This window comes from Streptomyces sp. NPDC002884, assembly GCF_040295245.1.
Taxonomy (GTDB): Bacteria; Actinomycetota; Actinomycetes; order Streptomycetales; family Streptomycetaceae; genus Streptomyces.
Map to the genome: position 1 here is coordinate 1 of NZ_JBEOVB010000023.1, position 57,671 is coordinate 57,671.

General features: G+C 70.7%; 46 protein-coding genes (1 of these 46 running past the window's edge). 15 read left to right on the forward strand and 31 right to left on the reverse strand.

Annotated features, from left to right (window positions below):
• From ABT070_RS32430 to ABT070_RS32520, 19 genes are all read right to left on the reverse strand, one after another.
• The coding region (locus ABT070_RS32430; protein WP_351765870.1) for an alkaline phosphatase family protein at positions 1-449 on the reverse strand (449 nt) is incomplete at its 3' end.
• Positions 446-1,615, reverse strand: coding sequence for a metabolite traffic protein EboE (gene eboE / locus ABT070_RS32435; protein ID WP_351765872.1), 1,170 nt, complete (start codon positions 1,613-1,615; stop codon positions 446-448). The genes eboE and ABT070_RS32430, both read right to left, overlap by 4 nt.
• Positions 1,616-1,618: 3 nt before the next feature.
• Positions 1,619-2,467 carry a TatD family hydrolase gene (locus tag ABT070_RS32440; protein ID WP_351765873.1) on the reverse strand — a complete coding sequence of 283 codons (849 nt, stop codon included), beginning with the start codon at positions 2,465-2,467 and terminating at the stop codon, positions 1,619-1,621.
• Entirely contained in the window at positions 2,467-3,294 is an 828-nt protein-coding gene (locus tag ABT070_RS32445; RefSeq protein WP_351765874.1) for an EboA domain-containing protein, read from the reverse strand. Before ABT070_RS32445 ends, ABT070_RS32440 begins: the two co-directional genes overlap by 1 nt.
• Positions 3,291-4,406 (reverse strand): sugar phosphate isomerase/epimerase family protein, encoded by a 1,116-nt coding sequence (locus tag ABT070_RS32450; RefSeq protein WP_351765875.1) that lies wholly within the window; start codon positions 4,404-4,406, stop codon positions 3,291-3,293. Before ABT070_RS32450 ends, ABT070_RS32445 begins: the two co-directional genes overlap by 4 nt.
• Before the next feature lie 119 nt (positions 4,407-4,525).
• A complete protein-coding gene (locus tag ABT070_RS32455) occupies positions 4,526-5,668 on the reverse strand; it encodes an SCO3242 family prenyltransferase (protein WP_351766073.1) in 1,143 nt (380 codons plus the stop codon).
• 161 nt (positions 5,669-5,829) lie between these two features.
• On the reverse strand, positions 5,830-7,104 hold the full coding sequence (locus tag ABT070_RS32460) for an inositol-3-phosphate synthase (protein ID WP_351765876.1): 1,275 nt from the start codon (positions 7,102-7,104) through the stop codon (positions 5,830-5,832).
• A gap of 248 nt (positions 7,105-7,352) precedes the next feature.
• Positions 7,353-8,705 carry a ThuA domain-containing protein gene (locus ABT070_RS32465; RefSeq protein ID WP_351765877.1) on the reverse strand — a complete coding sequence of 451 codons (1,353 nt, stop codon included), beginning with the start codon at positions 8,703-8,705 and terminating at the stop codon, positions 7,353-7,355.
• 14 nt (positions 8,706-8,719) lie between these two features.
• Positions 8,720-11,218, reverse strand: a complete 2,499-nt coding sequence (locus ABT070_RS32470; RefSeq protein WP_351765878.1) for a carbohydrate-binding protein — start codon at positions 11,216-11,218, stop codon at positions 8,720-8,722.
• Between the two features lie 130 nt (positions 11,219-11,348).
• Positions 11,349-12,347, reverse strand: a complete 999-nt coding sequence (locus ABT070_RS32475) for a sugar phosphate isomerase/epimerase family protein (protein ID WP_351765880.1) — start codon at positions 12,345-12,347, stop codon at positions 11,349-11,351.
• Between the two features lie 21 nt (positions 12,348-12,368).
• Positions 12,369-13,577: a Gfo/Idh/MocA family protein gene (locus tag ABT070_RS32480; RefSeq protein ID WP_351765882.1), complete on the reverse strand. Its 1,209-nt coding sequence runs from the start codon at positions 13,575-13,577 to the stop codon at positions 12,369-12,371.
• 326 nt (positions 13,578-13,903) lie between these two features.
• Positions 13,904-14,965, reverse strand: a complete 1,062-nt coding sequence (locus ABT070_RS32485) for a substrate-binding domain-containing protein (RefSeq protein ID WP_351765884.1) — start codon at positions 14,963-14,965, stop codon at positions 13,904-13,906.
• A gap of 17 nt (positions 14,966-14,982) precedes the next feature.
• Positions 14,983-15,999 carry an ABC transporter permease gene (locus ABT070_RS32490; protein WP_351765886.1) on the reverse strand — a complete coding sequence of 339 codons (1,017 nt, stop codon included), beginning with the start codon at positions 15,997-15,999 and terminating at the stop codon, positions 14,983-14,985.
• The gene (locus ABT070_RS32495; RefSeq protein ID WP_351765888.1) at positions 15,996-17,558 is read right to left on the reverse strand and encodes a sugar ABC transporter ATP-binding protein; all 1,563 of its coding nucleotides are present in this window, start codon (positions 17,556-17,558) and stop codon (positions 15,996-15,998) included. Before ABT070_RS32495 ends, ABT070_RS32490 begins: the two co-directional genes overlap by 4 nt.
• Before the next feature lie 176 nt (positions 17,559-17,734).
• Complete coding sequence (locus ABT070_RS32500) at positions 17,735-18,916, reverse strand: ROK family transcriptional regulator (protein WP_351765889.1); 1,182 nt, start codon at positions 18,914-18,916, stop codon at positions 17,735-17,737.
• Between the two features lie 195 nt (positions 18,917-19,111).
• Positions 19,112-19,789 (reverse strand): GntR family transcriptional regulator, encoded by a 678-nt coding sequence (locus ABT070_RS32505; protein WP_351765891.1) that lies wholly within the window; start codon positions 19,787-19,789, stop codon positions 19,112-19,114.
• 227 nt (positions 19,790-20,016) lie between these two features.
• A complete protein-coding gene (locus ABT070_RS32510) occupies positions 20,017-20,964 on the reverse strand; it encodes a beta-ketoacyl-ACP synthase III (RefSeq protein ID WP_351765893.1) in 948 nt (315 codons plus the stop codon).
• A gap of 191 nt (positions 20,965-21,155) precedes the next feature.
• Positions 21,156-21,293: an MFS transporter small subunit gene (locus tag ABT070_RS32515; protein WP_020125643.1), complete on the reverse strand. Its 138-nt coding sequence runs from the start codon at positions 21,291-21,293 to the stop codon at positions 21,156-21,158.
• Positions 21,259-22,596, reverse strand: a complete 1,338-nt coding sequence (locus ABT070_RS32520; RefSeq protein WP_351765895.1) for an OFA family MFS transporter — start codon at positions 22,594-22,596, stop codon at positions 21,259-21,261. Before ABT070_RS32520 ends, ABT070_RS32515 begins: the two co-directional genes overlap by 35 nt.
• A gap of 301 nt (positions 22,597-22,897) precedes the next feature.
• Here ABT070_RS32520 and ABT070_RS32525 point away from each other — a divergent pair, with 301 nt between their 5' ends.
• From ABT070_RS32525 to fdhD, 5 genes are read left to right on the forward strand one after another with little or no spacing between them, the layout of a single operon-like run.
• Positions 22,898-23,869: a 2-dehydropantoate 2-reductase gene (locus ABT070_RS32525; RefSeq protein ID WP_351765897.1), complete on the forward strand. Its 972-nt coding sequence runs from the start codon at positions 22,898-22,900 to the stop codon at positions 23,867-23,869.
• Positions 23,870-23,885: 16 nt separating this feature from the next.
• Positions 23,886-25,811: a molybdopterin oxidoreductase family protein gene (locus tag ABT070_RS32530; protein WP_351765899.1), complete on the forward strand. Its 1,926-nt coding sequence runs from the start codon at positions 23,886-23,888 to the stop codon at positions 25,809-25,811.
• A gap of 4 nt (positions 25,812-25,815) precedes the next feature.
• Positions 25,816-27,639, forward strand: a complete 1,824-nt coding sequence (locus ABT070_RS32535) for an NADH-ubiquinone oxidoreductase-F iron-sulfur binding region domain-containing protein (protein WP_351765901.1) — start codon at positions 25,816-25,818, stop codon at positions 27,637-27,639.
• 28 nt (positions 27,640-27,667) lie between these two features.
• Positions 27,668-28,528, forward strand: coding sequence for a 2Fe-2S iron-sulfur cluster-binding protein (locus ABT070_RS32540; protein WP_351765902.1), 861 nt, complete (start codon positions 27,668-27,670; stop codon positions 28,526-28,528).
• A gap of 7 nt (positions 28,529-28,535) precedes the next feature.
• Positions 28,536-29,384 carry a formate dehydrogenase accessory sulfurtransferase FdhD gene (gene fdhD, locus ABT070_RS32545; RefSeq protein ID WP_351765904.1) on the forward strand — a complete coding sequence of 283 codons (849 nt, stop codon included), beginning with the start codon at positions 28,536-28,538 and terminating at the stop codon, positions 29,382-29,384.
• 72 nt (positions 29,385-29,456) lie between these two features.
• Here the strand turns inward: fdhD and ABT070_RS32550 are convergent, their stop codons facing one another.
• Positions 29,457-29,984, reverse strand: coding sequence for an isochorismatase family protein (locus ABT070_RS32550; protein ID WP_351765906.1), 528 nt, complete (start codon positions 29,982-29,984; stop codon positions 29,457-29,459).
• 202 nt (positions 29,985-30,186) lie between these two features.
• Positions 30,187-31,203, reverse strand: a complete 1,017-nt coding sequence (locus ABT070_RS32555; RefSeq protein WP_351765908.1) for a bile acid:sodium symporter family protein — start codon at positions 31,201-31,203, stop codon at positions 30,187-30,189.
• A 153-nt stretch (positions 31,204-31,356) separates the two neighbouring features.
• On the opposite strand from ABT070_RS32555, the gene ABT070_RS32560 reads away from it, so the two are divergent.
• Complete coding sequence (locus tag ABT070_RS32560) at positions 31,357-32,268, forward strand: LysR substrate-binding domain-containing protein (protein ID WP_351765910.1); 912 nt, start codon at positions 31,357-31,359, stop codon at positions 32,266-32,268.
• A gap of 177 nt (positions 32,269-32,445) precedes the next feature.
• Here the strand turns inward: ABT070_RS32560 and ABT070_RS32565 are convergent, their stop codons facing one another.
• Positions 32,446-33,435 carry an Lrp/AsnC family transcriptional regulator gene (locus ABT070_RS32565; protein ID WP_351766074.1) on the reverse strand — a complete coding sequence of 330 codons (990 nt, stop codon included), beginning with the start codon at positions 33,433-33,435 and terminating at the stop codon, positions 32,446-32,448.
• Positions 33,436-33,558: 123 nt separating this feature from the next.
• On the opposite strand from ABT070_RS32565, the gene ABT070_RS32570 reads away from it, so the two are divergent.
• From ABT070_RS32570 to ABT070_RS32580, 3 genes are all read left to right on the forward strand, one after another.
• Positions 33,559-35,058, forward strand: coding sequence for an MFS transporter (locus tag ABT070_RS32570; RefSeq protein WP_351765912.1), 1,500 nt, complete (start codon positions 33,559-33,561; stop codon positions 35,056-35,058).
• Positions 35,059-35,383: 325 nt separating this feature from the next.
• Positions 35,384-37,210 (forward strand): AMP-dependent synthetase/ligase, encoded by a 1,827-nt coding sequence (locus ABT070_RS32575; protein WP_351765914.1) that lies wholly within the window; start codon positions 35,384-35,386, stop codon positions 37,208-37,210.
• A gap of 175 nt (positions 37,211-37,385) precedes the next feature.
• Complete coding sequence (locus ABT070_RS32580) at positions 37,386-38,222, forward strand: aldo/keto reductase (RefSeq protein ID WP_351765916.1); 837 nt, start codon at positions 37,386-37,388, stop codon at positions 38,220-38,222.
• Between the two features lie 64 nt (positions 38,223-38,286).
• Here ABT070_RS32580 and ABT070_RS32585 read toward each other — a convergent pair whose 3' ends face one another.
• The 4 genes from ABT070_RS32585 to ABT070_RS32600 all read right to left on the reverse strand — a co-directional run bounded on the left by ABT070_RS32585 (position 38,287) and on the right by ABT070_RS32600 (position 43,771).
• The gene (locus ABT070_RS32585) at positions 38,287-39,006 is read right to left on the reverse strand and encodes an SDR family oxidoreductase (protein WP_351765918.1); all 720 of its coding nucleotides are present in this window, start codon (positions 39,004-39,006) and stop codon (positions 38,287-38,289) included.
• A gap of 173 nt (positions 39,007-39,179) precedes the next feature.
• Complete coding sequence (locus ABT070_RS32590; RefSeq protein ID WP_351765920.1) at positions 39,180-40,115, reverse strand: class I SAM-dependent methyltransferase; 936 nt, start codon at positions 40,113-40,115, stop codon at positions 39,180-39,182.
• A 307-nt stretch (positions 40,116-40,422) separates the two neighbouring features.
• A complete protein-coding gene (locus tag ABT070_RS32595; RefSeq protein ID WP_351765922.1) occupies positions 40,423-42,144 on the reverse strand; it encodes a glycoside hydrolase family 6 protein in 1,722 nt (573 codons plus the stop codon).
• 133 nt (positions 42,145-42,277) lie between these two features.
• Positions 42,278-43,771 (reverse strand): cellulase family glycosylhydrolase, encoded by a 1,494-nt coding sequence (locus ABT070_RS32600; RefSeq protein ID WP_351765924.1) that lies wholly within the window; start codon positions 43,769-43,771, stop codon positions 42,278-42,280.
• A 266-nt stretch (positions 43,772-44,037) separates the two neighbouring features.
• On the opposite strand from ABT070_RS32600, the gene ABT070_RS32605 reads away from it, so the two are divergent.
• Positions 44,038-46,953, forward strand: coding sequence for a glycoside hydrolase family 48 protein (locus ABT070_RS32605; RefSeq protein WP_351765925.1), 2,916 nt, complete (start codon positions 44,038-44,040; stop codon positions 46,951-46,953).
• 277 nt (positions 46,954-47,230) lie between these two features.
• The gene (locus tag ABT070_RS32610) at positions 47,231-49,894 is read left to right on the forward strand and encodes a cellulose binding domain-containing protein (RefSeq protein ID WP_351765926.1); all 2,664 of its coding nucleotides are present in this window, start codon (positions 47,231-47,233) and stop codon (positions 49,892-49,894) included.
• 49 nt (positions 49,895-49,943) lie between these two features.
• On the opposite strand, the gene ABT070_RS32615 is transcribed toward ABT070_RS32610, so the two are convergent.
• Entirely contained in the window at positions 49,944-51,911 is a 1,968-nt protein-coding gene (locus ABT070_RS32615) for a rhamnogalacturonan lyase (protein WP_451101936.1), read from the reverse strand.
• Positions 51,912-51,950: 39 nt separating this feature from the next.
• Complete coding sequence (locus ABT070_RS32620) at positions 51,951-52,919, reverse strand: helix-turn-helix transcriptional regulator (RefSeq protein WP_351765927.1); 969 nt, start codon at positions 52,917-52,919, stop codon at positions 51,951-51,953.
• 40 nt (positions 52,920-52,959) lie between these two features.
• Here ABT070_RS32620 and ABT070_RS32625 point away from each other — a divergent pair, with 40 nt between their 5' ends.
• Entirely contained in the window at positions 52,960-53,496 is a 537-nt protein-coding gene (locus ABT070_RS32625; protein ID WP_351765928.1) for a hypothetical protein, read from the forward strand.
• On the forward strand, positions 53,493-54,059 hold the full coding sequence (locus ABT070_RS32630) for a hypothetical protein (protein WP_351765930.1): 567 nt from the start codon (positions 53,493-53,495) through the stop codon (positions 54,057-54,059). The genes ABT070_RS32625 and ABT070_RS32630 overlap by 4 nt, the downstream gene beginning before the upstream one ends.
• Here the strand turns inward: ABT070_RS32630 and ABT070_RS32635 are convergent.
• From ABT070_RS32635 to ABT070_RS32645, 3 genes are all read right to left on the reverse strand, one after another.
• Positions 54,007-54,771, reverse strand: coding sequence for a class I SAM-dependent methyltransferase (locus tag ABT070_RS32635; protein WP_351765931.1), 765 nt, complete (start codon positions 54,769-54,771; stop codon positions 54,007-54,009). The genes ABT070_RS32630 and ABT070_RS32635 overlap by 53 nt on opposite strands.
• Before the next feature lie 147 nt (positions 54,772-54,918).
• Positions 54,919-55,224: a 4a-hydroxytetrahydrobiopterin dehydratase gene (locus ABT070_RS32640; protein WP_351765933.1), complete on the reverse strand. Its 306-nt coding sequence runs from the start codon at positions 55,222-55,224 to the stop codon at positions 54,919-54,921.
• Between the two features lie 87 nt (positions 55,225-55,311).
• Positions 55,312-56,382 carry an ADP-ribosylglycohydrolase family protein gene (locus tag ABT070_RS32645; RefSeq protein ID WP_351765934.1) on the reverse strand — a complete coding sequence of 357 codons (1,071 nt, stop codon included), beginning with the start codon at positions 56,380-56,382 and terminating at the stop codon, positions 55,312-55,314.
• Between the two features lie 29 nt (positions 56,383-56,411).
• Here ABT070_RS32645 and ABT070_RS32650 point away from each other — a divergent pair, with 29 nt between their 5' ends.
• Positions 56,412-57,260 (forward strand): helix-turn-helix domain-containing protein, encoded by an 849-nt coding sequence (locus tag ABT070_RS32650; protein WP_351765936.1) that lies wholly within the window; start codon positions 56,412-56,414, stop codon positions 57,258-57,260.
• A gap of 110 nt (positions 57,261-57,370) precedes the next feature.
• A protein-coding gene (locus ABT070_RS32655) for a Sco1979 family transcriptional regulator (RefSeq protein WP_351765938.1) crosses the window boundary here: on the forward strand, positions 57,371-57,671 show its 5' portion. Its footprint extends 563 nt past the window's final position; only the first 301 of its 864 coding nucleotides appear in the window; the start codon lies at positions 57,371-57,373; its stop codon lies off the right edge, out of view.

The window sequence follows — 57,671 nt, forward strand, 5'->3', positions numbered from 1 at the left end:
ATCGGACGCGGCGTGACCGTGTAGTCGGTGTCCGCGCCCATGGCGTACCACCAGCAGATGTTGGCGACCGTATAACCCGGGTACGCCCGACGCGCGGCGTCCCACAACTTGTCACCCGCGACAAGACCGTTGTGCTGCCGCCACAGCAGTACGTCCCCGAGCTCACGGAAATACCAGCCGTTGCCGACGATGCCGTGCTCCGCCGGAAGCGTCCCGGTCAGGAAGGTGGACTGCGCCGCACAGGTGACGGCCGGCAGGACGGTCCCGAGCGGTGCGAGGGAACCCGCCTGCGCGAGGGCCTTGAGGTGGGGCATGTGAGCGAGCAGCCGGGGGGTGAGGCCGACGACGTCGAGGACGAGGAGGGGTACAGGAGCCTCGGGGGTGGGCACCTGGGCGTGAGGTCCGGGCCGGTCCTGGGGCCCGGTGCCGGCGGATGCCGGGCTGCTCATGGGAGCTCCTTGAGGCCGAGGTCGGTCAAGAGGTCGCGTGCCAGGGCGAGTTCGGCTGCGATGCCGTCGGCGAGCTGGGCTCGGGCGCGGGGCCGCAGCTCGGGCGGGAGGGCCTGCCAGGTGTAGGTCTCGACCTCGAGGTGGCGGGTCAGCGGGTGCGGGCCCCCGACCAGGCGGGCCAGCGCGGCCTTGAGTACGGGGAGCGTGGAGGTGAGGGGCGGGGCGGGGGCCGCGTGCAGCGGGACGTGGAAGTGGGCGCGCCAAGGTCCGGTGTCGGGCAGAGCGGTGCCGGCGAGGGCCTCACCGAGGTCGTCGGTGCCGTGCAGGCCGGTGGCGGTGAGAGTGCGGGTCTGGTGCAGGAAGCGGGGTTCGTCGAACGCGGTGAGGGCTTCACGGACGGCGGGGAGACGGGGGTGTTCGGCGTGCAGGGCGGCGGAAAGCTGGGATTTGACGACGGGGACGCGGGCTTCGGCGAGCGCGTCCAGTGCGGAGTGCGGGTCTTCGAAGGAGGTGGCGAGATGGCAGGTGTCGACACAGACACCGATACGGGGATGCCCTACGGCCGCGAGCGGGGCGAGGGCGTCGGCGGTGGTCTCGACGGTGCAGCCGGGTTCCGGTTCCAGACCGACCCGGACGGAGCGGCCGGTCAGCTCCTCCAGCGCGTCCAGGCGCTCGGCGAGGGTGCGCAGAGCGGAGTGGGCCGTCTCGGCGCGGGCATCGCTCCAGTCGGTGCGCCAGCCGAGCGGGAGGGTGGAGATGGTGCCCTCGGTGACGTCGTCGGGGAGGAGTCCGGCGAGGACACGGGCCAGTGCGGTGGTGTGTTCGAGGCGCCCCCCGTCCGCCCAATCGGGCTTGTACACACGGTACTTGACCTCCTCGGCACCGAACCCCTCGTACGGGAAGCCATTGAGGGTGACGACCTCGAGGCCACGTCGGTCGAGTGCGGTGCGCAGGCCCCGCAGGGCCGACGGGTCGGTGTCGAGAGCGCGGGCGGCATCCCTGGCGAGCCACAGCCCGACACCGAGCCGGTCGCGGCCGAGGCGGCGCCGCACGGGTTCGCAGTGGTCGCGGAGTTGCGTGAGGACTCCGTCGAGGGTTTCGGCGGGGTGGACGTTGGTGCAGTAGGCGAGGTGAACGGTGGTGCCGTCGGGGTGCCGGAAGCGCATCGGTCACTCCCCGCCGCGCAGGAGGGAATTGCCCTCGTGAGTGGGATCGGGGCTGATCACCTCGAGGGCCAGGCGGCCGCTGAGACCGTAGAAGGCGACCGGGTTGCGCCACAGGACGAGATCGACGTCGTCCTCGGTGAAGCCCTCCGCGAGCATCAGGTCGGCGACTCTTCGGGTCTTGAGCGGGTCGCTCCTGCCCCAGTCCGCGGCGGAGTTCACCAGAACCTTCTCCGGCCCGTACAGACGGAGGATCCCGATCATGCGGGTCTCGTCCATCTTGGTGTCGGGATAGACGGAGAAGCCCAGCCAGCAGCCGGCGGCCTTCGCCTCCTTCACGGTGTTCTCGTTGAGGTGGTCGAGCAGGACCCGGTCCGCGGGCAGGGCGGATTCACGGACGACGTCGAGTGTGCGGCGCAGTCCGGCGAGCTTGTCGCGGTGCGGGGTGTGCACCAGGGCCGGCAGGGCGTGGTCGGCGGCGAGCTGGAGCTGGGCGGCCAGGGCGTTGTCCTCGGCCGGCGTCATCGAGTCGTAGCCGATCTCACCGACGGCCACGACGTGGTCCTTGACGAGATAGCGCGGCAGCTCCTCCAGGACCCCGACACATCGCGGGTCGTTGGCCTCCTTGGGGTTGAGGGCGAGCGCGCAGTGATGGGCGATGCTGTACTGCGCGGCCCGGAAGGGTTCCCAGCCGAGAAGGGAGTCGAAGTAGTCGAGGAAGGAGGCGGTCGAGGTACGGGGCTGCCCGAGCCAGAAGGACGGCTCGACGACGGCGCGGACACCGGCCGCGTGCATCGCCTCGTAGTCGTCGGTGGTGCGCGAGGTCATGTGGATGTGGGGGTCGAAGATGCGCATCAGGACTCCTTGCCGTGGGGGTGGGCCGGGCGGTGGGGACCGTCCGGGCCAGGGGGGTCCGTGCGGTGGAGGTCCGGGGCGGGTGCGCCCGAGTCGGTCGAGGTCAGAGCCGTCGGTGCCGTCAGAGCCGTCGGTGCCGTCAGATCGGCCAGGTCAGGCAGATCGGGCAGATCGGTCAGAGTCAGGACGCGTCGCAGGTCCCGGGGTACGGGTCGGCCCGCGGTGGTGCGTTCGGCGGCGTAGTCGACGAGCATGCGGGCGAGTTCGACGTCGCCGCGAGCGCGCTGTTCGAGGCCCGCCACCTCGTCGACGGGCACCCCGGCGAAGAGGCACTTCAGGACGGCGTGGCGCCAGGCGTGCGCGTCGAGGTGACGGGCGGCGTAGGGGCCGACGGCGGCCGCGAGGAGCCGGGTGTCATGGGTGCGCAGGGCGTCCTCGACCAACGGGAGGGCGTCGGGTCCGGACACGAGATGGGGCAGCGCGTGCAGGACCGCGCGGCGCTCTTCGGCGGTGCCCTGGTAGTACACGCGGGCCAGGGCCGCCGGGTCGGCGCGGGCCGCGCGGAGGATGAGCACGCGGGCGGCGTCGGCGTAACGGCTGCCGCAACGGCGCCCGGCCTCGGCAAGACGCAACTCCCACACCGAGATGGGGCCATGGGTGCCCGGGTGGGCGGCGGCGTCGTCGAGAGCCCGACGGAACCAGACGCGAGCGGACGCCTCGAGGTGGGTGTCGAGGTGGCTGCGCAGGGCGTCGAGGGGAGTGCGGGCCGGGGTGGTGCCCTCGCGTTCCGCTTCCGGGGTCGCCGGGGCGGCGTGGGGATGGGTCATCGGGTGCTCCCTTCCGGGGTGGCGGAGGGCTCGCCAGGTGGCGCGACGGGCAGGTTCGCCGTCCGGGACGGGCGGCTCGGGAGTGGGGCGAGGACAGGAGCCCGCTGCCGGTCGGAAGGAGCTGCGGCAACGCGGGCGGGCGGAACTGAGGTCGGAACGCCGGGCGGGACCGACGTCGGACCGGCGGTCGGGATGGGAGTCGGCACGCCGGTCGGGATTGTGGAGGAAGGCGACTGCGGATCGACGTGGTCGGTGACGGTGACCTGGGCGGATGCCGCCGCCCGACGGAGAAACGGGAGGGATGCTTGGGCGTGGTGGGGGCCGGCGTGGGAGTGGCGGGGCAGTTCGACCACCGTCAGCCCGCCGTAGCCGGTGTCGGCCAGAGCGGCGAGGACGGGCGGGAAGTCGATCTCGCCGTCCCCGAACGGAAGGTGTTCGTGGACATCACGGCGCATGTCCTCGATCTGCACGTGTCGCAGCCAGGGGGCCGCGGCGCGCACGCAGTCGGCGGGCGCGAGTGGCTCCAGGCACTGACAGTGGCCGATGTCGAGCGTGAGTCCGAGGGACGCCGGATCGTCCAGGGCCCGGCGGAGGCGGTGGAAGTCCGCGAGGGTCGCCAGGAGGTGGCCGGGTTCGGGTTCGATGGCGAGGGGGATGCCCGCGGACGCGGCGGTGTCCAGGACGGGGGCGAGGGTCTCGGCGAGGCGCTGCCATGCGGCCTCCGGTGCCGTACCCGGCGGAAGGGTCCCGCTGAAGCAGTGGACGGCGTGCGCGCCGAGGTCACCGGCGATCTGGACGGCGCGGAGCAGCAGGTCGACGCGGCGGGCGCGAGCGTCCGGTTCCGGGTCGAGGAGCGAGGGGCCGTGCTTGCGGCGCGCGTCCAGGACATAGCGGGCGCCGGTCTCGACGGTGACGTCCAGCCCGAGTGCGTCGAGTCGGCGCGCGAGATGTCCGGTGCGGGCGGCGAGGTCCGGGGCGAACGGGTCGAGGTGCATGTGGTCGAGCGTCAGTCCGACACCGTCGTAGCCGAGGTCGGCGAGCAGGGCCAGGGCGTCGTCGAGGCGGAGATCGGCGAGGCCGTTGGTGCCATAGCCGAAGCGGAGCGGGGGCAAAGGCGAAGGCGATGGTGAGCCCGAGGACGAGCCCGAGGACGAGGGCGGGCGGGGGTGCGGGGTGATCGTGACGGAGGCCTTCCCCTCGGGGACGCCTTCGCGGCTCGTGGGTCCGAGGTTCACGTGACGCTCACCCGCCTCGCGAGTCTCCGGGCGACCGGGGCCAGGGCGGCTGTGAGCAGCGCGGTGGCCGTGGCGGCGGGGGTGGCAGTTGCTCCGGAGCGGGCGATGAGAGCGGCTTGGAGGGGAATGGTGGCGCGGATGCCGGCGCCGACGGCTTGTTGGGTCAGCGGAGGTGACGGATTGAGGGAGGCGTGCAGGTAGGGGCGGGCCGTGGCGGCGGCATAAGCGGCGGCGAGCGCGGCGGTCAGCGGCGCGGGCGAGCGGTACGGGGGTCCTGGCCTCGACCCTCGTTCTGACCCTGACCCTGACCCTGACCCTGACCTTGGCCCTGACCTTGGCCCTGGCCTTGGCCTTGGCCTTGGCCTTGGCCTTGGCCCTGGCCCTGGCCCTGGCCCTGGCCCTGGCCCTGGCCCTGGCCCTGGCCCTGGCCCTGGCCCTGGCCACCCACGATGCTGCCTGCGTAGCTGCCCGTCAGTCGACCGTCGGTTCGGTGGCGGTCCGGAGGACGGTCGGCGCTGCAAGAGCCAGGTCAGTGTGCCTGTCGTGGCCAGTGCTGCCAGGGCTGCCGACGGCGTGCCCTCACGGGTCTCCTGGCGGGACAGGGCCGTGAGCGCGAGCGTGTGCGTGGCCAGGAGTGCGGCGGAGGGAAGGGCCGGGCGCACGCGTCCTGTGGTGGCAGCGGCGCCGAGGAGGAGGTCCAGGCCGCGGGCGGCGGCCATGGCGAACGGGCCTGCGGGCGTGTGCTTCCAGACCAGGTCGTAGGACCAGACGGTGGCCGCGAGCGGAGCCGCGACCGTAAGGGCCGGGCGGCCTGCCCGACCGGCCAGGGCGAGACCGGCGACGGTGAAGGCGCAGGCCGCCGTGAAAGCGGCGGTGGGGCTCACGCGGCCGGAGGGGAGAGGACGGTGGGGGCGTTCGGCGGCGTCCTCCGCACGGTCCGCCCAGTCGTTGAGAACCATGCCGGCCTCGTAGAGGCAGAGGGAGGAGCCGATGGCGAACAGGGTCCGGCGGTCGGGGCGCGCGGTGAGTGCGGCGGCGCCCGCCAGCGCGTCGCCGGGCACCGTGAACAGGGCGGGCAGCCGCAGCAGTTCGGCCCAGGCCCGCACGCGAACGCGGTTCCTCCCCGAGGCACCTGCCACCTCAGCCGTCGGCCCGCCCGACGTGCCGGTCTCGGCAGCCGCCCGCCCGCCCGGCGTACCGGTCTCCGCAGCCGCGCCACCGCCCGACGCACCCGTCTCGGCCTCCGCCTCCGCCTCCCCGTCAGTCCGCCCGTCAGCTCCACGCACCGCCCCGCCCTCGCTCATCCCGTCTCCCCGCATGACCTCGTCGCGCGATCGGGCCGCCCAGGCGCTTCTCGTTCGCCCCTCTCACCCCACTCACCTCTCTCGCCTCTCTCGCCCGTCCCGCCCCTCTCGCCCTCCTCGTCACGTCCGTCGCCCTCGCCACCCGCATCCCGGTGGTCCTTCAGTCGGCGAGCGAACCGCTCCAGTTGCGCGTGCTGCTCCGCCAAGGCCGACGAGGCGTCGCCGACGGGGTCCTTGAAGAAGAAGGCGAGTTCGGTGAGCGGGCCGGACAGTCCGACTTCGTGGGCCCGGGCGGTGAGGCGGGCCAGGTCGAGGACGAGAGGTGCCGCCAGCGCGGAGTCGCAGCCCTGCCAGATGGTCTGGAGGATCATGCGGGCGCCCAGGAAGCCGTCGAAGGCGACATGGTCCCAGGCGGTCTTCCAGTCCCCCAGTACCGGGACGTCGTCGATATGGACCTGGCCCTCGGGGGTGGTGCCGAGAGTGTCGGCGAGGACGCGTTCCTTGCCCGCGTTCTTCGCCTCGGCGGCGGCCGGGTCGGCCAGTGCGGCCCCGTCACCGCCGCCCAGAAGGTTGGTGCCGGACCAGGCTCGGACGGCCAGCGCCCGCTGGGCGAACATCGGCCCCAGGACGGAACGCAGCAGCGTCTGCCCGGTCTTGCCGTCACGGCCGGCGTACGGCAGCCCGCTCGACTCCGCCACGGAGACCAGCGCCGGGTGGTGCAATCCCGTGGACGGGGTGAAGTTGACGTACGGGCAGTCGGCGCGCAGGGCGGCGGCCGCGTAGAGGGAGCTCGGCGGCAGCGCCGAGCCGGTCGCCGCCGGTTCGGTCGAGGCCACGTTCACCACCACCGCACGCGCGAGACCGCACCGGCGTACGAAGTCGCGTATGTCGGCGGCGAACTCGCCGACCAGCCGCTCGTCGCTGCGGGTGTCTCCCGGAGCCGGGCCTCCGGGCCTGATCTCCCCTTCGGCGGCTACGAGTTCGGCCTCGACCACCGCGGGGAGGCCTGCCGGGAGCACTCCTCCGGCGGCGAGTTGCTCGGCGCGTTTGGGCAGCGGGCAGTCGGTTGTGTCGTGTCCCCCGAAGACGAGGGACGACAAGGTGGGCAGGCCGCTGTCGGCGAAGGCGGGCGTCTCGGTGACCAGACCCGTCGGCGGGTGCAGGCCGGCCGTGACGGCGGCGCATCCCGCGACCACGGTGGTGGCCACGGAACCTCGGGCCCCGATCAGCCAGACGCCGACGCGCGGGGGACGGGAAAGGGACGCGGACATGGGCAGCCTCCTTGTCGTGCGCGAACCCCGGAGAACGAGGCGGGAGGAAGGGAACAGAAGAGAGCGGAAGACAGCGAAAGAGAGAGGGGAGAGGAAGGAGGGGAAGGAGGGGCAGGGAGGGGCGAACGGGTCTGCCCTGCTCGGCAGTTCGGCGCGCTGCCGCGATGGGTGGGGGTGGTGGCAGCGGGCAGGGGTGCGGGTGGGTGGTGACGGCGGGCGGGGGTCCGGCGTCCCCCGCCCGCCGCCGTTCAGTCGCCCTGGCCGGGCAGTTCCTTGATCCGGACGTCGCGGAAGGACACCTGGTCGTCGGCTCCGTGGTTCTGCAGGCCGATGTGTCCGTCGCGCAGACTCCGCGCCGGGTCGGTGTTGGTGAAGTCGTTGATCTTCACGCCGTTGAGCCAGAGGCGAAGACGTTCGCCCTCCACCCGGATCTCGTACGTGTTCCACTCCCCCGGCGGGTTCAGCGCACGGTCCCGCTTCTTCAGGTCGGCGGACCGGAAGCCGTAGACCGAGCCGGTGGTCTTCTCCGGGACGTCGGTGGCGTCGATCTGGATCTCGTAGCCGTTGTTCACGGCGGACCACGGGTCGTCCGAGGGCGGGAAGCCCACGAACACACCGGAGTTGTCGTCACCGAGGTCGCCCGGACCGGCGGCCGTGGTCCTCCAGTCGAGCTTGACGGAGTACGCCCCGAAGCTCCGGCCGGCGTACCAGAGCAGACCCATTCCGCCCGTCGACGTCAGCGTGCCGTCGTCGGAGAGGGTGAAGGAGCCGGGCCCGGCCTGCTGCCAGCCGTCCAGGGACGTGCCGTCGAAGAGTGGACGGTATCCGTTCTCCGGTCGGCAGTCGGCCTGCGCATCGGAGATCGCATACAGTATCCCACCCAGGAGGTGTCCGCGGAACGCCGGATCCGCGTAGGACTCCTTCGTGTGACCGCCCCCGGTGTAGAAGGCGCGGCCGCCCTGGTAGTTCTGGCACCAGGCGATCGGATGGTCGCCGTTCATGGTGCCGCCCGAGTACGACTGCTCGTCGAGCGAGGCCAGGACGTGGGCCCGCTCGCGCGGGTTGGAGCGGTAGTTGTACCACTCGTCGGTGCGGTTCCAGGTGCGGGCGAGTCCCGAGGTCGCCGGGTGGGCCCGGTCCTCGACGTCGACCGTCGCCGGCTGGATCGCCGGGTGCGACTGGAACCAGGCTCCGGCGAGGCCGCCGTAGAACTCCCAGTCGTACTCGGTGTCGGCCGCCGCGTGGACCCCCACATAGCCGCCGCCATGCCGGATGTAGCCCTCGAAAGCCGCTTGTTGAGCGGCGTCCAGGACATCCCCGGTCGTCGAGAGGAAGACGACGGCGTCGTAGCGCCGCAGGTTCCCCGGCGTGAACGCGCTCGCGTCTTCGGTGGCGTCGACTCCGAAGCCGTCCGTGGCGCCGAGCTCCCGCACCGCGGCGACGCCGTCCGGGATCGAGTCGTGCCGGAATCCGGCCGTCTTGGAGAAGACCAGTACGCGTTTCCCGCTGTTTCCGGGGTGCGAGGCGGCCGGGCCGGAGACACTGCCCAGGAGCAGTGCCGCGCCCACGACAACGGTGGCCAGTCGGTGGGTTGTACGCATCACGTGCCCTCCTCTCAGCCGGTCGTGAAGGTGAAGTCGTCCACGTCGAAGAGAGCGCCGGAGCCGCCCTTGAAGACGAGGTGGAGCGTGGTGGTGCCGCGCGGGGCACGGGACAGGTCGGTGCTGACGTCCTGGAAGGTCTCCCAGCCGCCGGTCACCGGGACGGTGGCCTTGCCGAGCAGGGTGCCGGTCGGTGATCCGGCGCGGATCTCCAGCGTTCCGCCCGCACCGCCCGAGGAGACTCGTGCCGTGACCTTCTTGGCGTTGCCGAGGACGTACGGCGTGAAGGAGATCCAGTCGCCGTTGTCGATGTCGCCGACCGTCCTGCCGCCGTGGGCGGTGTCCTTGGTGATGACCGTGATGCCGGACGAGTCGCCGAAGTGCTCGGCCTGCCGGTGGCGGGGCTGAAGGACGCTCTGGTCGTGCGAGGTGAGCGGGGCCTGGCCGCCGCCTCCGCCGTCGGTGTACTGGGCGTCGAGGACTCCGAAGATGTTGGCGTCCTCGTCGTGGCCGCCGTCGGCGCTGGTCTGGAGGGTGCCCGTGCAACCGTTTGCCGAAGTCACCGGGTGGCCGTGACTGTCGTGGCCGAGGATGAAGGTGACCTCGACCTTGGAGCAGTCGATCGCCCTGCCGTCCTCCGGGTCGGTGACCTTCACCTTGAACGGGATCGCGTCACCGAAACTGAACAACTGGCCGTCCTTCGGCGCTTCCAGCACCACCTTCGGCGCCGTGTTCCCGACCACGATCCGCACGCTCGCGCTGCCGGTACGGCCGGAGCCGTCCTCTGCGGTCAGGGTCGCGGTGTACGTGCCGTTCTTCTTGTACCTGTGCGTGTGGTCGGCCGCCGTCGAGGTGCCTCCGTCGCCGAAGTCCCAGGCGTAGGTGAGCGCGTCGCCGTCCTGATCGGTCGTTCCACCGGAGGAGAAACGCACCTTCAGAGGAGCCTGTCCCGAGGTGCGGTCGGCCGCGGCCTGGGCGACCGGGGAGTGGCCGTCGGTGGCGTTCTCGATGCGGTACAGACCGGAGTGCTCGTCACCGCCGAACCAGGCGGTGCCGTAGTCGAGGACGTACAGCGCCCCGTCCGGCCCGAACGCCATGTCCATCACCTGGGTGCCGGTCCACGGGACGGCGTTGATCGACTGCACGGCGCCGCCCGCGTCGCTGACGACGCGCTTGATCCAGCGTCGGCCGAACTCCCCGGCGAAGAAGTTCCCGTCGTACGCCTCCGGGAACTTCACCGGCGAGTCGAGCGAGGCGTCGTAGTGGTAGACGGGACCGCCCATCGGGGACTCGGAACCGTCGCCGAACTCGGGTACGGACGGGCCGTCGTACGGAATCCACGCGGGCTGGGCCGGAGGGAGGTCGGTGAGGCCGGTGTTGTGGGGTGAGGTGTTCTTCGGGGCGGCGCAGTCGAAGGGCGCGCCGGATACACCCGTCGCGAAATCGTATGCGACATAGGGATCGTTGTCGCCGGTGCAGAACGGCCACCCGAAGTTGCCGGGCCCGGTGACACGTGCGAACTCGACCTGTCCGGCCGGCCCTCGTGCCGGGTCGGCCGCACCGGCATCGGGGCCGTAGTCGCCGACGTAGAGGATGCCGGTGGCCTTGTCGACGCTGAAGCGGAAGGGGTTGCGGAAACCCATCGCGTAGATCTCGGGCCGCGTCCTGTCCGTGCCGGGCGCGAACAGATTGCCGTCCGGGACGGTGTACGAGCCGTCGGCGTTCACCGTGATGCGCAGGATCTTGCCGCGCAGGTCGTTGGTGTTGCCGGAGGAACGGCGGGCGTCGAAGGCGGGGTTGCGGTCGTCGCGCCCGTCGATGGGCGTGAAGCCGTCCGACTGGAAGGGGTTGCTGTCGTCGCCGGTGGAGAGGTAGAGGTTCCCCGCCGCGTCGAAGTCGATGTCGCCGCCGACGTGGCAGCACAGGCCGCGCGAGGCGGGTACGTCGAGGATCTTCGTCTCGCTCGAGACGTCGAGTGTCCCGTCCGTGCCGAGCACGAAGCGGGAGAGCCGGTTGACACCGTCGAAGGGAGCGAAGTCGGCCGCCGTCCCGGTCTCGGGGGCGTCGCCCGCCGGGGTGTTCAACGGCGGTGCGTAGTACAGGTAGATGTAGCGGTTGGCCGCGAACTCCGGGTCCACTCCTATGCCTTGGAGGCCTTCCTCGTCGTGGGAGTAGACGTCGAGCTTGCCCGCCAGTCGTGTGTTGCCCGCGGCGTCGGTGAGCCGGAGTTCGCCGTCGCGCGAGGTGTGCAGGACGGAGCGGTCGGGCAGCACGGCGAGCGACATGGGCTCGCCCACCTCGGCCTCGCCCTTGGCGAGGGTGACCTGCTGAAAGTCCCCGGCTGCCGCCGCCACCGGGTCGGCGACGGCTGCGCCGACCTGGGGTGCGGCGAGGGTGAGCGACGCGCCGGCCAGCAGAGCGCCGCTCAGAAGGGCGACGGCTCTGCGCAGCGATGGACGCCGTCTGTGGGTCTCGGCTCTGCGGGTGGCGGTGGTGGGGTCGTTCCCGTGCACGGATGCCTCCAGAGTGGGGCTGGTTGTACGGGCGGGTGCGCGAACGCCGGGATGCGCCGTCATCCCGGTGACGGATGAACAGTCAGGTGAGCCTGTGGGGAGCTCGGTCGCCTCGGTTCGATCGGCCGGCTCAGTTGCCGAACGCCGCGTCGAAGGACGCTGACGGCGGCCTGAAGTCGTAGGCCCGGAGGCGGGCCAGGGCCTCGGGAGCGCCCTGGAGCCGGTCCATACCGGCGTCCTCCCACTCCACGGAGATCGGGCCCTGGTAGTCGATGGAGCGCAGCATGCGGAAGACGTCCTCCCAGGGGACGTCGCCATGGCCGGCGGAGACGAAGTCCCAGCCGCGACGCGGGTCGCCCCAGGGCAGGTGGGAGCCGAGACGTCCGTTGCGGCCGTCCAGACGCTTGCGGGCCTCCTTGCAGTCCACGTGGTAGATGCGGTCGCGGAAGTCCCAGAGGAAGCCGACCGGGTCGAGGTCCTGCCACACGAAGTGGCTCGGGTCGAAGTTGAGGCCGAAGGCCGGTCGCCGGTCGACCGCGTCCAAGGTGCGTACGGTCGTCCAGTAGTCGTAGGCGATCTCGCTGGGGTGGACCTCGTGCGCGAACCGCACTCCCTGCGCGTCGAAGACGTCGAGGATGGGGTTCCAGCGTTCGGCGAAGTCCTCGTAGCCCCGCTCGATCATCGACTCGGGCGCGGGCGGGAACATGGCGACCAGATGCCAGATGGCGGAGCCGGTGAAGCCGATCACCGTGTCGACGCCGAAGGCGGCCGCGGCCCTGGCGGTGTCGGCGATCTCGGCGGCTGCTCGCCGCCGGACGCCCTCCGGTTCGCCGTCGCCCCAGATGCGGGCGGGCAGGATGGCCCGGTGGCGTTCGTCGATGATGGCGTCACAGACCGCCTGCCCCACCAGGTGGTTGGAGACGGCCCAGCACTTCAGCCCGTATTTGTCGAGGAGTTGGTGGCGGGACTCCACGTATCCGGGATCCGCGAGTGCCTTGTCGACCTCGAAGTGGTCGCCCCAGCAAGCGAGTTCCAGCCCGTCGTAACCGAAGTCGCGGGCGAGGCGGCAGACCTCTTCCAGGGGCAGGTCGGCCCACTGGCCGGTGAAGAGTGTGAACGTACGCGGCATGCTCCAGGCCCTCCTCGGTCCTCAGTCCGCTATCGGGGTGTAGACGGAGTTCTTCTCGGCGCTCTCCTCGACCGCGGCCAGGACGCGCTGGACCTGGAGTCCGTCGGCGAAGGAGGGTTCGGGGCGGCTGCCCTCGGCGACGGCGTGCACCAGGTCGCGGGCCTGGTGGACGAAGGTGTGCTCGTAGCCCAGCCCGTGGCCCGGCGGCCACCAGGCGTTCAGGTAGGGGTGGTCGGGTTCGGTGACGAGGATGCGGCGGAAGCCGGCATGCGTGCCGGGTTCGGTGGCGTCGTGGAACCAGAGTTCGTTGAGGCGCTCCAGATCGAAGGCCAACGAGCCCCGTTCACCGTTGAGTTCGAGGCGCAGGGCGTTCTTCCGGCCCGTGGCGAACCGGGTCGCCTCGAAGGACGCGAGCGCGCCGGAGGCGAAGCGGCCGGTGAACAGGGCGGCGTCGTCGACGGTGACCGTGCCGGTGCCGTCGGCGGCGGACGCGCTCAGGCCGCTCGTCGGGCCACCGGGCAACGGCCGCTGCCGTACGAAGGTCTCGGTGATCGCGGAGACTCCCGCGAGCCGCTCCCCCGCCAGGTGTTGCGCGAGGTCCACGATGTGCGCGCCGAGGTCGCCGAGCGAGCCGGAGCCGGCCAGATCCCTGCGCAGTCGCCAGGTCAGCGGGAACTCGCGGTCGACGAGCCAGTCCTGAAGGTACGTCACACGTACGTGTCGCAGGGTGCCCAGCCGGCCTTCGGTCACCATCCGCCGGGCCAGCGCGGTGGCCGGGACCCTGCGGTAGTTGAAGCCGACCATCGCCACCTGGCCCCGTGCGTGGGCGGCTTCGGCGGCGCGGTGCATGGTCTCCGCCTCCTCCACGGTGTTCGCGAGGGGCTTCTCGCAGAGGACGTGTTTCCCCGCGGCCAGCGCCGCCACGGCGATCTCGGCGTGGGAGTCGCCGGGGGTGCAGATGTCGACGAGGTCGACGTCGTCCCGGGCGATCAGAGCACGCCAGTCGGTCTCGGTCGCCGCCCAGCCGTGCCGGTCGGCCGCCGCCCGCACGGCGGAGGGGTCGCGGCCGCAGATCACGGCGAGGACCGGACGGCGGGGAAGATCGAAGACGCGGCCCGCGGTGCGCCAGCCCTGGGAGTGGGCGGCGCCCATGAACGCGTAACCGACCATCCCCACCCGGAGCGGCTGCTTGCCCGCCTCCGGTCCCGCTGACTGCTGCGGCTGTTCCATACGGTTGTCCTCCTCGTCGTCGTGGCACGGTGGGGTGGGACGCCGCCGGGCCCGAGGGCCCGGGCCGTCCGGCGGACGCCCAGGGGGAGCCGGTGCCGCCGGACGGGCCGCTCCCGCCCGGCGGACGGGTTCGGCTCGGACGGGGCTCGCCCGGGCACGCAGGCGCAAGCCCATCCCTCTCGAGCCGACGACTGCGACAGCGCGCCTCGCGGAGCCGGAAGCCGGGGGCCGGGGGTCGAGGGCCGGGGCGTGCGGGACGGAAGTCGGTGGCTCGTGCGCCACGCCTGCGGTTCGGGCCACCCGTCGCCCCCGGACAGAGCACGCCCCTACTTGAAGCCGGTGGACATGTACTGGTCGACGTTGGTCTTGTCGACGACCGCCGAGTAGAGGGTGATCGAGGCGGGGATCTCGTACTCGGCGAGACCGCCGACGCCCTTGCCCTGGCCTAGCGCGCGGGCGAGGTCGATGGCGGAGGCGGCCATGGTCGGCGGGTAGAGAACGGTTGCCTTCAGGACTCCGTTGTCCTGCTTGATCGCCTGGAAGGCGGCAAGGGCACCCGCGCCGCCGACCATCAGGAAGTCGTCACGTCCGGCCTGTTCGATGGCGCGCAGCGCGCCCACGCCCTGGTCGTCGTCGTGGTTCCACAGCGCGTCGAACTTGGGCTGCGCCTGGAGCAGTTGGGCCATCTTGGCCTGCCCCGACTCGACCGTGAACTCGGCGGCCTGCCGGGCGACCTTCTTGATGTTGGGGTAGTTCTTCAGGGCGTCGTCGAAGCCCTGGGTGCGCTGCTTGGTGAGCTCCAGGTTGTCCAGCCCGGCCAGCTCGATCACACGGGCGTCGGACGTGCCCTTGAGTTTCTCCCCGATGTAGTGCCCGGCGCTGAGACCCATTCCGTAGTTGTCGCCACCGACCCAACACCGGTACGCCTGGGGCGTGTTGAAGATCCGGTCGAGGTTGACTACGGGGATGCCGGCGCGCATGGCCTTCAGGCCGACCTGGGTGAGGGCCTTGCCGTCGGCGGGCAGGACGACCAGGACGTCGACCTTCTTGTTGATGAGGGTCTCGATCTGGCCGATCTGCTGGGCGGTGTCGTTCGAGCCCTCGGTGATCTCCAGCGTCACGTCGGAGTACTTCTTCGCGCGGCTCTCCGCGTTGTCGTTGATGGCGTTGAGCCAGCCGTGGTCGGCCTGCGGTCCGGCGAAGCCGATGGTGACCTGCTTGCCGGGCTTGTCGTCGGCGGCCGGCCGGTCGTTCGCGGCCGGCTCCTCATCCTTGGAGTCGTTGCTGGTGCAACCCACGAGGAGGGTGCCGGCCGAGACGGCGGCGGCCCCGAAGAGCATTCCTCTGCGACTGGTGAAGCGGTTCGTGAACGGTGTCGGCTCTGGCATGACGGTGAACCCTTTCCTCAGGTCGTGCTCGCGGTACGGCGCTGGACCAGCACGGCGGCGACGATGATCGCGCCCTTGGCGATCTGCTGGACGTCGCTCTGCAGGTTGTTCAGGGCGAAGATGTTGGTGATCGTGGTGAAGATCAGTACGCCGAGCACGGAGCCGGTGATGGTGCCGCGCCCCCCGGTGAGCAGCGTGCCGCCGATGATCGCGGCCGCGATGGCGTCGAGTTCGTAGAGGTTGCCGTTGGTGTTCTGTCCCGAGCCGGACAGGATGATCAGCAGGAAGGCGGCGATGCCGCAGCACAGGCCGGACAGCAGGTAGAGGTACAGCCGCTGGCGGCGTACGTCGATGCCGGCGAGCCGGGCGGCCTCCGCGTTGCCGCCGACGGCGACCGTCCGGCGACCGAACGTGGTGCGGTTGAGCACCAACCAGCCGATGACCGTCACGATCGCGAAGACAATCACCAGCGGCGGGACGCCGAGCACGTATGCGTCGCGCTCGCCCAGGTCGAGGACGCCGTCCACGGTCACGATCTGCGTCCGGCCGTCCGTGATCTGCAGGGCCAGTCCGCGGGCGGAGGCCAGCATGGCGAGCGTCGCGATGAACGGCACCATCCCGCCGTAGGCGATGAGCAGACCGTTGACCAGGCCGCAGCCCAGTCCGACGAGCATCGCCGTGAAGAGGATGCCCGCGAAACCGTATTCCTGGGTGGCGACCGTGGTCGCCCACACCGAGGCCAGCGCGACGATCGCACCGACCGAGAGGTCGATGCCCCCGGAGGTGATGACGAAGGTCATGCCGACGGTGACGACGCCGATCACGGACCCCTGGGTGAGGACGAGTTGCAGGTTGCGGGTGTCGAGGAACTCGTCCGGTTTGGTGATCCCGCCGATCACGATGAGCGCGGCGAGCACACCGAGCAGGGAGAGGGTACGGACGTCCGCGCGGGCCACTACGGTGCGCCAGGCGGGGAGCGGGATCTGCGGCACCTTGTCGGTGCTGTCCCGCGGTGGGGAGACGGGCTGCGTCATGACGCCGGGCTTCCTTCCATGACGAGATCGAGTACGCGGTGTTCGTCCAGCTCACGGGCCGGCGCCGTATGGACGACGTGGCCTTCGCGGAGCACCAGCACGCGGTCGGCGAGGCCGAGCACCTCGGGCACCTCGCTGGAGACCAGCAGCACGGCGAGGCCTTCGTCGGCCAGTCGACGGACGACCGCATACAGTTCGGCCCGGGCGCCGACGTCGACGCCGCGCGTCGGCTCGTCGAGGAGCAGGACCCGGCAGCCCCGCAGCAGCCAGCGGGCCAGGACCGCCTTCTGCTGGTTGCCGCCGGACAGTGTGCGCACGGGGGCGGACGGAAGGTCGGGGCGCAGCGACAGCTCACGCGTCGCGGCCCGTGCCGCGCCCCGCTCGGCCCGCCGGTCGATCCAACCCCCGCGCGAGAAACGGGACATGGAGGAGACGGAGACGTTACGGGTGACGGACTCCAGCATCAGCAGGGCCTGCGCCTTGCGTTCCTCGGGGGCGAGCCCGAGCCCTGCCCGCACGGCCGCCCGCACGCTGCCGGGCCGCAACGTCCGCCCGTCGACGAGGACTTGACCGGTGCTCGGTTTCCGTGCCCCGTAGATCGTCTCCAGGATCTCCGAACGTCCCGAGCCGACCAGTCCGGCGAGCCCTACGATCTCCCCGGGCCGTACGGTCAGATCGAGGGCGGCGAACTCACCCTCTCTGGCGAGCCCCCGCACCTCGAGCACCGGCGTCCCGCTCGCGGGCCCCGCACCGGCCCCGCCCCCGACGCCGTCCGTGGCGGCGACCGCGTCTCCCGGCCGTTCGGGGAAGACGTACTCGACGTTGCGTCCCGTCATCAACGCGACGACCTCGCGGGTCGGTGTCGTCTTCGCCGGGAGCCCGCCCGCCACCGCGCGGCCGTCCTTCAGTACCGTCACACGGTCGCCGATGCGGCGGATCTCCTCCAGCCGGTGCGAGATGTAGACGACGGCCACGCCGTCGGCGGTCAGGTCGCCGACGATACGGAACAGGTTCGCGACCTCGTCGGGGTCGAGCGCGGCGGACGGTTCGTCCATCACGATGAGCCGCACGTCGTGGGAGAGCGCCCGCGCCATGGAGACGATCTGCCGCTGCGCCGCCGACAACTCCCCCACCAGCCGGGCAGGGTCGATCTCGGGATGCCCGAGTCGCTTCAGCAGAGCGCCCGTTGCGGCGCGCGCCACTTTGCCCCGTACGACGAATCCGGCGGCCGTCGGTTCATGTCCCAGGTGCACGTTCTCGGCCACCGACAAGTGCTCCACCAGGTCGAGCTCCTGGTAGATGGTGGCGATGCCGAGGCGCATGGCGGCGATCGGAGAGCGCAGGGTGACGGGGCCGCCCTGCCAGCGGATGACGCCGTCGTCCGGCTGGTGGGCGCCGGCCAGGACCTTGATGAGGGTGGACTTCCCGGCACCGTTCTGGCCGAGCAGGCAGTGCACCTCACCGGCCTGGACGGCGAGGTCGACTCCGTCCAACGCCCGTACTCCGGGGAAGGACTTGGTGATGCCGGACATGCTGAGCAGGGGTGGTTCTGTTGCCATGTGGATTCCCCTCGGCGGACGTGCGGGCCGGAGTCAGGGCAGAACAAGTCGTTGTTCTCAGGGCAGAGCAGGGCAGGGTGGAGCGGGACGAGGCAGGGCAGAACAGAGCAGGGCATAACGGGGCAGGGCAGGGCGGAGCGGCACACTGTGCTGGTGAGACCGTGTCGGGTTGCGGCTTACGCGGGTGAGAACAGGTGGTCGCTGATCAGCCGGGCCGCGCCGATGACACCGGCGGTGGGGCCCAACTCCCCCAGAACGATGGGCAGGTTGCCGGTCGCCAGGGGCAGCGACTGGCGGTACACCTGGGTACGGATCGCGGCGAGCAGGGTGTGACCGAGGCCGGTCACCCCGCCGCCGATCACCACCAGGCCGGGGTTGAAGAAAGAGACGAGTCCGGCGATGACCTGGCCGACGCGGTTGCCGCCCTCGCGGATCATCTCCAGGGAGATGGCGTCTCCCGCGGCCGCCGCGGCGGCGACATCGACGGCGGTGAGGCCGCCGTTCGTCGCCAGTCGTGCCGCGAGTTCCGCCGAGAGGCCCTGCTGGGCCGCCTCCACGGCGTCACGGGCCAGGGCCGCGCCGCTGAAGTAGGCCTCCAGACAACCCCGGTTGCCGCAGGCGCACGGGCGGCCGTCGGGCACGGCCTGGATATGCCCGATGTCGCCCGCGCTGCCGGTCGTTCCGCGGTAGACATGGCCGCCGACGACGATGCCGCAGCCGATCCCGGTGCCGATCTTGACGCAGAGGAAGTCGGCGACGGTGCGGGCGACGCCCGCGTGCTGCTCCCCCATCGCCATGAGGTTCACGTCGTTGTCGACCATCACCGGGCAGCCCAGCTCCTGGCTGAGCGCCTCCCGCACGGGGAAGCCGTCCCAGCCGGGCATGATCGGAGGCGCCACCGGTACGCCTTCGGGGAAACGGACCGGCCCGGGTACGCCGATGCCGGCGCCGTCGAAGCCCTCGGCGAGTCCCGTCGCCCTCAACTTCGCGGCCATGGACAGGACTTGCTCGAAAACCGCGACCGGCCCCTCACGTACGTCGAGGGGCTGGTTGAGGTGTCCGAGGGTCTCCAGTTCGGCGTTGGTGACGGCGACGTCGACCGAGGTCGCGCCGATGTCGACGCCGAGGAAGCGCAGCCCCGGGTTGAGCCGGACGTTGTGCGAGCGGCGGCCACCGCGCGAGGCGGCGAGTCCGTCGGCCACGACCAGCCCCGTCTCCAGAAGCCGGTCCACCTCCACAGCCAGCTTGGACCGTGACAGGTCGATCCGATCACCCAGTTGGGCACGGGAGTTGGGGCCGCCGTCCCGCAACAGCTTGAGCAGACGGGCCTGGTGGGCGTTCGCGGGTCGTGCCGTCATACGTCTCACGAGCCCCTCCCCGCCTCAGTTCGGCCACCAGTGTCGGGCTTTCGAAGGGAACGTAGCAGCGCCTGCCGAACCTGGGAAGAAGCTGTGCACGGATTGCCATCAACTTTCTCCACTCACAGGACAAAGAGCGGAACCGACGCACCCGAAACCGGTCGAGGCCCGATGAGGCAGGTGTCCCGAGAGGGCTCAGGACTTGGGGCGGTCGTGGTACGAGCGCCGGGTGTGCTCGGTGTGCTCACGCATCAGCCGGGTGGCCAACTGCTCGTCGTGGGCGGCGATGGCGGCGATCAGGTCGCGGTGCTCGATCCAGGACTGGTTGCCGCGCTGCCGGGCGATCGGCGTGTAGTACCAGCGCACCCGACGGTCCACCTGGGCCGCGAGCTCGGCGAGTACCGCGTTGCCCGCGAGCTCGATGACCTTCGCGTGGAAGCGGGCGTTCAGGGCGACCGCGGTGTCCACGTCGTCACCGGCCACGGCCAGCATGCCCTGGGCCAGGATCTCGTCCAGGGCCTCGATGCCGGCCTTGTCCGCGTGAGCAGCGGCGAGCCGCGCGGCCTCCGCCTCCAACAGCGTGCGCACGGTGAGGAGTTGGTCCGCCTCGTCCTCGGTCGGCTCGTGCACGAACGCGCCCTGGGCGGGCCGGAGGTCCACCCAGCCCTCGGTGTTCAGCCGCTGGAGCGCCTCGCGCACCGGCTGCCGTGAGACACCGAGGTGCGTGGCGAGTTCGCTCTCCACGAGATGCTGGCCGGGCTGGAGGGCGCGGGTGGTGATGAGTTCGAGCAGTGCCTCGTAGACGCGGTCGCGCAGCGGTCCGGGGCGTTCGAGTTTGGGCACCGCGCCCTGCGGCAGTCCTGTCGACAACATCGGTCGGTCCCCCTCCTGGGCAACACCGGGCAACTGCAACCGGAAAGCCACATATCGATTGACATACTCGGCCGTCCGCAGCCGATCGACTGTCCACAGCCGAGTATCGATTGTCTTTCGTCTACAGTCTACGGCGCACAGTAGCCAGAGCCGGGCACAGTCGATCGCGTCACACTACGACGCGCCCCACCCGCACAGATCCACCCACGGCCGGGCCCCGTCCCAGCTCACGGGCAGCGCACGACCTGCCCCGCGTATGACAGGTTGCCGCCGAAGCCGAACAGCAGTACCGGGTCCCCCGTGGAGACGGCGCCCTGCTCGACGAGCTTGGAGAAGGCGAGCGGGATGCTGGCGGCGGAGGTGTTACCCGATTCGGTGACGTCACGCGCGACCACCGCGTTGACGGCGCCGATCTTCTGCGCGAGGGGTTCGATGATGCGCAGGTTCGCCTGGTGCAGAACGACGGCGGCGAGGTCCGCGGGGGTGAGGCCCGCCCGCTCGCAGGCCTGTCGCGCCAACGGCGGCAGCTGAGTGGTGGCCCAGCGGTAGACGCTCTGCCCCTCCTGCGCGAACCGTGCCGGCTGTCCCTCGATGCGCACCGCGTGCCCCATCTCGGGCAGCGAGCCCCACAGCACCGGTGAGATGCCGGGCTCCACGCCGTCGGGACAGGCCTCGATCACGGCGGCGCCCGCTCCGTCGCCCACGAGCACGCAGGTCGTGCGGTCGCTCCAGTCGGTCACCTCGGACATCTTGTCGGCGCCGATGACCAGGGCACGGGTCGCTGCGCCCGCGCGGACGGTGTGGTCGGCGGTGGCCAGCGCGTGGGTGAAACCGGCGCAGACGACGTTGAGGTCCATCGCGGCAGGCCGCGGGATGCCGAGGCGGGCGGCGACCCGGGCGGCCATGTTCGGCGAGCGGTCGACGGCCGTGGAGGTGGCGACCAGCACCAGGTCGATGTCACTCGGCGCCAGGCCGGCCGCCGCGAGCGCCTTGGCGGCGGCGTGCGCGGCCAGCTCGTCCACGGGCTCGTCGGGGCCGGCGATGTGGCGCGTGCGGATGCCCACCCGGCTCCTGATCCACTCGTCACTGGTGTCGACCAGGCCCGCCAGATCCTCGTTGGTGAGCACCTTGGCGGGCTGGTAGTGGCCGACGGCGGCGATGCGCGAGCCGTTCATTGGGGGGTCCCCTCGTTGCCTTGGGTAGCGGGATCCACCAGTCTGATCAGTGACTCACGGGTACGGGGGCGCGTGAAGCGACAGGAAACCGGTTCCGGGGTTGTCGGCTTCCCCATAGCCCTCGGACGCCCGAGCAACCGCCGAACGCGTACCCGCCGAACACCCGCCCCCCGAGCAACACCGCTACCGGGTTACTTGGTGAACAGCTGCGTCGCCTTCTGTACCAGCTCGTACAGCCCGTAGGCGAGCGGCGCCCCCACCCACAGCCAGGCGAAGGCGATCAGCGGCCGCCGGTCAGGCTGCGGACTCGGGCTGCTGTCGTTCGACATCAGCGGCCTCCCTCGGGGCGGGGACGTGGTGGTGGCGGGCGTGGACCGGCCGGACGAGCTCATTGGCGACGAAGCCGACGGCCAGCAGTCCGATCATGATGAACAGGGACAGGGTGTACAGGGACGAGCCGTGCTTCCCGGCGTCCTCCTGCCGGTCGGCGATCCAGTTGACGATCAGCGGACCGAGCACGCCTGCGGTGGACCAGGCGGTGAGCAGCCGGCCGTGGATCGCGCCGACCTGGTAGGCCCCGAACAGGTCCTTGAGATAGGCGGGGATCGTCGCGAAGCCGCCGCCGTAGAAGGAGAGGATCACCAGCGCGCACAGCACGAACAGGGGTTTCGACGAGTCACCGATCAGCGCGATGAGGGCGTACATCAGGGCGCCGACGCCCAGGTACACCCGGTATATGTTCTTGCGTCCGATCAGGTCGGAGGTCGACGACCAGCCGATCCGGCCCGCCATGTTCGCCGCGGACAGCAGGGCGACGAAGCCCGCGGCCGCGGACACCGACACCGGGGTGGAGGTGTCGGCGAAGAAGTCCGTGATCATCGGGGCGGCCTTCTCCAGGATGCCGATGCCCGCGGTCACGTTCATGCAGAGCACGACCCACAGGCACCAGAACTGCGGAGTGCGTACGGCCCTGCTCGCCGAGACCTGCACGCCCTCGACGGCGCCGGGTCCGCCCGCGACCGGCTGCGTGCCACGCGGTACCCGCACCAGCAGGACACCCAGCGTCATGAATACCGCATACGAAAGTCCGTGTACGAGAAACGCGAGGGCGATGCCGGAGCTGTCGGATCCGAACGACTCCAGCATCTGCGCCGACCAGGGCGAGGCGATGAGCGCGCCGCCGCCGAAGCCCATGATGGCGATTCCGGTGGCCATACCGGGCCGGTCCGGGAACCACTTGATCAAGGTGGAGACGGGCGAGATGTAACCGATGCCGAGGCCGATTCCGCCGACGAAGCCGTAGCCGAGAACGATCAGCCAGTACTGCTCGGTGGCGGCCCCGAGCGCGGAGATCAGGAAGCCGGAGGAGAAGCAGACCAGGGCGACGGTCATCGCCCAACGCGGCCCGTTGCGCTCGACGAGTGTGCCGCCGAAGGCGGCGGAGAGGCCGAGCATGACGATGGCGAGCTGGAACGGGAGCGCGCTCTCGGTGCCGCTGAGGCCGAGCGCGGATTCCAGCGGCGGCTTGAACACGGACCAGGCGTAGGCCTGGCCGATGGAGAGATGGACCGAGAGAGCGGCGGGGGGGACGAGCCAGCGGCTCCAGCCGGCCGGTGCGACAGGGGGACTCATGAGTCCTGGACGGTAGGAACCGGCGCGGGCGTTGAAAAGGCGGCGCGTCGACCGTATGCGGTGAACGGTATCCAGGATGCGCCGAACGGTCGGACCGACCGGTTTCCGTAACCGCTTGCGAGGCCGTTACAGCCCCTCATTCGTCTCGGCGCCGCCCCCGGGCACCCACCCGGGGGTCGCCGGGAAGCCCCTCGGACGCTGCGCGAACCCTTGCCGCCCCCACTTCCATACTGTAGACAATATTTCGTCGACAGGATTCGACAGTTCCTCGGTACCCTCGACCGAACGGAGCTCCCTCGCAATGAAAGTCGCAGTCCTCGGCGCCGGTGCGATCGGCGCCTACGTCGGTGCAGCGCTTCACCGCGCCGGCGCCGACGTGCATCTCGTCGCCCGTGGACCGCATCTCGCGGCCATGAGGCGGGACGGGGTGCGGGTGCTCAGTCCGCGCGGCGACTTCACCGCCCGCGCCCACGCCACCGACGACCCGGGCGAGATCGGCCCGGTCGACTTCGTCTTCCTGGGCCTCAAGGCCAACTCGTACGCGGCGTGCGGGCCGCTGATCGAGCCCCTGCTGCACGACTCCACCGCGGTGGTCGCCGCGCAGAACGGCATCCCCTGGTGGTACTTCCACCGCCACGACGGGCCTTACGACGGACTGCGGGTCGAGAGTGTGGACCCGGGCGGCGCGGTCAGTGCGGTGCTCGCGCCCGAACGGGCCGTCGGCTGTGTGGTCTACGCGGCCACCGAACTCGAAGGTCCGGGCGTCGTACGGCACTTGGAAGGAACGCGGTTCTCCGTCGGCGAACCCGACCGCGGTGTCTCGGCCCGCTGTCTGGCCTTCAGCGAGGCCATGCAGGCCGGCGGGCTGAAATGCCCGGTGGAACCGGCCCTGCGCAACGACATCTGGCTCAAGCTGCTGGGCAACATCTCCTTCAATCCGATCAGCGCCCTGGCCCGCGCCACCATGCGGCAGATGTGCCTGCACGGCGGTACCCGCCAGGTCATCGAGACGATGATGCGCGAGACGCTCGCGGTCGCCGAGGCGCTGGGCTGCGAGGTGGGCGTCTCCATCGAGCGCCGGCTCGCGGGCGCGGAGAAGGTCGGCGACCACCGCACCTCCACGCTCCAGGACCTGGAGCGCGGCAAGCCGCTCGAACTCGACGTACTCCTGGCGGCGGTCGTCGAGCTGGCGGAGATCACCGGCGTGCACGTGCCCACCCTGCGCACCGTGCACGCCATCTCGGACCTGCTCGCGCTGAGGAGCGCCGCATGATCGCTGGGGAGCACGCATGAGGAAACGCGACCGGACTCCGAAGACCTACACCCGGCTCACCCGACCGCTCATCAGGGACTCCCGCGACGAACCGTTTCGCGAGGCGAGCTGGGAAGAGGCGCTGGAACGCACCGCGCGGGGCCTCCAGCGCAACCGTGACGCGTTCGGCCTGTTCTCCTGCGCCCGCGCGACCAATGAGATGAACTACGTGGCGCAGAAGTTCGCCCGGGTCGTCATGGGCACCAACAACGTCGACTCGTGCAACCGGACCTGTCACGCGCCGAGCGTCGCCGGCCTGTCGGCCGCCTTCGGCTCCGGCGGCGGGACGTCGTCGTACGAGGAGATCGAGCACACCGACGTCATCGTGATGTGGGGGTCCAACGCGCGGTTCGCGCATCCGATCTTCTTCCAGCATGTTCTCAAGGGGGTGCGGAACGGCGCCCGGATGTACGCGGTCGACCCACGCCGGACGTCCACCGCCGAGTGGGCGGACAGCTGGCTCGGCCTCAACGTCGGCACGGACATCCCGATGGCGCACGCGATCGGCCGCGAGATCATCCACGCGGGCCTCGCCAACGAGGCGTTCGTGGAACGGGCGACCGGCGACTTCGAGGCGTACCGGGCTCTCGTGGAGCCCTGGACACTGTCCCTGGCGGAGAAGGTGACGGGCGTACCGGCTGCCGCCACAAGGGAGTTGGCGCATGCCTACGCCCGCGCCGAGCGTGCCCAACTGTGCTGGACCCTCGGCATCACCGAGCACCACAACGGCACGGACAACGTGCGCGCGCTCATCAATCTCTCGCTGCTGACCGGGCACGTGGGCCGCTACGGTTCCGGCCTCCAGCCCCTGCGCGGGCAGAACAACGTCCAGGGCGGCGGCGACATGGGCGCGATCCCCAACCGCCTCCCCGGGTTCCAGGACATCCTCGACCCCGATGCCCGGCTGAGGTTCGAGTCGGCCTGGGACACCGTCATCCAGCCGGACTACGGGCTGAACCTCACGGAGATGTTCGAGGCGATGGAGGAGGGCTCGCTGAAGGCGGTCTACTGCATCGGCGAGAACCCCGCCCAGTCGGAGGCGGACAGCGAGCAGGCCGTACGCCGTATGCGGTCCCTCGACTTCCTCGTCGTGCAGGACATCTTCCTCACCAGGACCGCCGAGCTGGCGGACGTGGTGCTGCCCGCCACGGCCGGCTGGGCGGAGACCGACGGCACGACGACCAACAGCGAACGGCGAGTTCAGCGGGTGCGGCGCGCCGTGACGCCGCCCGGCGAGGCGCGCGAGGACATCGACATCCTCTGCGACCTGGCGACCCGGCTCGGCCACGCGTGGAAGTACGCGGACGCCGAGGCCGTGTGGAACGAGCTCAGGTCGGTGTCCCCGGCGCACTACGGGATGACGTACGAGCGGCTGGAGCAGCATCAGGGCATCCAGTGGCCGTGCCCGAGCACCGAGGGCATCGAACCCGCTTATCTGCATGCCCGGTTGTGGGAGAAGGAGCCACAACGGCGTGGGAGGCGCGCGCCGTTCGGGATCGTCCAGCACGACCCGCCGGTCGACCTCACGGACGAGGAGTACCCGATCCGGCTGACGACCGGGCGACGACTCGACTCCTACAACACCGGTGTGCAGAGCGGGAGTTTCGCCTCCCCGCTACGACGCGGCGAGTACGTCGAGCTGTGCCCGGAGGACGCGGAGCACTACGGGATCGTCGTCGGCGAGGAGGTGCGGGTGAGCTCACGGCGCGGATCCGTGGTGGCGCCGGTGTGGATCGACACCGCGCTGCGGCCCGGGCTCGCCTTCATGACCATGCACTTTCCCGACGAGGTGGACACCAACCAGCTGACGATCGAGGCGAACTGCCCGATCGCGGGGACCGCGGAGTTCAAGGCGTCGGCGATCCGGATCGAGAAGCTCCCGGCCCCGACCTACGTGAGGTGATGTCGTGGACCTGCACTTCGGCGACAGCAAACCGACGGACGACGAACGCGCGGCCGTGGACGCCCTGTTCGGCCCACCGGAGTCCTCGTGGGAGGGCGCCGACCGTTCCGACGCGGATCTGCGGTGGGCGCGGGGCGGACACGAGGCCCGGGACCGCCGCGACCTGCTGCTGCCGGGGCTGCACGCGATCAACGACCGCATCGGCTGGATCAGCGAGGGCGCACTCGGCTACCTGTGCCGCCGCCTGACCGTGCCCCCGGCGGAGGCCTACGGCGTCGCCACCTTCTACGCGATGTTCTCGGTCGCGCCACGGCCGGCCACCGTGCTCCACGTGTGCACGGACCTCGCCTGCGCCGCCGCGGGCGCCCCCGCGCTGTGTGCCGGGATCGAGTCACGCCTGGGCGCGGGCAGTGGCGTGGCCGTCGAGCGCAGCCCCTGCCTCGGCCTGTGCGAGCGCGCCCCGGCCGCGCTCGCGGTCAAGGCGGGTGATCCGGTGCGTACGGCGGTGTCGGCGCCGACGAGCGTCGAGGCGGCCGTACTCGCCGCGAGCGCCCCCGGCTCGGCGCCCGGGGAACGGCCGGCGGCGAGCGCGGTGCCCCAGGCCGGGGACCCGTCGCTGATCCTGCTGAACCGGGTCGGCGTGGTCGACCCGACCTCGCTCGACGACTACCGGGCCCACGGCGGCTACACGGCCCTGCGCCGCGCCTTCGCGCTCGGTCCCGCCGCGGTCATCCGCGAGGTCACCGACTCCGGTCTGCTCGGGCGGGGCGGCGCCGCCTTCCCCACCGGCCGCAAGTGGCAGGCCACGGCGGCCCAGCCCGACCGTCCGCACTACCTGGTGTGCAACGCGGACGAGTCCGAGCCGGGCACCTTCAAGGACCGCGTACTGATGGAGGGCGACCCGTACGCGCTGGTGGAGGCGATGACGGTTGCCGCGTACGCGGTCGGCGCGCACAAGGGGTACCTGTACCTCCGCGGCGAGTATCCGCGCGCCTTGCACCGTATGGAACACGCGGTCGCCCGTGCACGCGCCCGTGGTCTGCTCGGCGACGACATCCTCGGCCAGGGCTACGCCTTCGACATCGAGATCCGGCGGGGCGCCGGCGCGTACATCTGCGGCGAGGAGACGGCCCTGTTCAACTCCATCGAGGGGTACCGGGGCGAGCCCCGCTCGAAACCGCCCTTCCCCGTGGAGAAGGGCCTGTTCGGCAGGCCGACGGTCGAGAACAACGTGGAGACACTGGTCAACGTCCTGCCGATCCTCACCATGGGCGCACCGGCCTACGCGGCGATCGGCACGTCCCGATCCACCGGGCCCAAGCTGTTCTGCGTGTCGGGCACCGTCGAGCGACCCGGCGTGTACGAACTCCCCTTCGGCGCGACGCTGGGCGAACTCCTCGCTCTCGCCGGGGTCGGCGCGGGCCTGCGTGCCGTACTGCTCGGTGGCGCGGCCGGCGGCTTCGTACGGCCCGACGAACTGGACGTCCCGCTGACGTTCGAGGGCACCCGGGAGGCGGGCACGACGCTCGGTTCGGGAGTGGTGATGGCCTTCGACGACACCGTGCCGATGCCCCGACTGCTGTTGCGCATCGCCGAGTTCTTCCGGGACGAGTCGTGCGGGCAGTGCGTGCCCTGCCGGGTCGGGACCGTGCGGCAGGAGGAGGCGTTGCACCGGATCGTGGAGCGGACCGGCGCCGACGCCGCCGACGACATCGCCCTGCTGCGCGAGGTCGGCCGCGCCATGCGGGACGCCTCGATCTGCGGACTGGGCCAGACCGCGTGGAACGCCGTGGAATCCGCCATCGACCGTCTGGGGGCGTACGAATGACCGCGACCGTCCGCACAGGAGCCGCCGTATGACCGCGATACCGCTGGGAGTGCCGCGTCGGCTGGTGGAGTTCACGATCGACGGACAGGAGGCCAGGGCGCCCGAGGGATCGACGATCCTCGACGCCTGCCGGGCCGCCGGGAAGGACGTCCCGACCCTGTGCCAGGGCGACACGCTCACCCCGAAGAACGCCTGCCGGGTCTGCGTGGTGGAGGTCGAGGGCTCCCGGACCCTGGTGCCGGCCTGCTCGCGCAGGGCGGAGCCCGGTATGGAGGTCCGTACCGACACCGAGCGGGCCCGGCACAGCCGCAGAATCGTGCTCGAGCTGCTGGCGTCCTCGGTCGACCTGTCCACGACACCGATGGTTGCGGAATGGATCAAGGAGTACGAAGCGAAGCCGGACCGTTTCGGCCCCGACGCGGCCCGGCTGAACGAGGAACCGAAGATCGACAACAATCTCTATGTACGCGATTACGACAAGTGCATCCTCTGCTACAAGTGCGTGGACGCCTGCGGTGACCAGTGGCAGAACACCTTCGCGATCTCCGTCTCGGGGCGTGGTTTCGACGCCCGGATCGCCGTCGAGCACGACGCTCCGCTCACCGACTCGGCGTGCGTGTACTGCGGCAACTGCATCGAGGTGTGCCCGACCGGAGCGCTGTCGTTCAAGTCCGAGTACGACCGGCGGACGGCCGGAAACTGGGACGAATCGGCACAGACGCAGACCACGACCGTATGCGCCTACTGCGGGGTGGGCTGCAACCTCACGCTCCATGTGCAGGACAATGAGATCGTGAAGGTCACCTCACCGCACGACAACCCCGTGACCCACGGGAATCTCTGCATCAAGGGCCGCTTCGGCTACCAGCACGTACAGAACCGGGGCTGATCACGACATGGGACGAGTCACCGAACGACGCAAGGTGGTCCGCATCAGGGACGGGGTGGTCTCCGCCCGGCCGGACACCCTGGTCGCCGAGGAGCCACTGGAGATCCGGCTCAACGGCAAGCCGCTGGCCATCACCATGCGCACACCCGGTGACGACTTCGCGCTGGCGGCCGGCTTCCTGGTCAGCGAAGGCGTACTGGCCGCCGCATCCGATCTGCTGAACATCGTCTACTGCGCGGGCGCGACGGTCGACGGGGGCAACAGCTACAACGTGGTGGACGTCCGGACGGCCCCCGACGTGACGATGCCCGACATCACCCTCGAGCGGAACGTCTACACCACCTCCTCCTGCGGCCTGTGCGGCAAGGCGAGCCTGGACGCGGTCCGCACGACGGCCCGCTGGCCCATCGCCGACACTCCCCCGCTCCGGATCGCACCCGAACTGCTCACGAGCCTCCCCGACCGGCTTCGCGCGGCCCAGCGGGTCTTCGACCGGACCGGGGGGCTCCACGCGGCGGCGCTCTTCTCCGAGGACGGCGAGCTGCTGGACGTACGCGAGGACGTGGGACGGCACAACGCCGTCGACAAGCTGGTCGGCCGTGCCCTCCAGAACGGGGAGCTGCCCCTGTCGCGGACGATCCTGCTGGTGTCGGGCCGGGCCTCGTTCGAACTGGCGCAGAAGGCCGTGATGGCGGGCATCCCGATGCTCGCGGCGGTCTCGGCGCCCTCCTCCCTGGCCGTGGATCTGGCCGCGGAGACCGGACTGACACTGGTGGGCTTCCTGCGGGGCAGTTCCATGAACGTGTACGCGGGTGAGGACCGCATCACCCTGCGGACCGCGGCCGCCCAGGGCTGACCCGGTTCCCCGCGGCACGGCGGCGGGGCCCCGACCGGCGGGGAGCGCCCCCTGCGCCGCAGGGGCCCCGCCTCAGCCGCTCGTGAACCGCACGTCGGTCGCGCGCGCCACGGTCCCGAGCCGAGGGAAGTCCAGCTTCACCGAAGCCTCGTGTTCGGCTCCCGTGAGCGCGGACATCGCGTCCTCGACGAAGACCAGGTCGTAACCGAGATCGCCGGCGGCACGGGCGGTGGACTCGACGCCGAGGTTGGTGGCGATACCGCCGAACACGAGGGTCGTCACGCCGTGTTCGCGGAGTCGATCGTCCAGGCCGGTCCCCTGGAAGGCGCCGATCGTCCGCTTGACGATCTCCACGTCGCCCTCCTGGTACAGCCCTTGGACCAGTCCGCTGCCGGGTGGCTGCTCGGCGACGCCGGGACGCTCGACGCGGACGAGGACGACGGGCGCGCCGACCGAGCGGAACGCCGCCGCCAACTCCTGCACGACAGTCAGTACTTCGGTTCCCTTGTGGGGCTCCAGGGGCAACGCGACGATGCGGTCCATCAGGTCGACGAGGACGAGGGCGCTGCGCGCGGGGACGAGTGGGAAAGCTGCGTTCATGACGGAACGTTATCCGTCGTCAGCCCTCCGTGCCGGATATCCGGATCAGCCGGTCGATGGTCGGCGGTGGACGGAAGCCAGGACGGAGTCGAACGCACATTGCATACGGTCGCCCCGCGACCATCCGCGGACCGCAGCCGACTGTCTACAGGCGACCGGCGACCGGCGACCGGCGACCGGCGACCGGCGACCGGCGACGATCTCACGCCGCGGCCGCCGCCTTCTCGTCGGCAGGTTCCCGCGATGCCTCCAGCGGGTCCCTCGCCCGGCGTTTGGCGATGACCGCGCACACCATCAGCTGCATCTGGTGGAAGAGCATCAGCGGCAGCACCGCCAGGGACGCATGCGCGCCGAACAGGACGCTCGCCATCGGCAGCCCGGAGGCGAGGGACTTCTTCGAGCCCGCGAACTGGATGGCGATGCGATCCTCGCGGTCGAACCGCAGCGCCTTGCCGCCGTACCAGGTCAGGACGAGCATCACGGCGAGCAGAACGGCCTCCACGATGAGCAGCCCACCCAGCCGTACGGCGCTCACCTGGTGCCAGATGCCCTGGACCATGCCCTCGCTGAACGCCGTGTAGACGACCAGGAGGATCGAGCCTCGGTCGACGAGTCCGAGCACCTTCTTGTGCCGGGTGACGAACCCGCCGATCCAGCGCCGCAGCAGCTGACCGGCGACGAACGGTACGAGCAGCTGCACCACGATCTCGATCAGCGAGTCCGCGGCGAAGCCGCCACCGCTGCTGCCGAGCAGGGCTGCCGCGAGCAGCGGGGTGACGACGATGCCGACCAGCGAGGAGAAGGAGCCGGCGCAGATCGCGGCCGGCACGTTGCCCCGGGCGATGGAGGTGAAGGCGATGGACGACTGAATCGTCGACGGCACCAGGGTGAGGAAGAGCAGCCCCTGGTAGAGCGGCTGGGTGAGGAACACCGGGACGAGGCCGCGCGCGGCCAGGCCGAGCAGCGGGAAGACCAGGAAGGTGCAGGCCAGGACGGTCACGTGGAGCCGCCAGTGCTTCAGCCCGTCCAGCGCCTCACGGGTGGAGAGCCGGGCGCCGTAGAGGAAGAAGAGGAAAGCGATCGCGGCCGTGGAGGCGCCCGAGGCCACGTCGGCGGCGGCACCCCGCGCCGGGAGCAGCGCCGCGAACCCGACGGTGCCGAGCAGCAGCAGGATGTAGGGGTCGACCGGCATCCGACTCGGCCAGTGCAGGCGTTTCACGGTGCTCCACGTGCTGTTCGATGGGCTGACGTCCGGGCTCGAGGAACCCCTCCCCATCGTCCTCCTCCGTATCGTGATCGGGAATCCGGTATACCGCTCTCACTGTCATCATGAATTGCGATAACAAACCTTCGAGAGGCTACTGTGGCGGGCGTGTACGAGCCCTCCCATCTGCGTACTTTCCTGGCCGTCGCCCAGACGCTGAGCTTCACGCAGGCCGCGCGGCGGCTCGGACTGCGTCAGTCGACGGTCAGCCAGCACGTACGACGCCTCGAGGACGCGACCGGGCGGGCGCTGTTCACCCGGGACACCCACTCCGTGGAGCTGACGGAGGACGGCGAGGCGATGCTCGGGTTCGCGCGCCGGCTCCTGGACATCCACGAGCAGGCCTCGGCGTTCTTCACCGGGACCCGGCTGCGCGGCCGACTGCGCTTCGGCGCCTCCGAGGACTTCGTCCTCACCCGGCTCCCGGAGATCCTGGAAGGCTTCCGCTACGACCATCCCGAGGTCGACCTCGAACTGACCGTGGAACTGTCGGGCACCCTGCACGAGCAACTCGCCGCCGGAAAACTGGACCTGGTGCTCGCCAAGAGACGCCCCGAGGATCCCCGAGGGGAATTGGTGTGGCACGACGGGCTGGTGTGGATCGGCGCGGAGCGGCTGAGGCTGGACGCCGACCGTCCGGTCCCCCTCATCGTGTTCCCGCCTCCCGGCATCACCCGGGCCCTGGCCCTGGAGGCGCTGGAGCGGCAGGGGCGGCCCTGGCGGATCGTATGCACGAGTGGCAGCCTCAACGGCCTCATCGCGGCGGCCCGGGCCGGCCTCGGCGTGATGGCCCACTCGCGAGGCCTGATCCCGCCGGGCCTGGTGCGGATCCCGGAACGGGCCGGACTGCCGGAACTGGGGCAGGTCGACTTCGTGCTGGTGCACGGACGCAGACGCACTTCGGCCCAGGGCGCCGCGGACGCGCTGGCGGCGGCGATCCTGGCGGGCGGCGACCGGCTGCACCGACGGGCGGCAGGACCCGGCCGACGACTCGACCTGCCGGGAGGCGGAGCAGGCTGAACGACCGGCAGACCACCCCTAGCCGACCGCCGACCGCCTACCGCCTACCGCCGACCGCCGACCGCCTACCGCCGACCGCCGACCGCCTACCGCCTACCGCCTACCGGCTACCGGCTACCGGCTACCGGCTACCGGCTACCGGCTACCGGCTACCGGCTACCGGCTACCGGCTACCGGCTACCGGCCAGCATGCTGGTACGTCAGCTGCTTCACCCGCCGCATGAACGGCGTCGCCTCCACGTGCTGGACGCCCTCCAGGCGACCCAGAGGCCCGCTGAGGTAGGCATAGAGGCCCGCCGTGTCCCGGACCACCGCGGTGACGACGATGTGGGAGGGGCCGGCCGTGGCCGAGGCGAAGGCGATCTCGTCGTGGGTGGCGAGCGCTTCTCCGACCGTGTGCATGGCGGAGGGCGCCGTGGTGATCCACAGGACGGCGGCCAGGGGGTAGCCGAGGCACTCGGAGTGGTACTCGACGTCGATGTAGACCGCGCCCGAGGCGAGCAGAGCAGCGAGGCGGCGCTTGACGGCGGACTCGGAGCGGCCGGTGGCACGTTGGAGTTCGGGGTAGGTGGCGCGGCCGTCGCGTTCCAGGACGGCGAGCAGGGGTTCGTCCTCGGCCTCGATACGGGCCGGTCCCGTCGTCGCGTTCGCGTCGTGGCGCGGGGTGAGGACGGCGATCTGCTCCTCGTCCAGTGTGCCGAACTTCCGCATCCAGCCGGTCGGCCCGCCGTAGAAGCGGTGGAGGAGTTGCTGGGCGCGGATCTCCACGACGCTCGGGGTGCGCGGGAGCTTGCCGAGGAGCAGGTCGTCGTGGTCGCCGGGGTGGCGGGGCCGGGTCATGCAGACGATCTCGGTGCCGCCGGAGCCCAGGCCGATCCAGTAGGTGTCGGGGCGTTTGGCGAGCGCGTCGGCGATGACCGTGGCGCTGTCGGGAACGCAGCGCAGCCGCAGCATCCACTGGTCCTGGCCGAGGCGTTCCGCGTCCCGGACGGCCACGACCCTCAGACCAGCCTCGGCGCTGAGCCTGCGATAGCGGCGCGCGACCGTCTGGTCGGAGACGCCCAGGACGCCGCCGAGTCTGCTGAAGGAGGCCCGTCCGTCCACCTCCAGCGCCGAGAGCAGCTGAAGGTCCAGTCCGTCCAGCTTGCCTTGGGCGTGGAATTCCATCTCCACCGACCTTTCCCCGTCGGATTCCGTCGACAGAACACCGGACACCACGGTGATCGGCCGCGTCTCGTCCATCGTACGGAGCGCTGGACAGTCATCGCAGAGGACATCGAGGAGTGGGACATGCGCACATGGGGGCCGCTGACAGCGGTGTGCCTGGGGACGTTCATGTTGTTGCTGGACGTGACGATCGTGATCGTGGCGCTGCCGGACATGGCGCGGGCGTTGCACGCCTCGCTGAGCGATCTGCAGTGGGTCGTCGACGGGTACGCGCTCGCGCTGGCCGCGCTGCTGCTGGGGGCGGGGGCCACCGCCGACATCCTGGGGCGCCGCCGGGTGCACGTGGTGGGGGTGGTGGTCTTCGCGGTGGCCTCGCTGCTGTGCGGGCTGGCGAGCGGGCCGGACACCCTCGTCGCCGCCCGGGCCCTGCAGGGGGTGGGGGCGGCAGCGATGCTGGCGACGACGTTGCCGTTGCTCGGCTCCGTCTACCAGGGCCGGCAGCGGTCGGCCGCGCTCGGGGTGTGGGGCGCGGTGAGCGGCGCGGCCGCCGCGGTCGGGCCGGTGCTGGGCGGGCTGCTGACCGAGGGGCCCGGCTGGCGATGGATCTTCTACGTGAACCTGCCGGTGAGCGTGGTCGCGGTGTGGCTGACGCTGAAGGCGGTGCCGGAGTCCAGGGGGCCGCGCGGGATGCGGGTGGACTGGGCGGGCACGGCGACCTTCGCGGTCTTCGCGGGCGGGACCGCGTACGCCGTCGTACGGGCCGGTGAGGACGGCTGGACGGCGTCGGCGACGCTCACCTCGTTCGGGCTCGCCGCGCTCGCGCTGGTGTGCTTCGTGCTGGCGGAGCGGCGGGCGGCACATCCGCTGCTCGATCTGTCGCTGTTGCGCCGGCCCGCGTTCGTGGGGGTGATGGTGGGCGCTCTCGCCTTCAACGGCGTGGCGTTCGGGGTGACGCCGTACCTGTCCATCTGGATGCAGACGCTGCTGGGGATGAGTCCGGTGCGCGGTGGACTCACGCTGCTGCCGATGACCATGGCGGCCATGGTCACGGCGGTCGTGGTGGGTAAGCGGTTCCACGGCGTTCCCGCCCGGCTGACCATCGGCGGCGGGCTGCTGCTGATCGGAGCGGGCTGTTTCTGCCAGGCCGTGCTCGGCGCCGGCTCGGACTGGACGGCACTGGTCCCCGGGTTCGTGCTGGTGGGCATAGGAACCGGTTTCGTCGCTCCTACCGTCGCCGGGGCCGCGCTGGCCGCGGTGGAACCGGCGCGGGCCGGGATGGCGGGCGGGGCCGTGAACACCGTACGGCAGCTCGGGTACGCGCTCGGCGTCGCCGTCTTCGGCACCGTGGTGACCTCCCGGATGACCGACACCCTCCCGCACGACGCTTCCCACGCGCTGGCGGGCGGTGGCGCCGGTGCGCTGCGGGGCACGTTCTCCGAGCACACCCTGCGGGCCGCGTTCGCCTCCGGGCTCGACACGGCGCTGGTGGCGGCGGGCTGCGCGGGCATGGTCGCCGCGGCGCTCGTCCTCGTCCTGGTCAGGCCGCAGCGAGAGGCCGCGGCCGAAGCGCCGGAAACGGACACGGCCGCGCTGCCGAAAGAAGGGGCGGCCCCCCAGCCGTGACGGCGCCGCCGCCCGTGGTCTCGCGAGCAGGGGTCGAGACCGGAGGTCGAGCGCAGGGGCTCAGCGCAGGGGCTGAGCGGCGCGGGCCGCGACCGGCCCCGGAAGGGCGGGCAGGGTAATCGGTACGGGCAGATTCGGTGGAGATTACGGTGCCGAAACTTACTCTTCCGTCAGTTTTCTGTCCGACCCTTCCCCATGTGAGCCCATTTTCCGGCACTGACCAGCGCAGACGAGAGCATCCCTCGTTTTCCGCACCCCTCCCCTCCCGTCGATTGGTGGGGTAGCTTTCACGGCGCTGTGCGGCCATGAGAAGCGGGGTGCGGGTTTGCGCGAGTTCACCAACCCTCCGTTGGCGTTGGCACCGCCGGTGGGCGGTCTGGCCGACGTCGTCTTCCGGCACGCCCAGGAGGACCCGCAGTACGTCGCTCTCGGCCGCAAGGACGAGGGGGGCGAGTGGCGGGACGTGACCGCAGGCGAGTTCCGCGACGAGGTCCTCGCCCTCGCCAAGGGTCTGCTCGCGCAGGGCATCCGCTTCGGCGACCGTGTCGCGATCATGTCCCGCACCCGCTACGAGTGGACGCTCTTCGACTTCGCCCTGTGGACGATCGGCGCCCAGGTGGTGCCGGTCTACTCGACCTCCTCGGCCGAGCAGTGTTTCTGGATGCTCTACGACTCCGAGTGCACGGCCGCGGTCGTCGAGCACGAGGACCACGCGATGACGATCGCCACCGTCATCGACCGTCTCCCCCGGCTGCGGCAGCTGTGGCAACTGGACTCGGGCTGCGTGCAGGAGCTGTACGAGGCCGGCGCCGGCATCGAGGACGACGTGGTGCACCGGCACCGGGAAGCGGTTACCCCAGACTCGACCGCGACGATCATCTACACCTCGGGTACGACGGGCCGGCCCAAGGGCTGTGTCATCTCGCACGGCAACTTCATGTTCGAGGCGGACACCGTCATCGAGCGCTGGGAGCCGGTGTTCCACTCCAAGAAGGGCGACGAGGCGGCGACCCTGCTGTTCCTGCCGCTCGCGCACGTCTTCGGCCGGATGGTGCAGATCGCCGCGATCCGCGGCAAGGTCCGGTTCGGCCACCAGCCTCAGCTGCACGCGGCCGCCCTGCTTCCCGACCTGGCCGCTTTCAGACCCTCGTTCTTCCTGGCCGTGCCGTACATCTTCGAGAAGGTCTTCAACGCGGCCCGCCGCAAGGCGGAGCGGGAAGGCAAGGCCGGACCGTTCGCGAAGGCGGTCGACGTGGCCGTGAACTACGCCGAAGCGGTCGAGGCGAAGGCATGGGGCATCGGGCCCGGCCCGTCGGCGGGGCTGCGCATGCAGCACCAGCTGTTCGACAAGCTCGTCTACTCCAAGGTGCGCGCGGCGATGGGCGGCCGGGTGCGGCACGCGATGTCCGGCGGCTCGGCCATGGACCGCAAGCTCGGCCTGTTCTTCGCCGGCGCGGGCGTGCAGATCTACGAGGGCTACGGCCTGACCGAGACGACGGCGGCCGCGACCGCCAACCCGCCCGGACGCACCAGGTACGGCACGGTCGGCCAGGCCATCCCCGGCATGACCGTGCACATCGCGGACGACAGCGAGATCTGGCTGCGCGGCGGAAACGTGTTCCAGGGCTATCTCAACAACCCCAAGGCCACCGACGAGACCCTGCACGACGGCTGGCTGGCCACCGGCGACCTGGGATCACTCGACGAAGACGGTTACCTCACCATTACCGGCCGCAAGAAGGAGATCCTGGTGACCTCCGGCGGAAAGAGCGTCTCGCCGGGGCTGCTCGAGGAGCGGGTGCGTGATCATCCGCTGGTCAACCAGTGCATCGTCGTCGGCAACGACCGGCCGTTCGTGGCCGCCCTGGTCACCCTCGACCAGGAGGCCGTCGAGCACTGGCTCCAGATGCGCAACAAACCGCAGCTGACGCCGGTCGAGCTGGTGAGCGACCCGGACCTGGAGGCGGAGGTGCGCCGATCCGTCGTCGCGGCCAACACGCTGGTCTCGAAGGCCGAGTCGATCCGCACCTTCCGCATTCTGGCCCAGCCGTTCACGGAGGAGCACGGACTGCTGACTCCGTCACTGAAGCTGAAGCGCAAGGCCATCGAAAACGCTTACGCGAACGAGGTCGACGCGCTGTACCGCTCGTGAGGTCTCCGACGGCGGCCGTGAAACACGTTTCCGACAACCTCCCGAGACGGGCTCCCGAGGCGGGTTCCTGCGGCGGCGCTCCCGAGACGAATTCGGGGGTCAGGAATGCATCACTCGCCGTGTTCGTTGACGATGGGAGTACCACACTGACGGACAACCGAAGGATCAAGAGCTCGTGAGCAGCAAGGTCCCCCCGATCATCCTCAACAACGGCGTGGAGATGCCCCAGCTGGGCTTCGGTGTCTGGCAGGTGCCGGACGACGAGGCGGAGCAGGCGGTCTCCACCGCGCTGGAGGCCGGGTACCGCAGCATCGACACAGCGGCGATCTACGGCAACGAGGAGGGCACCGGCAAGGCCATCACCTCCTCCGGCGTGCCCCGCAAGGACATCTTCGTCACCACCAAGCTCTGGAACAGCGACCAGGGGTACGACTCGACGCTCCGCGCGTTCGACACCTCGCTGGAGAAGCTCGGCCTGGACTACCTGGACCTGTACCTCATCCACTGGCCGCTGCCCTCGCGCGACGGCTACGTGGACTCGTACAAGGCGTTCGAGAAGCTCCTCGCGGACGGCCGGGTGCGGGCCATAGGCGTGTCCAACTTCCTGCCGGAGCATCTGGAGCGGCTGATCGCGGAGACGTCGGTCATCCCGGCCGTCAACCAGATCGAGCTGCACCCGCACCTCCAGCAGCACGCCTCGCGCGCGTTCCACGCGGAGCAGGGCATCGCCACCGAGGCCTGGTCCCCGCTCGGCCAGGGCAAGGGCCTCCTCGAGGTCCCGGCGGTCGTGGCCATCGCCCAGAAGCACAACCGCACCCCGGCCCAGGTCGTGCTGCGCTGGCATCTGCAGCTCGGCAACGTCGTGATCCCGAAGTCCGTGACGCCGTCGCGGATCAAGGAGAACATTGACGTGTTCGACTTCAGCCTGGACACCGAGGACCTGGCGGCGATCAGCGCCCTCAACGAGGACCGCCGCATCGGTCCGGACCCGGCGACGTTCGACGTCGGCTGAGGTTCCCCGCACGTGCCGAGGGCGCCCCCTGACCGGGGGCGCCCTCGACGCGTCGGCAGGCTCGTCAGTTGGGCTGGCCGATCGGCCGTACGACGACGGTGTTGATGTCGACGCCGGCCGGCTGCCCGATGGCCCACACGACGGAGTCGGCGATCTGGTCGGCGGTCAGCAGCTGCCCGGGCGGCAGGCTGCCGTAGCTGTCCCAGAAGGGCGTCTCCACCCGGCCGGGCGCGATCAGCGTCACGCCGACACCCCACTCGGTGACCTGGCGGCGGGTGTTCTCCGCGAGGCCGGTCACCGCCCACTTCGTCGCCCCGTAGATGTTGCCCGGGGTGGGCACGAAGCCGGCGACACTGCCGACCAGCACGATCCGGCCCCGGGTCTCCTTGAGCGCGTCGATCGACGCCCGGATGAGGAGCGCGGGACCGAGTACGTTCGTCAGGACCATGTCGGTCCACCCGGCCGGGTCGCCCTCGGCGACCGAGTCGTGGGTGGCGGTCCCCGCATTGGCGACGACCGTGTCCAGTCGACCGTATTCCTCGAGCGTACGGTCGACCGCCGACTGTACGCAGTCGTAGTCGGCGGCGTTCCCGGCCACCGTCAGCAGCTCCTTCGGCTCACCGAGTCCCGCGGCGAAGGCGCGCAGCCGCTCCTCGCCGCGGCCGGTGACCGTGACCCGGTACCCGGCGTCCAGCAGCTGCCGCGCGACGGCGGCGCCGATGCCGCTGCCGCCGCCGGTGATCAGTGCGACCCGGGAATCCGAAGTGCCCGATACGTTGCTCATGGTGTGCCCCCCATTGCGTCGGCTGCGCGTGCCGGCCGTGTACGCCGACTGCTGCGTTGCGCAGCCCGTTACCCGTAGCCCGTAGCCCGACGTACGTCGCGCGGCACGCAGTCCATCACTTGGAGCGCTCTCCAAGTCAACCCCCGTCAGGCCGACTTGGCCCACCGGTCCGTCTACCGGACAGGCTTCACCGCCGTGTGCACGGTGTGCGCCGCGAGCACGAACACGTCCGCCCTGCGGTGCACTCCCGCCTCGTCCTGCAGGTCGAGAAGCCGGTCCAGCGTGGCGCGGTCGTCGGGGCCGAGGGCGTCCCCGAAGACGTCCCGTGACCGCGAGAGGGACGCGGCGACATGGGCGCGGGCCCGGTCGGAGGCGGGCGCCGGCAGATCGAGCAGGAAGCTGCGGGTGCGGGCGTGCTTCAGGCCGGCCGCGCCGAGCAGCGCCGCCCAGTCCTCCGCCTCCTCGACCGAGCCGGGCAGTTCGGCCCTCATCCGCGCGAACCACTCCTCCTGCAGGGTGTCGAGCCGTGCCTCCAGCCCGGGTCGCCCGAAGCCGAGGTCTCGCGGCAGGAACCGGGCCGGCAGACCGCCCTCCATGATCGCCAATGTGCCGCCGGGCGCGAGGCGTTCCGCGAAGGCGGCCAGGGCGGCGCGCTGGTCGCCCAGGTGGTGCAGACTGCGGCCGGCCCACAGCAGATCGGCCGGGTAGTCCAACTCGGTGAGCACATCCGGCAGTTCGCCGGTCAGGGTGTCGAACCGGTCGCCGTACCCGAGCCGGTCGGCGCGCTGCCGCGCCCGCTCCAGCAGCGGCGCGGAACCGTCGACGGCCGTGATCCGCGCACCGGGGAACGTCTCGGCGAACAGACAGGAGACGACCCCGGGGCCACTGCCCACGTCCACGATCAGCCCGGGCTCGGTCACCTCCTTCCCGAGCCAGGCCAGGGCCCGCTCGTACAGGGGCGTGAAGAGTTCCGCCTGGGCTTCGAGGTGCGGGGCCATCTCGGCCCAGTCGATGTCGGTGCCGTGGCCGTGGCCGTGCGCATGGCCGGGGGTGTGGCCCTGGCCCGGGGTGTGCTGGTCGCCGTGGGACTCGTGCGGGTGGTGCGCCATGGTGTCAGCCTCTCGTCCGGTGTGCCGTCAGCGTGCGCCGACGCTCCGGTCCTGGGCCGTCTTTGTTGCCGGTGCGGCAAAAAACGGGGCACCCGCGGCAAGCCGGATCGTGCCTGACCGGCCGCTCCCGAGGAACGGGAACGGCCGGACAGGAACTGCTCGCAGGTGGGGTTCGCGACCGGCGTCCACCGGGGTCGGTCCGGCCCGGGAGTACTGACCACCGACCCCGACGGATCAACCCTCGTCGCACCTCACCGCCGTGCGGACCGGCTCTCCCGCCGGTCCGCCGGCCTACGGCCCCGCAGCCCTACAGCGGCGGGTACGCGTTCTGCATCAGCTGCTGGAACTGGGCCGAGAACCAGTGCCCGGACAGCGGCGCGTTCGCCAGGGCGCCCGACAGGCTGTTGCCGTTGCGCGGGTTGCCCGTGTACGTCGGGTCGCACATCTGATCGAAGCCCTTGCCCTCGTCGTTCGGGATGGCGGAGCTGGAGCCGTCGGACTCGCCCGGCGGCTTCATCCACACATACGCGTCGATCCCGGCGGCCGGAGCCGCCTGCGGGCGCTCGCCGAGACCGGCGCCGGACTGGTTGCACCAGTTGCCGATGTGGATGCGGCGGTCGTAGCGGCCGCCGTCGACGTAGGTGTCCACGCTGGTCGTGGCGCCCGCTCCGGCGGGCCGGGCGGTGCCGCCCCAGCCGTTGCGGGAGGTGTCGATCAGCATGCCGATGGTCGACCTGAAGCCCGCGGTGACCAGTTGGTTACGGAAGGCCTGGGCGTACGACTGCTCGTCGACGTACCGGTTCCAGTCCACCCACTTGGACTCGCGCACCGACTTGCCGGCCACGGAGTCGTTGATGGTGAAGTTGTTCTCCTTCAGGGCGCTGTAGTTCGCCGTGTTGGTGATGAAGCCGTGCACGTCGTCGACGGTCGCGCCCTCGGCGGTGGCCGCCTGGTAGAAGAGCTGGGCGGACGGGGCGAAGTTGTCGTCCCAGCCGAGCCAGCCGTGGTGACCGGCGTCGATGTAGTTGTAGACGTTGGGGATCGCGCCGAGCTTGTCCAGCGCGTAGCCGACGCCCTTCACGTAGTTGCCGTTGGCCTTCATGGTGTCGCAGGCGGCGGTGGCGGTGGGCCGGCTGCCGGTGTTGGTGACGAGGTTGGGCAGCGAGTCGATCTCGATGGTGGTGACGATCCGCAGGCCGGCGTACTTGCTGTCGGCGAGGATCGTCGCGATCGGGTCGATGAACTGCGTCTTGTACTTGTCGATCTCCGTCGGGCCGAGCTCGCCGTTGGAGGCGAGGGCGGCGCAGTCACGTCCGGGAAGGTCGTAGACGACCAGCTGGACGACTTCCTGACCGCTGCCCTTCTGGGCGAGGGCCGCGTCGAGGTGGGCGCGCAGACCCATGCCGCCGTTCACGCCGTTGATGGCGGCGATACGGTCCAGCCAGACGCCGGTCGGCTGGCTGGAGATACGGCTGCCACCCGTCTCGGCGGCGGCCTTCGCCGACCATTCGGGGTTCACGTACACCTTGGCGCCGGAGTAGGGGTTGTCGACCTTGGTGGACGGGGTGCCGGGGTCGGTCGGGCCCGGGTCGGTGGGCCCGCCGGTGCCGCTGTCGACGTTGCAGGTCACGCCGTCGAGGGTGAACGCGGTGGGAATCGCGTTGGTCCCGCTGTAGGTGCCCTGGAATCCGAAGCTGACCGAACCTCCGGTCGCGAGCGTCCCGTTGTAGGTCTCGTTGTTGGCGGTGACGGCCGTACCGGACTGGGTGATCTTCGCGTTCCACCCGTTGGTGACCTTCTGGGTACCGGCGTACGCCCACTTCACCGACCAACTCGACTTCGCGGCCGAGTTGTTGGTGACGGTGACGGCGGCGGTGAAGCCGGTGCCCCAGTCGTTCTGCACCTTGTAGTCGACGCTGCACGGGATCGCGGCGATGCCCGGATCGCCGGGGACGACCGCGAGCGCCGTCCCGGAGGCGCCGGCGACCAGCGCCAGCGCGGCGAGTACCGCTGTTCTGCTACGGCTCATGAGTGCGGGTTTCCTTCTCGGTTGCGGGTGTTGTCCGTTCCGTTCGTTCGGCGGTTCTGACGGACCCTCAGCCGGCGGGAGCGGCCCGGGTTCCGGCCCGGTCGATCGACCCGGCTGATCGGTCCGGTGGCGCCTATCCGTCGAGTGCGCGCAGGTGGTCGCGCAGGCCGGCGCCGTACGCCGTGGGCGTTCCGTCGTAGCCGGAGATCAGAGACGGACCGGTGGAGCAGTCCCAGGTGTTCCAGGTCCAGCCCAGGTACGACAGACCGCGGTCGTCGAACCACTTCATGACCTGATCGACGAATCCGTGGGAGCAGGTGTTCTCCCCGATCTCCCCTGCCACGAGCGGCACTTGGGCGGCGACGGGGGCGAGGGTGGAGTTCCAGCAGCTCTCGTTCGCGCAGGTGTTGAAGTTGTAGACGTGGTACGCGGCGGCGAGATTGCCGGTCGGGTCGGAGGGCTTGTACGTCAGCCACTGGCTCAGGTCGTTGGAGTACGCGAGCCCGCCGGCCAGGATCACGTTCCTGGCGCCGGTCGCGCGTACCGCGTCGACGAGATCCTGCATACCGGCGACCTCGTACCCGATGCCGGGGCAGGTGCCGCCGTCCCGCCAGCACTGCCACGCCTGGGTGGTCGTGGAGGTGGCGCGGTCCGGGTAGGGCTCGTTGAACAGGTCGAACACGACGGCCTGGTCGTTCTTGAAGGTGTTGGCCACCGAGGTCCAGAACGACGGGGTGTACTGCATGTCGGGCATCGGCTTCTGGCAGCTGGCGTGGACATCGGAGCAGCCGGCCGAATTGCCCGTGTACTGACCGTAGTTCCAGTGCAGTTCGACGATCGGCGTCATGCCGTGCGCCTCGACGCGGGTCACCAGGTCCTTGACGGCGTTGACGTAGTTGGTTCCGCCGTAGGCGGAGTTGATGTTCGACAGGCCCAGCCAGCACTCCTCGTTGAGCGGGATGCGCACGGTGTCGACGTTCCAGTCGGCGATCGCCTCGACGGCTGCGTCGTCGACCGGACCGTCCCAGATGCCGCGCCCCTGTACGCACATGAACTCGCCGCCGGAGCGGTTCACGCCGAGCAGACGACGGGTGTTTCCGTCGGCGTCCACGAGCTTGTTTCCCGAGACGCGCAGCACGGGCGGCCCGTCACCGGTGTCCGGCGGGTCCGTCGTGGGTGGCGTGGTGGGGGTGGGCGTGGGGGTCGGTGCGGTGTCGGCGTTGCAGGTCGTGCCGTTGAGCTTGAACGCCGTCGGTACGGTGTTCGTCTTCGAGGTGGAGGCGATGAAGCCCGCGCTGACGCTTGCGCCGGTGCCCAGGGAGCCGTTCCAGCTCTCGTTCGCGGCGGTGACGGTGGTGCCGGACTGGGACCACTTGGCGCTCCAGCCCTGGGTGACCTTCTGGCCGTCCGCGAAGTCGAAGGTGAGGTTCCAACTGCTCAGGGCCGTCGTGTTGTTGGTGATCCTCACGGCGCCCTGGAAGCCGGCGTCCCACTGGCCGGTGACCGAGTACTCGACCGTGCACGCGGGCACGGCTCCCTGCGCCGTGACGACAGGCAACAGGGCGCCCGCAACGAGGGCGACCGTGCCGGCGACGGCTAAAAGTACTGAACGCGGGGGGTGTCGCATGAGCGACTCCTTGCAGATCGGGCGCATCGTGAACAGACGCGTCGACTGATGGAACCGCTCCCACTGGTGCCTCGAAGCTAGCGCCAAGTGCTGGCAAAGAACAGAGGCGTCACTGACTTTCCCTCAACATCCCTCGTCGAATCTTTTCGACTCTTCAAGCACCTTGACCGCTCCGACCCCCATCCCCACTATGGGAGCGCTCCCACTGGTTCAAGGCTTGTTGCTCCTCCCCCCACTTCTCCGAGCCGCAAGGAGGAACCAGCACCATGGATCCCTCACGCAGACGCCGCGGGGCGCGGCGCCTGTGGACCGCCGCCCTGGCGGCCCTCGCGCTCCCCCTCGCCATGCTGAGTACGAGCACAACTCCCGCACAGGCAGCCGCACTTCAGTGCAGCGTGGACTACAAGACCAATGACTGGGGTTCAGGGTTCACCGCAGACCTGACCCTCACCAACCGGGGCACCGACCCGATCAGCGGCTGGGCCCTGACGTACTCCTACGCGGGCAACCAGAAGCTGACGAACGGATGGAACGGCAGCTGGACGCAGTCCGGTCAGCAGATCACGGTGAACAACGCCTCGTACAACGGGACGGTCGCCGCCGGCGCCGCCGTCAGCACGGGCGCGCAGTTCACCTACAGCGGGACGAACGCCGCTCCCGCGAGCTTCGCGGTCAACGGCACCACCTGCGTCGGCGCTCACCAGCCGCCGGTCACCGTGCTGACCAGCCCGACCGCGGGCGCCGTCTACACGCAGGGGAACGCGGTGCCGCTCGCGGCGACCGCCGCGGCCGCCGACAGCGCCACCATCAGCAAGATCGAGTTCTATGACGACACGACCCTGCTGGGTACGGACACGAGCTCCCCGTACACCCTGTCCGCCACCGGGTTGTCCGTGGGCAGTCACTCCTTGGTCGCCAAGGCGTACGACAGCCTGGGCGCTTCGGCGTCGTCGACCCCGGTCGGCATCACGGTCGTCTCGGGACCGGCCGTGGTGGCCTCGACCAACCAGCTTGCCGTGCAGCAGGGCAAGACGGGCACCTACTCACTGAAGCTGTCGACCCAGCCGTCGGCCAATGTGACCGTCACGACCGCCCGCACCACCGGCAACACGGGCCTGACGGTGACGGGCGGCGCGAGCCTGACCTTCACGCCGTCGAACTGGAGCACCGCGCAGAACGTGACCGTCACAGCCAACGCCTCCGGCACGGGCGCCGCGACCTTCGAGTCGACGGCCACCGGGCACGCGAAGGCCTCGGTCACGGCCACCGAGATCGCGGGCACCAAGGCGTACGACGCCCGGTTCCTGGAGCTCTACGGCAAGATCACCAACCCGGCAAGCGGTTACTTCTCCCCCGAGGGCATCCCGTACCACTCGGTCGAGACACTGATCGTCGAAGCCCCTGACCAGGGACACGAGACGACCTCCGAGGCCTACAGCTACCTGCTGTGGCTTCAGGCGATGTACGGGAAGATCACCGGCGACTGGACCAAGTTCAACGGCGCCTGGGACATCATGGAGAAGTACATGATCCCCACCCACGCCGACCAGCCGACCAACTCGTTCTACAACGCCGCCAAGCCGGCGACGTACGCGCCGGAGCTGGACACTCCGAACGAGTATCCGGCGAAGCTGGACACCGGGGTGTCCGTGGGATCGGATCCCATAGCCGGTGAACTGAAGACCGCGTACGGTACGGACGACGTCTACGGTATGCACTGGCTTCAGGACGTCGACAACACCTACGGCTACGGCAACGCGCCCGGCAAGTGCGAGGCCGGCCCGGCCGACACCGGCCCGTCGTACATCAACACCTTCCAGCGCGGTTCGCAGGAATCGGTGTGGGAGACCGTGCCGCAGCCGACCTGCGACGCCTTCAAGTACGGCGGCACGAACGGGTATCTGGACCTGTTCACCGGCGACGCGTCCTACGCCAAGCAGTGGAAGTTCACCAACGCCCCGGACGCCGACGCGCGGGCCGTGCAGGCCGCGTACTGGGCGGACATCTGGGCCGAGGCCCAGGGCAAGGGCAGTGACGTCTCCGCGACCGTCGGCAAGGCCGCGAAGATGGGCGACTACCTGCGCTACTCGATGTACGACAAGTACTTCAAGAAGATCGGCAACTGCGTCGGACCGACCGCCTGCGCGGCCGGCACCGGCAAGGACGCCTCGCACTACCTGATGTCCTGGTACTACGCCTGGGGCGGCGCCACGGACACCAGCGCCGGCTGGGCCTGGCGCATCGGGTCCAGTCACACCCACGGCGGCTACCAGAACCCGCTGGCCGCCTACGCGCTCAGCAGTTACGCCGACCTGAAGCCCAAGTCGGCGACGGGTCAGGCGGACTGGGCGAAGTCGTTGACCCGGCAGCTGGAGTTCTACCGCTGGCTGCAGTCCAGCGAAGGCGCCATCGCGGGCGGGGCGACGAACAGCTGGGCGGGCCGCTACGCGACTCCCCCGACCGGCACGTCGACCTTCTACGGCATGTACTACGACCAGCAGCCCGTCTACCACGACCCGCCGTCCAACCAGTGGTTCGGCTTCCAGGCGTGGTCCATGGAGCGGGTCGCCGAGTACTACCAGCAGACGGGGAACGCGAGCGCCAAGGCGGTCCTCGACAAGTGGGTCGACTGGGCGCTGTCCAAGACCACGATCAACCCGGACGGCACCTTCCTGATCCCCTCCACGCTCCAGTGGTCGGGCCAGCCCGACACCTGGAACGCGTCAAGTCCCGGCGCCAACACGGGTCTTCACGTCACCGTCGCCGACTACACCAATGACGTCGGCGTGGCCGCCGCGTACGCCAAGACCCTGACGTACTACGCCGCCAGGTCCGGTGACACGGAGGCGAAGACGACCGCGAAGGCTCTCCTGGACGGTATGTGGGCCAACAACCAGGACGCCCTCGGCATCGCGGTGCCGGAGACCCGCGCCGACTACAACCGCTTCGACGACGGCGTGTACGTCCCGAGCACCTTCAGCGGCAAGATGCCGAACGGCGACGCGATCAACTCCTCCTCGACCTTCGCCTCGCTGCGGTCCTTCTACAAGAACGACCCGGCCTGGTCGAAGATCGAGGGCTATCTCGCGGGCGGAGCCGCGCCCGTGTTCACGTACCACCGCTTCTGGGCCCAGGCGGACATCGCCCTGGCCATGGGCTCGTACGCGGAGCTTCTCGAATAGGCCCCCGCTGAGCGCTCCGCGGGTACGGCGGGGTTCGTCTGCGGGCCGGATGTGACTGGTCGCGCAGTTCCCCGCGCCCCTGGTCGCCCCTTCGGGGCTCGGGGCGCGGGGTGACACCCGCCCCTCGCCGGAGTGGCTCGAAGGTTCCGCGTACGTGGCCCCGTCACCTGACGGCGGGGCCCAGGCCGGGCGGCCCCCACCCGCACAGGGGGCCGCCCGGCAGTCGCACGTCCCGTATCCCCCCGCACACATGGCTTCGCGAGGAAGGACCCCCACCGTGCGAAGAACCCGTATCCTCACCGCCGTTCTGGCGCTGGCCGCCGGCCTGATCGCGGGCAGTCCGCCCGTACTGGCCGCGGACGGCAGCCCGCGAACGACGCTCGCCGCAGAGTCGTACACCTGGAAGAACGCCCGGATCGACGGCGGCGGCTTCGTGCCCGGCATCGTCTTCAACCGCAAGGAGAAGAACCTCGCCTACGCGCGCACCGACATCGGCGGCGCGTACCGCTGGCAGGAGTCGAGCAAGACCTGGACGCCCCTGCTGGACTCGGTCGGCTGGGCGGACTGGGGGCACACGGGAGTGGTGAGCCTGGCCTCCGACTCCGTCGACCCGAACAAGGTGTACGCGGCGGTCGGCACGTACACCAACAGCTGGGATCCGGGCAACGGGGCCGTGCTGCGCTCCGCCGACCGGGGCGCGAGCTGGCAGAAGACGGATCTGCCCTACAAGCTCGGCGGCAACATGCCCGGCCGCGGGATGGGCGAGCGTCTGGCGGTCGACCCGAACAGGAACAGCGTGCTGTATCTGGGCGCGCCGAGCGGCAAGGGCCTGTGGCGGTCGACGGACTCGGGAGTCACCTGGTCGCAGGTGACGAGCTTCCCCAACGTCGGGAACTACCAGCAGGATCCGACCGACACCAGCGGGTACGCCTCCGACAACCAGGGCGTCGTCTGGGTCACCTTCGACGAGTCCACGGGGGCGTCCGGCGCCGCGACGAAGACGATCTACGTCGGCGTGGCGGACAAGGACAACGCGGTGTACCGGTCGACGGACGCGGGCGCGACCTGGACGCGGCTGGCCGGACAGCCGACGGGATATCTGGCGCACAAGGGTGTACTGGACACCGTCAACGGCTATCTGTACCTCGCGTACAGCGACAAGGGCGGGCCGTACGACGGCGGCAAGGGCAGGCTGTGGCGGTACGCGACGGCGACCGGCACCTGGACGGACATCAGCCCGGTGGCGGAGGCCGACACGTACTACGGCTTCAGTGGGCTGACGATCGACCGGCAGAAGCCCGGCACCGTCATGGCCACCGCCTACAGTTCCTGGTGGCCGGACACCCAGATCTTCCGCTCGACGGACAGCGGCGGCACCTGGACGAAGGCGTGGGACTACACGTCGTACCCCAACCGCGCGAACCGGTACACGATGGACGTCTCGTCGTCCCCGTGGCTGACCTGGGGCGCCAACCCGTCGCCACCGGAGCAGACGCCCAAACTCGGCTGGATGACCGAGGCGTTGGAGATCGACCCGTTCAACTCCGGCCGCATGATGTACGGCACCGGCGCGACGATCTACGGCACGGAGAACCTGGCCAACTGGGACAGCGGGGGCCAGTTCACCATCAAGCCGATGGTGCAGGGGCTGGAGGAGACGGCGGTGCTGGACATCGCCTCTCCGCCGTCCGGCGCTCCCCTGCTCAGCGCGCTGGGCGACATCGGCGGCTTCCGCCACACGGACCTGACGAAGGTTCCGCCGATGATGTTCACCTCCCCGAACTTCACGTCGACGACGAGCCTGGACTACGCCGAGACGAACCCGAACACCGTGGTGCGCGTCGGCAACCTGGACACGGGTCCGCATGTGGCGTTCTCGACGGACAACGGCGCCAACTGGTTCGCCGGGACGGACCCTTCGGGGGTCAGCGGGGGCGGCACGGTCGCCGCGGCGGCGGACGGCGGCCGCTTCGTGTGGAGCCCGGCGGGCGCCGGGGTGCAGTACACCACCGGTTTCGGCACCTCGTGGCAGGCGTCGAGCGGGATCCCGGCCGGCGCGATCGTCGAGTCCGACCGGGTCGGCCCCAAGACCTTCTACGGCTTCAAGTCGGGCAAGTTCTACGTGAGTTCGGACGGCGGCGCGACCTTCACCGGGTCCGCGGCGACCGGTCTGCCCAGTGGGGACAGCGTGCGTTTCAAGGCGCTGCCGGGCACGAAGGGCGATGTCTGGCTGGCGGGCGGGGCGAGCGACGGGGCGTACGGGCTGTGGCACTCCACCGATTCCGGCGCGACCTTCAGCAAGCTGTCGGGGGTCGAGCAGGCCGACACCATCGGGTTCGGCAAGGCGGCGACGGGCGCGTCGTACCAGACCCTGTACACCAGCGCGAAGATCGCCGGCGTCCGGGGCATCTTCCGCTCGACGGACAAGGGCGTGACCTGGACCCGGGTCAACGACGATGCCCACCAGTGGGGCTGGACGGGCGGGGCGATCACGGGTGACCCGAGGGTGTACGGACGGGTCTACGTCTCGACGAACGGCCGGGGTGTGATCTACGGCGACACCTCCGACACGGGCGGCGGGGGCACGGATCCCACCGACCCGACGGACCCCACGCCGACCGGCGCCTGCGCGGTGACGTACACCGTCACCAACCAGTGGTCGGGCGGTTTCCAGGCGGACGTCAAGCTCGCCAACACGGGCACGAGCGCCTGGTCCGGCTGGAGCCTCAACTGGGCCTTCCCGAACGGCCAGACCGTTTCCCAGCTGTGGAACGCCGACTACACCCAGGCGGGTTCGACGGTGACGGCGAAGAACGTCAGCTGGAACGCCAACGTGGCGGCCGGCTCGTCCGTCAGTTTCGGCTTCACGGGCAGTTGGTCGGGGTCGAACACGAAACCGGCGGCGTTCAAGCTGGGTGACCAGAGCTGCACGGTGAGCTGAGAGCCGTGGGTGCGCGCCCCGGGGACCGGTGCGCGCACCCCTCGTCCGCTCAGGGGGTGTAGACCGTCGGGCGGGGTGCCGTCTGCATTCCGTTGCCGAGGAAGTAGCTCGGGTGCGGCGGTTGGTTGTACGCCGTGTTCTGCCAGGCCAGGCCGGTGCGGTACATCGTGTCGTGCAGCAGGGTCGTGATGCGTGTCGTCGTCTCGTACGGCGTCGAGTAGATGCGCAGGGCCGTGTTGTCGGTGGTCGGCCAGACGACCTCTTCGCGCCAGTCGCCGAGGATGTCGCCGGACAGCGACGGGGTGGCCTTGGTGCTGTTGTTGGAGTGGACGCCCGAGCCGGTCAGGAGGCGGGTGTCCGAGGAGGTGCCGTACTTGTCGATGTGGGTGCCGTCGAGGAGCTCACGGACGGGGTCGGCGTCCCACCAGGAGAGGAAGTTGACGGAGGACGGTTCCCGGCCCTTCGTCGCTCCCGCCTCGTCACGGACCGAGGTGTCGGAGGCCGACCAGACCTCGGCGCCGTCGTTGCCCGCCCAGATGTCGCCGGCGACTCCGCGGCCGTTGTCGCAGCAGGCGGCGAGCTGCCAGTCGATCGTGCCGTTCGCCGGATCGATGTACAGCTCGGCGGGCTGGCCGGTCGACTCCGAGACCTTGAAGTACTCGAGGCCGGCCTGCGACGGGTCGAGGTCGCCGAGGTGCTGGGCGTCGCCGTGTCCCGTCTTCGTGGTCCACAGGCCGTTTCCGTTGTCGTCTACCGCCATCGCGCCGTAGACGATCTCGTCCTTGCCGTCGCCGTCCACGTCCCCGACGGAGAGGCTGTGCGAGCCCTGGCCGTCGTACCCCTTGCCGGTGTTGGTGGAGGAGTTGGTGTCGAAGGTCCAGCGGCGGGTGAAGGCGCCGTTCCGCCAGTCCCAGGCGGCGATCACGGTACGCGTGTAGTAACCGCGCGCCATGATCAGCGAGGGTCGGGAACCGTCCAGGTAAGCGGTTCCCGCGAGGAAGCGGTCGACGCGGTTGCCGTACGAGTCGCCCCAGGACGAGACCGTGCCGCGGGCCGGGACGTAGTCGACGGAGCTCATCGCCTTGCCGCTCTGGCCGTTGAACATGGTCAGGTACTCGGGGCCGGACAGCACATAGCCGCTGGAGTTGCGGTAGTCGGCGGAGGAAGTGCCGATGACCGTGCCCGTGCCGTCCACCGTGCCGTCGGCCGTCTTCATGGCGATCTCGGCCTTGCCGTCGCCGTCGTAGTCGTACACCTGGAACTGTGTGTAGTGGGCGCCGGAGCGGATGTTGCGGCCGAGGTCGACGCGCCACAGGCGGGTGCCGTCGAGCTTGAGGCCGTCGACGACCGTGTTGCCGGTGTAGCCCGACTGGGAGTTGTCCTTGGCGTTGGTCGGCTGCCACTTCAGGACGATGTCCAGGGCGCCGTCGCCGTCCAGGTCGCCGACGGAGGCGTCGTTGGCCTCGTAGGTGTAGGCGACGCCGTCGGGGGTCGTGCCGCCGGCCGGCGGGGTGATGGGGACGTCCTTGTAGCCGGTGCGGAACTGGATCGCGTGGACGGAGTCGGCCTGTTCGACGCCGTTCACGATCGCGCGGACGGTGTAGTCGGCCTGGGACGGGGCGCCGGCGTGGAAGTAGTTCGTGGAGCCGGTGACCGGGGCCGGGTTGACCTTGGCGCCGGCCCGGTAGACGTTGAAGGAGACGCTGTCGGGGTCGGTGCCGAGCCAGCGCCAGCTGACCAGGTTGCCGCTGTCGGTGTGCACGCTGACGACCCCCCGGTCGAGGGCCTCCACCTGACGGGCGGTGGCGGCCATGGGGGCCCCTCCCGCGCGAGTGAGTTCGAGCGTGGGGGACATGCCGGCGCCGAGCGTGGTCAGTCCGGCGGCGACCAGGGCCGTGGTGGCGGCCAGCGCGGAGAGGACGGCCCGTCGCCTGCGTCGCTTGCGCGGAGGGGGATCCGCGTGCGGACGAGGCTCCGGGTGCGGACGGGAATGCGGGTGCGGGTGCGGTTGCTGCACGAGACGTACCTCCTGGGAGGGACGGATGGGTTCCGCCTCTCAGTTGCCGCCGCGGACAGGGGAGTTGCCGTACCGCGCCGCCAGTTCTGTCACCGTCCGGGCGATCCGCTCACGCAGTTCCGGCGGCTGGAGCACCTCGATGTCCGTGCCCAGGCGCAGGAATTCGGCGTGGGCGTGCTCGACGGACTCGATGGGGACCCTGGCCACCGTCCAGCCGTCCGCCCCGGCGGGCCCGTCGAGCCGCACCGCACGGATGAGGGTCGCCCCCGGCGCCAGTCGCACCACCGCCTCCGCCCTGTCCTGGTACAACCGCTGGTGGAAACCCCGTTGGTACGCCGTCCAGTGGGCGGCCAGGTCGAAGTCGTCCGGCCGGGTGAACACCTCCTCGGAAGGAGTCAGCCGGAGGATCTGGTCGACGCGGAAGGTACGCGGGCCGGGGCCGGCGACGACGTACCAGCGTCCCGCCTTCAGGACCAGGCCGTAGGGCTCCAGCCGGCGTTCGACGTCGGTGGGCTCCCGCCAGCGACGGTATTCGATATGCAGGATCCTGTTGTTCCACACCGCGTCGGCGACCGCCGCCAGATACGGCACCTCGTCGGCCCCCGCGTCCGTGTACCAGCCGGGCGCGTCCAGGTGGAAGCGCCCGCTGATCCGGTCCGCGTGCACGCGTAGTTCCGGCGGCAGCGCGGCTCGCACCTTGAGCTGTGCTGCGGCCAGGACCGGACCGAGGCCCAGCTGAGCGGCCGGACCGGGGACCCCGGCGAGGAACAGCGCCTCCGCCTCGTCGGCGGTCAGTCCCGTCAGGCGGGTGCGGTAACCGTCGAGCAGGCGGTAGCCGCCGGCATGACCGGCGTCGCCGTACAGCGGGACGCCCGCCGCGCCCAGTGCCTCCACGTCCCGGTAGACGGTGCGCACCGACACCTCCAGCTCCTCCGCGAGCTGGGCGGCCGTCATCCGGCCCCGGGTCTGGAGCAGCAGCAGGATCGACACGAGTCGGCTGGACTTCACTGACACAGGATGTCAGTGAAGTCGGCCTAGCGTCCTGCCCATGACCTCTGTTTCCCACGGTCCTCGTCCCCCCGCCCCCTCCACCACGCCCCCGTTCGCGGAGAAACTGCTGACGGTGCACCCGCCGATCGAGGTGGCGGGACGGTGGATCAAGCGCTACCACGTCACCTCCGACCCGGCGGGCATCGCACCCGAGGTGCAGCGGGCGGCGTACGCGATCCTTCCCGAGCTGCTGCCGGCGCCGGACGGGACACCGCCCGCCACCTTCGTCGTACTGCACCGGGGTGGCGACGACGGCGCCTACCTCAACGCCTACAGCTGGGTGTGGGACAACGTCCTGCACTTCCGGGGCGCGGCCGCGGGCCAGCCGGTGCTCGACTGCCCGGACGACGACCCGAGCCACTTCGTCACGATCGACCGGCCCTGGATCGGCTGTGTCTGGGAACTGCCGCCGATCCTGCACGAACGGGACGCGTGGGTACGGCATGTACTGGCCCGTCGCCCACCCGAAGTACCCGATATCGAGGCCTACTTGACGGATTCCCTGGCCGAGGGAACGACGGGAGACCGCTCATGAGCGGCCCGCACGACTTCGACTTCCTGCACGGTGCGTGGGAGGTCCACCACCGTCGGCGCACCGAGTTCCTCGACCCCGACAGCGACTGGGAGGAGTTCCCGTCCACGGCCCGCTGCCGGCCGCTGTTCGACGGGGCCGCGAACATCGACGAGATCGACATGCCGCACCTCGGCACGAAGGGGCTGACGCTGAGGCTCTTCGACCCGGCGAGCGGTCGGTGGTCGCTGAACTGGTCGTCCAGCCGGAGCGGGAGGCTGTTCCCCCCGATGATCGGCGGCTTCGCCGACACCGACACCGACACCGACGCCCATGCCGACGCCGACGCCGATGCCGGCGAAAGGCGCGGTGGCCGGCGCGACCGTGGTGTGTTCTACGGCGACGACACGCACGACGGCAAGGACGTGCGGGCCCGGTTCGTCTGGTCGGGGGTGTGCGACACCTCCGCCCGCTGGGAGCAGGCCTTCTCGCTGGACGGCGGGGAGACCTGGCTGACCAACTGGGTCATGGACTTCACTCGCCCGGAAGCGGGCCGGGAACCGGTTTCCGAAACGCCCTCAGGGTGAACGCGGGGTCCGGGCGGGGCCGGTCCTGGTCGGGCAGGGCCGCGAGGCGGTCGGCGAACCCGTCGGCCTCGGGGTGACCCGGCGGCAGGGTGACGAACCAGCCGCGCCGCAGGTCCGCGATGGCCCGGCGCGGGCTGCGGCCCTGCCCCCGCCCGGCGAAACGGGCCTGCCCGGCCGGCACCAGGCCGGCTTCGACGGCGTACGACGCCACAAGGGCCGCGGTGTCGGAGGCCGGCCGCTGCGGGCGCGAGGACAGCACGACATCGATGTCGCTGCCCACGTTGTGCGAGGCGCCCTTGTCGACGGTGGTGACGTACACCCCGCCGGGCCGTAACACCCGCGCGCACTCGGCCACGATGCCCCGCGCGTCCGCGACGTCCTCGACGAGGTGCAACAGCCACACGCTGGTCACGGCGTCGAACTCCCCGCCGCGGAAGGGGAGTCGGCGGCCGTCGGCGAGGACGACCGCTCCGGGCAACCGGTCGGCGGCGTGTCGGGCCATGGCGGGCGCCCGGTCGAGTCCCGTCACCCGCAGGCCGGGCCGGGCGGCCGCGAGACGCCGGGTGACGATGCCGGTGCCGCAGGCAACGTCGAGCAGACTGCGCGCCCGGTCCGGTACGAGACCGAGGACGCCCTCCGCGGCGGCCGCCGCCCTGGGCTCGCCGCCGCGCCAGGCGTCGTAGCGTTCGGCTTCCTCGTCGTAGTCCAGCACCCGCGCTCCCCGTTCCTCGACCGCCGCACCCCTGCTCCTACAGTCACGTATCGCCCGTGCGGTCCGGTCCAGTCCCACCCGTGCCGTCCTCTCCCGCCGTCGGACGGGTCGGCACGGGTCGGCACGGCAGGCACCGGTGGGCGCGGGTCAGCTCGCTCCGTGCGCGGGGGCCACGGCCTCCACCCGGCGGGCGAGTTCGACGTCGAGGCCGGTGACGGAGCCGCCCGCGCTGTGGGTGTTCACGGCGAGGGACACCGTGCGGTAGCCGAGCGTGAGCTCGGAGTGGTGATCGAGCTCGTCCTGGATCCGCGCGACGTGGACGACCAGGCAGGCCGCGGCGAAATGGGAGTCGAGCCGGTAGGCACGGGTGAGGCGGTCGCCGTCCAGGGACCAGCCGGGCAGGTCGGACAGACGGTCCTCGATCTCCTTCTGCGACAGCGGTTCGACGGCCATGGCACGGCTCCCTTCCTGATGGCGCACACCTGTCCAGCGTGCCACAGGAAAGCCGCGACGGCCCTGGTCAGAAGGGCGCCTCCCGGTTCAGTCGTGGAGGCACTCGGCCGCCAGGTCGTCCGCCAGCGCGGCGATCACGGCGCGGCCCTCCACCTGCTCCAGCCACTCGTGCGGCAGCCCCGCGTCGCCGTGCCGCGCGCCCAGGATGTTGCCGCAGATCGAGCCCGTGGAGTCGCTGTCGCCGGAGTGGTTCACGGACAGGAGCAGGGCGTCCTCCACCCGGTGCGTGGCCAGCGCCGCGTAGACCCCGATGGCGAGGGCCTCCTCGGCGACCCAGCCGGCGCCCAGCCGCTCCACCTTCTCGGGGCCCGGATCAGGCCCGGCGGCCAGATCGAGGGCCTGGTTCAGGGCCGCGGAGGTCTCCTCGTGGCCCGGGTGGCGGCCGAGCAGCCGCAGGGCGCGCAGAGTGGCGCCCTCCACGGACTCCCCCCGCGTCAGGTACGCCACGATCGCGGCCAGCGCTCCGGCCGCGTAGTAGCCGGTCGGGTGGCCGTGGGTCGTCTGGGCGCAACGGGCGGCCATGCCGAAGGCGATGTCGGCGGAGGGGTGGGCGAGGCCGAAGGGCGCCGAGCGCATCACGGTGCCGCAGCCCTTGGAGCCGGGATTGACCGGCCCGGGTGCCCCGGTCAGCTCGGCCCACGGGTCGGGCACGTGATGCTGGGCGAGCCCGGACAGGCAGGCGTTGCCCGGGGCGCGGCGGGCGTACAGCCAGCGCTCGGCGAGGAGGCCGCCCTCGACGCCGTCGGCGGGTCCCGGCCGCTGCTGGGTCTCGAGCCAGCGTCCGTACGCCTGGCGCACCAGGGCGGTCTCCGCCCCGGTGATCCCCTTGAGCCGGGCCCTTCTGGCAGCCGTGCGGAGGCCCTCGACGGTGAACAGGGTCATCTGGGTGTCGTCGCTGACGCGGCCGACCACGCCCTCGCCGTCGGGCACGAGTCGGGTCAGGCCCCTCGGTCCGTGGGCGGCGCGGATCTGGTCGAGGGAGGAGAACTCGACCGCGTAGCCGAGGGCGTCACCGAGTGCTCCGCCGAGGAGGCAGCCGCGCACCCGGGCGCGGTACACCGCCGTCGACTCCAGGGAGGACTTCCGCCGGTCGTTCATCCAAGCTCTCCTCAACTACGGTCGTGCGTATGACCATTGTCCCGACCGGTTCGCACGCCTCTTCCGCCGCCCCCGCCGGCCGGGGCGCCGGCCCGTTGCTGCGGGCCTGGCGGGAGCGGCGGCGGATGAGTCAGCTGGAGCTGGCACTGCGCGCCGAATCCTCGGCCCGGCACATCAGTTTCGTCGAGACGGGCCGGTCCCGGCCCAGCGAGGACATGCTGCTGCGGCTCGCCGGGCACCTCGAGGTGCCCGTGCGTGAGCGCAACGCGCTGCTCCTGGCGGCCGGCTACGCCCCGCGCTACCCGCAGACCCCGCTGGACGACCCGGCGCTGGACGCGCTGCGCGCGGGTCTGGAGCGGCTGCTCCAGGGCTACGAGCCTTATCCGGCGCTGGTGATGGACGCGCGGTACGACGTGGTGGCGGCCAACCGGGGGATCACGATGCTGCTGGACGGCGTCCCCGAGTCGTTGCTCGCGCCCCCGCTCAACGCGATGCGCCTCACCCTCCATCCGCAGGGTCTCGCACCGCGTATCCGCAACCTGCGTGAGTGGCGCGGTCACCTGCTCGCGCAGATGGAGCGGCAGATCGCGCTGTACCGCTCGGCACCGCTGCGGGAGTTGTACGAGGAGGTCGCCGCGTACCCGGTGGCGGAGGGCGGGCGGGCGGCGCAGGGCGGGGCGGCGGACGAACCGGAGGAGCCTGTGGCGCACTTCGCGCTGCCGATGCTGATCGAGCACGAGGGGCGGGTGCTCTCCTTCATCTCGTCCGTCTCCACCTTCAACACCCCCATGGACGTGACGGTCGCCGAGCTGGCCGTCGAGACGTTCCTCCCGGCGGACCCGGCCACGGTCAAGTACCTCCACTCGCTGATCGACTGATGACCGATCAGCCGAGGTTTTCAGATGAACGTTCGACTCCGTTCCTGTGGCAACGAGGCCTGAACGTGGCACACTGACCCGCGTGCCTCGACGCGTAGGGGAGACGTGGGGTGAGTGAGCGACGGCCCGCACCCACGGTGGGCCAGGTGGTACTGGGCAGACGGCTGCAGGAGTTGCGTGAGGCGGCGGGCCTCGGCCGCGAGGAGGCCGCCCGCGCCCTGCGCGTGGCCCCGGCGACCGTGCGGCGCATGGAGACGGCCGACGTCGCGCTGAAAGTCCCCTATGTACAGGTGCTGTTGGAGACCTACGGCGTCGGCGACGAGGAGGCCGAGGCGTTCGTCTCGCTCACCGAGGAGGCGAACCGGCCCGGCTGGTGGCAGCGCTACCACGACGTACTGCCGGAGTGGTTCA

What these genes read in the sequence shown, in the direction of transcription:
- eboE (WP_351765872.1), bottom strand. Translation starts at nt 1,615, where the DNA reads ATGCGCTTCCGGCACCCCGACGGCACCACCGTTCACCTCGCCTACTGC.
- ABT070_RS32440 (WP_351765873.1), bottom strand. Translation starts at nt 2,467, where the DNA reads ATGCGCATCTTCGACCCCCACATCCACATGACCTCGCGCACCACCGAC.
- ABT070_RS32445 (WP_351765874.1), bottom strand. Translation starts at nt 3,294, where the DNA reads ATGACCCATCCCCACGCCGCCCCGGCGACCCCGGAAGCGGAACGCGAG.
- ABT070_RS32460 (WP_351765876.1), bottom strand. Translation starts at nt 7,104, where the DNA reads ATGTCCGCGTCCCTTTCCCGTCCCCCGCGCGTCGGCGTCTGGCTGATC.
- ABT070_RS32465 (WP_351765877.1), bottom strand. Translation starts at nt 8,705, where the DNA reads ATGCGTACAACCCACCGACTGGCCACCGTTGTCGTGGGCGCGGCACTG.
- ABT070_RS32475 (WP_351765880.1), bottom strand. Translation starts at nt 12,347, where the DNA reads ATGCCGCGTACGTTCACACTCTTCACCGGCCAGTGGGCCGACCTGCCC.
- ABT070_RS32480 (WP_351765882.1), bottom strand. Translation starts at nt 13,577, where the DNA reads ATGGAACAGCCGCAGCAGTCAGCGGGACCGGAGGCGGGCAAGCAGCCG.
- ABT070_RS32485 (WP_351765884.1), bottom strand. Translation starts at nt 14,965, where the DNA reads ATGCCAGAGCCGACACCGTTCACGAACCGCTTCACCAGTCGCAGAGGA.
- ABT070_RS32490 (WP_351765886.1), bottom strand. Translation starts at nt 15,999, where the DNA reads ATGACGCAGCCCGTCTCCCCACCGCGGGACAGCACCGACAAGGTGCCG.
- ABT070_RS32495 (WP_351765888.1), bottom strand. Translation starts at nt 17,558, where the DNA reads ATGGCAACAGAACCACCCCTGCTCAGCATGTCCGGCATCACCAAGTCC.
- ABT070_RS32500 (WP_351765889.1), bottom strand. Translation starts at nt 18,916, where the DNA reads ATGACGGCACGACCCGCGAACGCCCACCAGGCCCGTCTGCTCAAGCTG.
- ABT070_RS32505 (WP_351765891.1), bottom strand. Translation starts at nt 19,789, where the DNA reads ATGTTGTCGACAGGACTGCCGCAGGGCGCGGTGCCCAAACTCGAACGC.
- ABT070_RS32510 (WP_351765893.1), bottom strand. Translation starts at nt 20,964, where the DNA reads ATGAACGGCTCGCGCATCGCCGCCGTCGGCCACTACCAGCCCGCCAAG.
- ABT070_RS32515 (WP_020125643.1), bottom strand. Translation starts at nt 21,293, where the DNA reads ATGTCGAACGACAGCAGCCCGAGTCCGCAGCCTGACCGGCGGCCGCTG.
- ABT070_RS32520 (WP_351765895.1), bottom strand. Translation starts at nt 22,596, where the DNA reads ATGAGTCCCCCTGTCGCACCGGCCGGCTGGAGCCGCTGGCTCGTCCCC.
- ABT070_RS32525 (WP_351765897.1), top strand. Translation starts at nt 22,898, where the DNA reads ATGAAAGTCGCAGTCCTCGGCGCCGGTGCGATCGGCGCCTACGTCGGT.
- ABT070_RS32530 (WP_351765899.1), top strand. Translation starts at nt 23,886, where the DNA reads ATGAGGAAACGCGACCGGACTCCGAAGACCTACACCCGGCTCACCCGA.
- ABT070_RS32540 (WP_351765902.1), top strand. Translation starts at nt 27,668, where the DNA reads ATGACCGCGATACCGCTGGGAGTGCCGCGTCGGCTGGTGGAGTTCACG.
- fdhD (WP_351765904.1), top strand. Translation starts at nt 28,536, where the DNA reads ATGGGACGAGTCACCGAACGACGCAAGGTGGTCCGCATCAGGGACGGG.
- ABT070_RS32550 (WP_351765906.1), bottom strand. Translation starts at nt 29,984, where the DNA reads ATGAACGCAGCTTTCCCACTCGTCCCCGCGCGCAGCGCCCTCGTCCTC.
- ABT070_RS32565 (WP_351766074.1), bottom strand. Translation starts at nt 33,435, where the DNA reads ATGGAATTCCACGCCCAAGGCAAGCTGGACGGACTGGACCTTCAGCTG.
- ABT070_RS32570 (WP_351765912.1), top strand. Translation starts at nt 33,559, where the DNA reads ATGCGCACATGGGGGCCGCTGACAGCGGTGTGCCTGGGGACGTTCATG.
- ABT070_RS32585 (WP_351765918.1), bottom strand. Translation starts at nt 39,006, where the DNA reads ATGAGCAACGTATCGGGCACTTCGGATTCCCGGGTCGCACTGATCACC.
- ABT070_RS32590 (WP_351765920.1), bottom strand. Translation starts at nt 40,115, where the DNA reads ATGGCGCACCACCCGCACGAGTCCCACGGCGACCAGCACACCCCGGGC.
- ABT070_RS32595 (WP_351765922.1), bottom strand. Translation starts at nt 42,144, where the DNA reads ATGAGCCGTAGCAGAACAGCGGTACTCGCCGCGCTGGCGCTGGTCGCC.
- ABT070_RS32600 (WP_351765924.1), bottom strand. Translation starts at nt 43,771, where the DNA reads ATGCGACACCCCCCGCGTTCAGTACTTTTAGCCGTCGCCGGCACGGTC.
- ABT070_RS32605 (WP_351765925.1), top strand. Translation starts at nt 44,038, where the DNA reads ATGGATCCCTCACGCAGACGCCGCGGGGCGCGGCGCCTGTGGACCGCC.
- ABT070_RS32625 (WP_351765928.1), top strand. Translation starts at nt 52,960, where the DNA reads ATGACCTCTGTTTCCCACGGTCCTCGTCCCCCCGCCCCCTCCACCACG.
- ABT070_RS32630 (WP_351765930.1), top strand. Translation starts at nt 53,493, where the DNA reads ATGAGCGGCCCGCACGACTTCGACTTCCTGCACGGTGCGTGGGAGGTC.
- ABT070_RS32640 (WP_351765933.1), bottom strand. Translation starts at nt 55,224, where the DNA reads ATGGCCGTCGAACCGCTGTCGCAGAAGGAGATCGAGGACCGTCTGTCC.
- ABT070_RS32645 (WP_351765934.1), bottom strand. Translation starts at nt 56,382, where the DNA reads ATGAACGACCGGCGGAAGTCCTCCCTGGAGTCGACGGCGGTGTACCGC.
- ABT070_RS32650 (WP_351765936.1), top strand. Translation starts at nt 56,412, where the DNA reads ATGACCATTGTCCCGACCGGTTCGCACGCCTCTTCCGCCGCCCCCGCC.